This is a genomic window from Cupriavidus sp. TMH.W2 (genome assembly GCF_050847365.1).
Classification (GTDB): Bacteria; Pseudomonadota; Gammaproteobacteria; order Burkholderiales; family Burkholderiaceae; genus Cupriavidus.
In genome coordinates, this window is record NZ_CP193793.1 from 339,311 (window position 1) to 396,981 (window position 57,671).

General features: G+C 64.4%; 45 protein-coding genes and 1 pseudogene (2 of these 46 running past the window's edge). 39 read left to right on the plus strand and 7 right to left on the minus strand.

Going from position 1 to position 57,671, the window contains the following annotated elements:
- Positions 1 to 1,278: the 5' portion of a LuxR C-terminal-related transcriptional regulator gene (locus ACREYQ_RS19150; protein WP_432261766.1), read on the minus strand. 1,413 nt of this gene lie to the left of the window's left edge; 1,278 of the gene's 2,691 nt are visible here — the first part of the coding sequence; its start codon is at positions 1,276 to 1,278; its stop codon lies off the left edge, out of view.
- Positions 1,279 to 1,563: 285 nt separating this feature from the next.
- Between ACREYQ_RS19150 and ACREYQ_RS19155 the strand changes: the two genes are divergently transcribed.
- From ACREYQ_RS19155 to ACREYQ_RS19245, 19 genes are all read left to right on the plus strand, one after another.
- Positions 1,564 to 2,349, plus strand: a complete 786-nt coding sequence (locus ACREYQ_RS19155) for an enoyl-CoA hydratase/isomerase family protein (RefSeq protein WP_432261767.1) — start codon at positions 1,564 to 1,566, stop codon at positions 2,347 to 2,349.
- Between the two features lie 47 nt (positions 2,350 to 2,396).
- Positions 2,397 to 3,968, plus strand: a complete 1,572-nt coding sequence (locus ACREYQ_RS19160) for a class I adenylate-forming enzyme family protein (protein ID WP_432261768.1) — start codon at positions 2,397 to 2,399, stop codon at positions 3,966 to 3,968.
- A 28-nt stretch (positions 3,969 to 3,996) separates the two neighbouring features.
- Complete coding sequence (locus tag ACREYQ_RS19165) at positions 3,997 to 5,166, plus strand: thiolase family protein (RefSeq protein ID WP_432261769.1); 1,170 nt, start codon at positions 3,997 to 3,999, stop codon at positions 5,164 to 5,166.
- Positions 5,167 to 5,221: 55 nt separating this feature from the next.
- The gene (locus ACREYQ_RS19170; protein ID WP_011614759.1) at positions 5,222 to 6,421 is read left to right on the plus strand and encodes a thiolase C-terminal domain-containing protein; all 1,200 of its coding nucleotides are present in this window, start codon (positions 5,222 to 5,224) and stop codon (positions 6,419 to 6,421) included.
- A gap of 12 nt (positions 6,422 to 6,433) precedes the next feature.
- On the plus strand, positions 6,434 to 6,958 hold the full coding sequence (locus ACREYQ_RS19175) for a Zn-ribbon domain-containing OB-fold protein (RefSeq protein WP_011614760.1): 525 nt from the start codon (positions 6,434 to 6,436) through the stop codon (positions 6,956 to 6,958).
- A 4-nt stretch (positions 6,959 to 6,962) separates the two neighbouring features.
- Complete coding sequence (locus ACREYQ_RS19180) at positions 6,963 to 7,439, plus strand: Zn-ribbon domain-containing OB-fold protein (RefSeq protein ID WP_432261770.1); 477 nt, start codon at positions 6,963 to 6,965, stop codon at positions 7,437 to 7,439.
- A gap of 50 nt (positions 7,440 to 7,489) precedes the next feature.
- Positions 7,490 to 9,046, plus strand: a complete 1,557-nt coding sequence (locus ACREYQ_RS19185) for an AMP-binding protein (RefSeq protein WP_432261771.1) — start codon at positions 7,490 to 7,492, stop codon at positions 9,044 to 9,046.
- A 20-nt stretch (positions 9,047 to 9,066) separates the two neighbouring features.
- Positions 9,067 to 10,263 (plus strand): lipid-transfer protein, encoded by a 1,197-nt coding sequence (locus ACREYQ_RS19190; protein WP_432261772.1) that lies wholly within the window; start codon positions 9,067 to 9,069, stop codon positions 10,261 to 10,263.
- 71 nt (positions 10,264 to 10,334) lie between these two features.
- Entirely contained in the window at positions 10,335 to 11,096 is a 762-nt protein-coding gene (locus tag ACREYQ_RS19195; RefSeq protein WP_432261773.1) for an enoyl-CoA hydratase/isomerase family protein, read from the plus strand.
- Between the two features lie 54 nt (positions 11,097 to 11,150).
- On the plus strand, positions 11,151 to 11,975 hold the full coding sequence (locus ACREYQ_RS19200; RefSeq protein ID WP_432261774.1) for an SDR family oxidoreductase: 825 nt from the start codon (positions 11,151 to 11,153) through the stop codon (positions 11,973 to 11,975).
- 60 nt (positions 11,976 to 12,035) lie between these two features.
- A complete protein-coding gene (locus ACREYQ_RS19205) occupies positions 12,036 to 12,740 on the plus strand; it encodes a hypothetical protein (protein ID WP_432261775.1) in 705 nt (234 codons plus the stop codon).
- A 200-nt stretch (positions 12,741 to 12,940) separates the two neighbouring features.
- Complete coding sequence (locus tag ACREYQ_RS19210; RefSeq protein ID WP_432261776.1) at positions 12,941 to 14,104, plus strand: lipase family protein; 1,164 nt, start codon at positions 12,941 to 12,943, stop codon at positions 14,102 to 14,104.
- A gap of 240 nt (positions 14,105 to 14,344) precedes the next feature.
- On the plus strand, positions 14,345 to 16,375 hold the full coding sequence (locus ACREYQ_RS19215; RefSeq protein ID WP_432261777.1) for a tyrosine-type recombinase/integrase: 2,031 nt from the start codon (positions 14,345 to 14,347) through the stop codon (positions 16,373 to 16,375).
- Positions 16,376 to 17,178: 803 nt separating this feature from the next.
- Positions 17,179 to 18,492 carry a hypothetical protein gene (locus tag ACREYQ_RS19220; protein WP_432261778.1) on the plus strand — a complete coding sequence of 438 codons (1,314 nt, stop codon included), beginning with the start codon at positions 17,179 to 17,181 and terminating at the stop codon, positions 18,490 to 18,492.
- A complete protein-coding gene (locus ACREYQ_RS19225) occupies positions 18,489 to 20,048 on the plus strand; it encodes a TnsD family Tn7-like transposition protein (RefSeq protein ID WP_432261779.1) in 1,560 nt (519 codons plus the stop codon). Before ACREYQ_RS19220 ends, ACREYQ_RS19225 begins: the two co-directional genes overlap by 4 nt.
- Complete coding sequence (locus tag ACREYQ_RS19230) at positions 20,045 to 21,598, plus strand: hypothetical protein (RefSeq protein ID WP_432261780.1); 1,554 nt, start codon at positions 20,045 to 20,047, stop codon at positions 21,596 to 21,598. The genes ACREYQ_RS19225 and ACREYQ_RS19230 overlap by 4 nt, the downstream gene beginning before the upstream one ends.
- Positions 21,585 to 22,406, plus strand: a complete 822-nt coding sequence (locus tag ACREYQ_RS19235; RefSeq protein WP_432261781.1) for a hypothetical protein — start codon at positions 21,585 to 21,587, stop codon at positions 22,404 to 22,406. The genes ACREYQ_RS19230 and ACREYQ_RS19235 overlap by 14 nt, the downstream gene beginning before the upstream one ends.
- Entirely contained in the window at positions 22,393 to 24,768 is a 2,376-nt protein-coding gene (locus tag ACREYQ_RS19240) for a hypothetical protein (RefSeq protein ID WP_432261782.1), read from the plus strand. Before ACREYQ_RS19235 ends, ACREYQ_RS19240 begins: the two co-directional genes overlap by 14 nt.
- 535 nt (positions 24,769 to 25,303) lie before the next feature.
- On the plus strand, positions 25,304 to 29,752 hold the full coding sequence (locus ACREYQ_RS19245) for an H-NS family nucleoid-associated regulatory protein (RefSeq protein WP_432261783.1): 4,449 nt from the start codon (positions 25,304 to 25,306) through the stop codon (positions 29,750 to 29,752).
- A 529-nt stretch (positions 29,753 to 30,281) separates the two neighbouring features.
- Here the strand turns inward: ACREYQ_RS19245 and ACREYQ_RS19250 are convergent.
- Both ACREYQ_RS19250 and ACREYQ_RS19255 read right to left on the minus strand, forming a co-directional pair.
- Positions 30,282 to 31,985 (minus strand): SulP family inorganic anion transporter, encoded by a 1,704-nt coding sequence (locus ACREYQ_RS19250; protein WP_432262599.1) that lies wholly within the window; start codon positions 31,983 to 31,985, stop codon positions 30,282 to 30,284.
- Positions 31,986 to 32,220: 235 nt separating this feature from the next.
- Positions 32,221 to 32,703 (minus strand): annotated as a pseudogene (locus tag ACREYQ_RS19255) (PepSY domain-containing protein); the annotation flags it as partial.
- Positions 32,704 to 32,882: 179 nt separating this feature from the next.
- On the opposite strand from ACREYQ_RS19255, the gene ACREYQ_RS19260 reads away from it, so the two are divergent.
- Positions 32,883 to 34,979 carry a TonB-dependent receptor family protein gene (locus ACREYQ_RS19260; protein ID WP_432261784.1) on the plus strand — a complete coding sequence of 699 codons (2,097 nt, stop codon included), beginning with the start codon at positions 32,883 to 32,885 and terminating at the stop codon, positions 34,977 to 34,979.
- Positions 34,980 to 35,216: 237 nt separating this feature from the next.
- On the opposite strand, the gene ACREYQ_RS19265 is transcribed toward ACREYQ_RS19260, so the two are convergent.
- Both ACREYQ_RS19265 and ACREYQ_RS19270 read right to left on the minus strand, forming a co-directional pair.
- On the minus strand, positions 35,217 to 37,010 hold the full coding sequence (locus ACREYQ_RS19265; RefSeq protein ID WP_432261785.1) for a hypothetical protein: 1,794 nt from the start codon (positions 37,008 to 37,010) through the stop codon (positions 35,217 to 35,219).
- 63 nt (positions 37,011 to 37,073) lie between these two features.
- On the minus strand, positions 37,074 to 38,114 hold the full coding sequence (locus tag ACREYQ_RS19270) for a porin (protein WP_432261786.1): 1,041 nt from the start codon (positions 38,112 to 38,114) through the stop codon (positions 37,074 to 37,076).
- A gap of 269 nt (positions 38,115 to 38,383) precedes the next feature.
- Here ACREYQ_RS19270 and ACREYQ_RS19275 point away from each other — a divergent pair, with 269 nt between their 5' ends.
- The 11 genes from ACREYQ_RS19275 to ACREYQ_RS19325 all read left to right on the plus strand — a co-directional run bounded on the left by ACREYQ_RS19275 (position 38,384) and on the right by ACREYQ_RS19325 (position 49,587).
- Positions 38,384 to 39,388, plus strand: a complete 1,005-nt coding sequence (locus tag ACREYQ_RS19275; protein ID WP_432261787.1) for a LysR substrate-binding domain-containing protein — start codon at positions 38,384 to 38,386, stop codon at positions 39,386 to 39,388.
- Positions 39,389 to 39,487: 99 nt separating this feature from the next.
- Positions 39,488 to 40,957 (plus strand): 2-hydroxymuconic semialdehyde dehydrogenase, encoded by a 1,470-nt coding sequence (locus ACREYQ_RS19280; protein ID WP_432261788.1) that lies wholly within the window; start codon positions 39,488 to 39,490, stop codon positions 40,955 to 40,957.
- Positions 40,958 to 40,966: 9 nt separating this feature from the next.
- Complete coding sequence (locus tag ACREYQ_RS19285) at positions 40,967 to 41,782, plus strand: 2-keto-4-pentenoate hydratase (RefSeq protein WP_432261789.1); 816 nt, start codon at positions 40,967 to 40,969, stop codon at positions 41,780 to 41,782.
- Between the two features lies 1 nt (position 41,783).
- Positions 41,784 to 42,749: an acetaldehyde dehydrogenase (acetylating) gene (locus ACREYQ_RS19290; protein ID WP_432261790.1), complete on the plus strand. Its 966-nt coding sequence runs from the start codon at positions 41,784 to 41,786 to the stop codon at positions 42,747 to 42,749.
- Positions 42,746 to 43,792, plus strand: a complete 1,047-nt coding sequence (gene dmpG, locus ACREYQ_RS19295; protein WP_432261791.1) for a 4-hydroxy-2-oxovalerate aldolase — start codon at positions 42,746 to 42,748, stop codon at positions 43,790 to 43,792. Before ACREYQ_RS19290 ends, dmpG begins: the two co-directional genes overlap by 4 nt.
- Positions 43,789 to 44,595 (plus strand): 2-keto-4-pentenoate hydratase, encoded by an 807-nt coding sequence (locus tag ACREYQ_RS19300; protein WP_432261792.1) that lies wholly within the window; start codon positions 43,789 to 43,791, stop codon positions 44,593 to 44,595. The genes dmpG and ACREYQ_RS19300 overlap by 4 nt, the downstream gene beginning before the upstream one ends.
- Positions 44,592 to 45,035 carry a RidA family protein gene (locus ACREYQ_RS19305; RefSeq protein ID WP_432261793.1) on the plus strand — a complete coding sequence of 148 codons (444 nt, stop codon included), beginning with the start codon at positions 44,592 to 44,594 and terminating at the stop codon, positions 45,033 to 45,035. Before ACREYQ_RS19300 ends, ACREYQ_RS19305 begins: the two co-directional genes overlap by 4 nt.
- Positions 45,036 to 45,076: 41 nt before the next feature.
- Positions 45,077 to 45,622 (plus strand): 3-hydroxyanthranilate 3,4-dioxygenase, encoded by a 546-nt coding sequence (locus ACREYQ_RS19310; protein WP_432261794.1) that lies wholly within the window; start codon positions 45,077 to 45,079, stop codon positions 45,620 to 45,622.
- A complete protein-coding gene (locus ACREYQ_RS19315; RefSeq protein ID WP_432261795.1) occupies positions 45,619 to 46,617 on the plus strand; it encodes an amidohydrolase family protein in 999 nt (332 codons plus the stop codon). Before ACREYQ_RS19310 ends, ACREYQ_RS19315 begins: the two co-directional genes overlap by 4 nt.
- Positions 46,618 to 46,880: 263 nt before the next feature.
- Complete coding sequence (locus tag ACREYQ_RS19320) at positions 46,881 to 48,299, plus strand: amino acid permease (RefSeq protein ID WP_432261796.1); 1,419 nt, start codon at positions 46,881 to 46,883, stop codon at positions 48,297 to 48,299.
- 148 nt (positions 48,300 to 48,447) lie between these two features.
- A complete protein-coding gene (locus tag ACREYQ_RS19325; RefSeq protein WP_432261797.1) occupies positions 48,448 to 49,587 on the plus strand; it encodes a porin in 1,140 nt (379 codons plus the stop codon).
- A 7-nt stretch (positions 49,588 to 49,594) separates the two neighbouring features.
- Here ACREYQ_RS19325 and ACREYQ_RS19330 read toward each other — a convergent pair whose 3' ends face one another.
- Positions 49,595 to 50,254, minus strand: a complete 660-nt coding sequence (locus ACREYQ_RS19330; RefSeq protein WP_432261798.1) for a GntR family transcriptional regulator — start codon at positions 50,252 to 50,254, stop codon at positions 49,595 to 49,597.
- Between the two features lie 215 nt (positions 50,255 to 50,469).
- Here ACREYQ_RS19330 and ACREYQ_RS19335 point away from each other — a divergent pair, with 215 nt between their 5' ends.
- Positions 50,470 to 50,943, plus strand: coding sequence for a VOC family protein (locus ACREYQ_RS19335; RefSeq protein ID WP_432261799.1), 474 nt, complete (start codon positions 50,470 to 50,472; stop codon positions 50,941 to 50,943).
- A 154-nt stretch (positions 50,944 to 51,097) separates the two neighbouring features.
- Here the strand turns inward: ACREYQ_RS19335 and ACREYQ_RS19340 are convergent, their stop codons facing one another.
- Positions 51,098 to 52,027 carry an NAD(P)-dependent oxidoreductase gene (locus ACREYQ_RS19340; RefSeq protein ID WP_432261800.1) on the minus strand — a complete coding sequence of 310 codons (930 nt, stop codon included), beginning with the start codon at positions 52,025 to 52,027 and terminating at the stop codon, positions 51,098 to 51,100.
- 198 nt (positions 52,028 to 52,225) lie between these two features.
- On the opposite strand from ACREYQ_RS19340, the gene ACREYQ_RS19345 reads away from it, so the two are divergent.
- The 7 genes in view from ACREYQ_RS19345 to ACREYQ_RS19375 are tightly spaced (at most 59 nt apart) and all read left to right on the plus strand, a layout consistent with a single transcriptional unit that may run on beyond the window.
- Positions 52,226 to 53,155 carry a fumarylacetoacetate hydrolase family protein gene (locus tag ACREYQ_RS19345; protein ID WP_432261801.1) on the plus strand — a complete coding sequence of 310 codons (930 nt, stop codon included), beginning with the start codon at positions 52,226 to 52,228 and terminating at the stop codon, positions 53,153 to 53,155.
- 59 nt (positions 53,156 to 53,214) lie between these two features.
- Positions 53,215 to 53,811 (plus strand): VOC family protein, encoded by a 597-nt coding sequence (locus tag ACREYQ_RS19350; RefSeq protein ID WP_432261802.1) that lies wholly within the window; start codon positions 53,215 to 53,217, stop codon positions 53,809 to 53,811.
- A gap of 13 nt (positions 53,812 to 53,824) precedes the next feature.
- A complete protein-coding gene (locus tag ACREYQ_RS19355; protein ID WP_432261803.1) occupies positions 53,825 to 54,781 on the plus strand; it encodes an alpha/beta hydrolase in 957 nt (318 codons plus the stop codon).
- Positions 54,782 to 54,797: 16 nt separating this feature from the next.
- Positions 54,798 to 55,706 carry a dihydrodipicolinate synthase family protein gene (locus tag ACREYQ_RS19360; RefSeq protein ID WP_432261804.1) on the plus strand — a complete coding sequence of 303 codons (909 nt, stop codon included), beginning with the start codon at positions 54,798 to 54,800 and terminating at the stop codon, positions 55,704 to 55,706.
- On the plus strand, positions 55,703 to 56,119 hold the full coding sequence (locus ACREYQ_RS19365; RefSeq protein WP_432261805.1) for a RidA family protein: 417 nt from the start codon (positions 55,703 to 55,705) through the stop codon (positions 56,117 to 56,119). The genes ACREYQ_RS19360 and ACREYQ_RS19365 overlap by 4 nt, the downstream gene beginning before the upstream one ends.
- Positions 56,116 to 56,700, plus strand: a complete 585-nt coding sequence (locus ACREYQ_RS19370) for a malonic semialdehyde reductase (protein ID WP_432261806.1) — start codon at positions 56,116 to 56,118, stop codon at positions 56,698 to 56,700. The genes ACREYQ_RS19365 and ACREYQ_RS19370 overlap by 4 nt, the downstream gene beginning before the upstream one ends.
- 58 nt (positions 56,701 to 56,758) lie before the next feature.
- A protein-coding gene (locus ACREYQ_RS19375; protein WP_432261807.1) for a Bug family tripartite tricarboxylate transporter substrate binding protein crosses the window boundary here: on the plus strand, positions 56,759 to 57,671 show its 5' portion. It continues 74 nt past the right edge of the window; the window shows 913 of its 987 coding nt (coding positions 1-913); it begins with the start codon at positions 56,759 to 56,761; its stop codon lies beyond the right edge, outside the window.

Sequence of the window (57,671 nt, forward strand, 5' to 3'; positions counted from 1 at the left end):
CGCCCAGCAACCGAGGAGCAGCAGCCGGGGATGGCCGAGCAGCACATCGGCCGGAAGTTCGTCCATCCAGTGTTGCAGCGTGCTGAAGAAGCTCATGCTGCGCAGCGGCAGATCGGCCCGCTCGACCAAGTGCACTGCGGCCTCGGTGTCGTGCGCGTGATAGGCGTGACGTAGCGCTTCAATCAGGAGGCTGCGTTGCTCGAACCACTGGCTGGCCCGCGCATGGATTTCGCGCATCAGCGCTGGATCGCGCTGTTGCAGCCGGTCCTGGAGGAAGCTGGCAAAAAGCGGATGAAGTCGGTACCACGGCTGTGGGCTGTCGAGCTCGACCGGCAGCACGAAGAGGTTTTCACGCTCGATCTGGTGGAGCAGCGCAGGGGCCTTTGCATTGTCTGTGACGTGTTGCGCCAGATCGGCATTGAAGCGGCGCAAGACCGAAAGCTTCTCGATGAAGTCGGCGACGTCTGGCGCCAGATGGCGCACCACGTCTTCGGAGAGATAGCGCTGCAGATCCGTTCGGCGATGCAGCATCTGAGACAGCATGTCCCGGTTGGCCGGGCTGCGCTTGAGCCGGATGCAAATCATCTGGAGGCAGACCGGCCACCCGTCGGTGATGTCGTGGATCAGGCGCGCATCGTCCGGCACGACTTCGCCGAGGTGCTTGGCCAGGAAGTCCTGCGTTTCCGCGAAATCGAACGGGAGGTCGGGGAAGGTAATCTCCGACAGCTCCCCGGTCAGGCGCTGGCGGTTTACGGCAAGCGGTGGATGGGTCCGTGAGGCCAGGATCAGGTGCAGGGTCTCGGGCCCGTGATCCACCAGACCCTGAATCAGCGCATGGGTGTCGCTGTCGTCGACGTGATGATAATCGTCGATGAAGAGGAACACGTCCTCGCGTCGCTGGCACACCGCGTCAACGATGGTCGCGATCAGTCCTGCAACCGGCAGATCGGCGCGCACCTCAGAGGCAAGGGCAGTCCCGTCATCGACGGGCAGTCCTGCCTGCTGCAGCGCGCCGGTCAGATAGGCGCGAAACTGCGGCAAGCGCCTCTCGTCCGGTGACAGGGACAGCCAGCAGACCAGTTCCCCGTCCTTGAGCAACTGCTGGCGCCACTGGGCCAGCAAGGTCGTCTTGCCGAAGCCCGCACTGCCGCACACCAGCGTCAGCCGGCTGTCGCGCGAATCCAGCAGCCGCGCCAGCAGCTTGGCCCGCGGCGTGGACTGCGGGCTAATGCGCGGCGGCGCGAACTTGGTGGGGATAAGAAGGCGATCGGGGGCCAAGCCAGGGTCTCCTGCTGACATGCGAACTGCATCTTATCGGAAGCGCCGCGGAAGGTCTAAGCGGCCGCCTTGTGTCCCTCGAGCCATCCCGCACGATGGATCTTCGGCGCACAACTATGGCCCTGCCACACCCGATTACACCCGATAAGTGTGGTGCGCCCACCCGGCCGGCAACCCATCATTGAACCAGAAGCGAAGGGACAGCCAGATCCGGACTCAACCGAAGCTGGGCGGCCAGGGCACGCTGTGACGCTGCCACCCCGCCTCGCAAGGAGACAGGGCGAAATGCACTACGAAACCATTATCCATGAACAGCGTGGGCCAGTCGCATGGATCACGTTGAACCGGCCAGCCGAGCTGAATGCGGTGAACCAGCGCATGCTCGAAGAGCTTCATGATGCGCTCACCGCAGTACGGGCCGATGCGGGCCAGGCCGTACTGGTGCTGACCGGATCCGGCCGCGCGTTCTGCGCTGGCGCCGATCTCAAGGCGCTGCTTGCCGGCCTCGACACCGCCCCGGGCGAGCCGAATTTCGCCGATCGCACGCTTGCCACGCTTTCGCTGCTGCGCAACATGCCCAAGCCAGTTATCGCTGCCATCAACGGGCTGACCATCGCAGGCGGGCTGGAACTGGCGATGTGCTGCGACATCCTGATCGGCGCGGCGAGCGCGAGGATCGGCGACGGCCATGCCAACTACGGCGTGTTTCCTGGCGGTGGCGGCGCAGCGGTCATGTCGCGCCGCGTCGGCCTCAGCCGGGCCAAGCAACTGCTGTTTACGGGCGATCTTGCCGACGCCGCGCAGATGCAGGCCTGGGGGCTGCTCAACGAGGTGCTGCCCGACGAGGAACTACTGCCGGCGGTGGCGGCGCTGGCAGAGCGGATGGCGGCCAGGAGCAGTCTCGTGCTGCGCCGCATGAAGGAAGTGGCCAATCGCTCAGTCGACCTGTCGTTGGACGCCGCGCTGCGCGACGAACTGCTGGTGTGCCAGCAGCACACCCGGTCCCATGACTTCCGCGAGGGTCTCGCCGCCTACAGCGAGAAGCGGCCGCCTGCATTCCGCGGCATCTGACCGTCCGGGCTGGCCCCAGGCGAGCCAAGAACATAAAGGAGACAAAGATGAAGATCGACTTCTCGAGGTGGTCGCTGGATGCCGCCTCGCGTTTCGCGCAACGCGAGGCGCTGGTCAATGTCGAGCGCGACCGCCGCTTTACCCACATGGAGCTGCACCGGCTCACCAATCGGATCGCCCGCTTGATCAAGGAGCGGCTCAGGCTTGCGTCAGGCGACGTCTACCTGACTATCCTCGACAACGACAATATGAGCCTGCTGACCTTCTGCACGCTGGCCAAGGCGGACGTGAAGGCGGCATGGTGCAACTTTCGGGACACCTTCGACGAGCACCTCTGGCAGATCGACTGGGTCGAGCCCAAGGTGGTATTCCTCGAAACCGCGCTGCTGGACAAGTACTACGACACGCTGCGCCAGCGTGGCATCCGGATCGTATGCATGGATCCGCTCGCGGCGCCCCGCGATGGCGTGTCCTGTTTCTGGGATCTGCTGGAGGGCGTGTCGGACGCGGAGCCGCATATCGAGCTGGACGCAGACGAACCGATGCTCCTGCGCTTCACCGGCGGCACCACCGGCCGCGGCAAGTGCTGCATGTACACGCTGAACAACTGGCTGGCGCTGCATCGTTACTTCTATTCGATGCCGGACGACATGTTCGGCTACGACGCCCGTCACCTGAGCATTACGCCGCTGAGCCACGGATCCGCGGCCTATGCCACGACGCTTGCTTTCAAGGGTGGCTGCCATGTGACGATGAACGCTTCAGATCTCACGCAGTTCTGCGCGAATATCCAGAACGAGCGGATCACATCCAGCCACCTCGTGCCGACCATCCTTTACCGCTTCCTGGAATTTGGCCTGCACGAGCAATTTGACCTGTCCAGCCTGCGCACGATCCTCTATGCGGCGGCGCCGATGAGTCCGGCCAAGCTCGCGCTGCTGCAGGAGAAGTTCGGCAACATCTTCATCCAGGCCTATGGCAGCAGCGAAGTGCTGGCACCCGTGGCCGTGCTGAGCAAGGCAGAGCACCTGTGTGCGCCCGGCCAGAGCAACCGGCACCTGAGCTCTACCGGCATCGCGCTGCCGGAAACCGAGATCGTGGTGATGGACGAACAAGGCCACGAACTGCCGGTCGGCAAGACCGGCGAACTCTGGATCCGCGGACCAGGCGTGATCAAGGGCTACTACAAGAATCCGGAGGCGACCGCAGCCGAATTCCAGGATGGCTTCTGGAAGTCCGGTGACCTCGGCTACCTCGACGAAGAACGCTATGTGTACATCGTCGATCGCAAGAAGGACATGATCATCAGCGGCGGTTTCAACGTCTACGCCATCGAGGTCGAGGCCGCGCTCAATACGCACCCCGCCGTGCTGATGTCGGCGGCAGTGGGCGTGCCGCATGCCGAGTGGGGCGAATCCGTGCACGCCGAGGTGGTGCTCAAGGAAGGCCATACAGCCGATCCAACCGAGATCGTCGCCTTCTGCAAGGACCGCATCGGGTACAAGGCACCGAAGACAGTGACCATCGTTGACCAGCTCCCGATGACGGTGATCGGCAAGGTGCTGCGCCGGCAAGTGCGCGACAAATACTGGGCCGATCAGCAGCGCAAGGTGAACTAGTCAACAGCTCGAGGGCAACAAGATGAGCATGTCAAACCGTGTCGCCATCGTCTCGATGGCACAAGTCAACTACAACGAAAAACGGGCGTGTTCGCCCGAGGAACTGGCCTACCAGGCAATCCGTCCGGTTCTGCAGGAAACCGGCCTGCGGTTCCTGCCGGCCTATGAGAAGGGCGGGATCGACGCAAGCCTGATCTGCCACGAACACTCGCGCATCGCGCGGCCATTCTCGGCCTCGCTGGTGGTGGACGTTGCCGGCGCGAACCTTCGTCCCGATGAAAAGATCGACCAGGACGGCGCCGTCGGCGTCCTTGAGGCGGCCTGGCAGATCGCCTCCGGCGAGTTTGAAACGGTACTCGTGGTTGCTGTTTGCCACGACTCAACCAGCCGCAGCGCGGGCAATGCGATCGAGAACAAAGTCTTCGATCCATTCTTCTGCCGGCCGCTCGGCCTCGACAACGTCCAGGCTGCCGCACTACAGGCAAACCGCTACATGGAGAAGTACGGTGTCACCTCCGAGCAATGTGCCGGGGTGTCCGTGAAGAACCTGCGTCACGCAAAGGACAACCCGCTGGCGCTGCGAGCAGGCGACTACAGCATTGCCGACGTGCTCGGCTCGAAAGCCTTGTCGGATCCGATCACGGCGCTGCAGACGCGTCCGTTCGGCGACAGCGCCATCGTAATGCTGCTGGCCAGCGAGCAGCGGGCCCGGCAACTGACCAGCAAGCCCGTCTGGATCAAGGGGCAGGCCAATTGCTGCGACGGCTACTACCTGGGGGATCGCGACCTCGCGGAATCCGAGGTGCTGAAGATTGCCGCGAACAAGGCCTATCGCATGGCTGGCATCAGCGATCCGCGCAAGGAGATCGACCTGCTCGAGGTGACTGATGAGTTCTCCTATCAGGAGCTGATGACCTACGAGGGGCTTGGCCTGTGCGACGCCGGTCAGGGCGGCCGTTGGCTGGATTCGGGCACGAGTCGCCGTGGTGGCCGTCAGCCCGTCAACCTGTCCGGTGGCGCGCTGTCCGGCTGTGCCCATACCACCATCGGCATGGCCCGAATTGCCGAGATCGTGCTGCAACTGCGTGGCGAGGCGGGCGCGCGCCAGGTGGACGGCGCCCGCACAGGGCTTGCCCATCTGGCTTCGGGACCTTGCGGGCAACTGCAGCAGGTCATGGTCCTGGGCACCACCCCCTGATGAACGGGCTGGTGACGCACGACGACGCGAGCCAGCGCGGCAACGGAGAAACAGAATGAATCGCAGAGTGGCAATCGTCGGCTTCGGCCAGACGGAGATGATGGCGCGCAGCCCGCTGAGCAAGGCGGAGCTGGCCAACCAGGCCGTGCGGCGGGCGCTGGAAGATGCGCAGATCACGATGAAGCAGGTCGACGAGATCGTCCTGGCCGACATCGACTATGTGTCGGGCACCGCGGAGTCGGAGATGGAGCTGGCCGACTGGGTCGGGCACCGCCGCAAGCCCGTGGTCAAGATCGAGACCGGCGGCACCGTGGGCGGGTCGGCGGCGCTGTCGGCCGTACACCATATTGCAGCCGGCGCTTGCGACGTCGCGCTGGTGTCGGCAACGGCGAAGTTCGTGGGCCCGCCGCCCGGCACGCTGCCGCGCGGGCCATTCCTGCAGGCGGCGATCAACTCCGGCCTGCACGCGCTTACCGAGAAATGGTGCAGCGTGGGCGCCGTGGGGACCTTCTCCCTGATGGCGAGCTCCTATGTGAAGCTGTCCGGTTGCACCGAGGAAGCGGTTGCCATCGCCCGGGTCAAGGCCGCCAACAACGCGCTTAAAAACCCCTATGCGCATCTGCGCGAGCACCTGACCGTGGAAGACGTGCTCAACTCGCCGATGCTGACGGCGCCGATGCGCCAGCTCCATATGTGCCCGATCACCGAAGGCTCAGCGGCGATGATCTTCGCCAGCGAGGACGTGGCGCATAAGCTCACCAAAAAGCCGGTATGGGTGAAGGACATGGTCACCATCCACTCCGCGCAGCACTGGGCCGCGCTGCAGGACTTCATCGCCCCCAGGGAGCGTTGCGTGCTGCCGAGCCTGGCCAAGGCGTGCGAAGTGCTCTACAAGCGCAACGGCATCACGCATCCGGCCAAACAGCTCGATGTGATCGAGATGTACGAGCCCTGCACCTGGGCCGAACTTGTGTGGATGGAAACCATGGGCCTGTGCGAGCCGAACCAGGCATGGAAGCTGATGGGCACCGGCGCCACCGATATCGATGGCGAACTGCCCATTAACCCATCAGGCGGGGTCACGTGTACCAACCCGGGCGTTCCCTCGACCCTGCTGCGTTATGGCGAACTGGCCCTGCAGATCCGCGGCGATGCCGGCGAGCACCAGGTCCCGCGCGATGTCAGGCTTGGCCTGGCCACTGGCTTCGGCGGCACCGGCTGGACGCCGCTGATGCTGCTGTCCAAGGACAAGTAAGGAGGAAAGGCAATGAGCACCGAGCAACCCGAAACCCTTCCCGTGCCGCCGACGCGCCTGCGCACGCCCTTCTTCATGGAGTACCCGCTGGGCTTGTTCAACGGCAGGTTTTCCCGCGAAATGCGCGACAACGGCCGCCTCATGGGCATGGTTTGTCGCCATTGCGGCTTCAGCATGCTGCCGCCGCAGGCCGTTTGCAGCGTCTGCCATGGCGAGAACTTCGAGGATCCGCAATGGGTGGAGATGGGGCCCGAGGCCACAGTGGCGGGCTTCATGTCGTTCAACATGCCATTCATCGACACCAACGATCTGTCGGTGCAGTCAAGCGCCTATCCCGTCGGCGTGCTGATGGTCGATTCGCCGGGCCGCAATGCCGGCTTCCTGTGGCACTACATCGGCGAAACCGACCTGAGCAAGGTGCACAACGGCATGCGTGTGCGCGCCGTGTTCCGGCCCGAGGCCGAGCGCAAGGGGTTGATGACCGACATCCTTTACTGGGAGCCGGTGCGCGACCCTGCCACAACACAAGGAGACTAAGGCAATGTATCCCGCATACCTGGAAGACGCGGAATCCGCCATCTTGCGCCAGCCGGTGCTGTATGCCGACATCAACTACGACGTCGGCGAGACCAATGGCCGCTTCTTCGCTGCACTGCGCGACCACGGCAGGATCACTGCGACCCGCTGCGCTGCCTGCGCATGCAGCTATGTGCCGCCGCGGCTGTCCTGCCCCGAGTGTTTTGCCGAACTGAACGAGTGGGTCGATGTCAGCGACACCGGCACGGTGGTCTCTTTCACCATTGTGCGCGAGCCCGGGATGCTGCAACCCGTAGCCCGCCCCTATGTCCTCGCGCTCATCCGCCTGGATGGCGCCGACACGGCGCTGGCGCACTACCTTGGCGACGTCGATGCCGCGGCCGTGAAGACCGGCATGCGCGTGCGCGCGGTGCTGGCGGACGAGCGCCTGGGCAACATCTGGGACATCCGCTACTTCAAACCGGTCGGCGACAGCGCCTGATCGAGATCCGGCGGCGCGCAGGCGCGCAAGCCGGGCTCAGGAGACAAGATATGGCGATCATCGATTTCTTCGACCGCGGCTGGCAGATCGATCCCGATGCTGTGGCCTACGTGATGGACGACGAGTTGTTCACCTTCGATGCAGTGGGCACGCTGTCATGCCGCATCGCGCACGCGCTGCTCGCGGCGGGCATGGGGCGCGGCAAGATCGGTGCGGTGCTGGGCGCCAACCACCCCACCGCGTGGACCTGCACGCTGGGCCTGTGGCGAGCCGGGATGGCGTGGATGCCGGTCAATCCGCGCGGTTCGACGGAAGAGAACCAGCAATTGCTGGACGGCTTTGACTGCGAAGTGCTGTTCTTCCAGAAGGCATTCGCGCCTGTCGTCGAGGCCATGCGACCGAAGTTGCCCAAGGTCCGGCTCTATGTCTGCATCGAAGAGGCCGTGCCAGGAGCAAGCGGACTTTCTGACTGGGTTGCGGGGCAGCCAGCGACCAGGCCCGTGGTCTCGTACGAGCCGGATGACACCGTCGCCGTGATGCCAACTGGCGGCACGACGGGGCTGCCCAAGGGGGTGATGAACACCCATCGCAGCTTCCAGGCCTTCTGCGCGCAGTTCATGATTGCCTGCAGCTACCGCGCCGACGAGAAGATCGTGAACCTGGCCGCCGCACCGATGACGCACACGGCGGGCGTGCTGTCACTGCCGTGTACCGCGCGTGGCGGCACGGTGGTGGTGCTGACCAAGCCGGATCCTGCCGCGCTGGTCGAGGCAATCGAGAGGCACCGGGTCAGCGAGTTCTTTCTGCCCCCGACCGTGATCTACCGGCTGCTCGACATGCCGGGCATCGGGGAGCACGACTACTCCTCGCTGAAGTACTTCATCTGCGGCGCGGCGCCGATGTCGGCCGAAAAGCTGCGCCGCGCGATGGCGGTGTTCGGGCCGGTCTTGATGGAAGCCTACGGCCAGACCGAGGCGCCAGGATCGATCGCGATCAAGCGGCCTGAGGAGAACTTCGCCGACGGCGAGATCGCCGACGACGCGCGGCTGCTTGCGTGCGGTCGCCCCGGCCCGTTGGTGCGCGTGGCCATCATGAACGAGCGCAACGAGCCGATCGGCACCGGCGAGACGGGCGAGATCTGCGTGCGCGGCGACCTAGTGATGAAAGGTTACTACAAGGCGCCGGAGAAGACGGCCGAGGCGATCGTCGACGGCTGGCTGCACACCGGCGACATCGGGCACATCGATGGCGACGGCTACCTGCGTATCACGGACCGCAAGAAGGACATGGTCATCACGGGTGGCTTCAATGTCTATCCCAGCGAAGTCGAGCAGGTGATCTGGGCCCACCCGGCAGTGCAGGACTGCGCGGTGATCGGCGTGCCGGATGCCACCTGGGGCGAGGCAGTCAAGGCCGTGGTCGAACTGAACCCAGGCATGGTCGTGAGCGGCGAGGAGCTGATTGCGCTGTGCAAGGAAAGGCTGGGCAGCGTGAAGGCGCCGAAGTCGGTGGATTTTGTCGCCACACTGCCGCGCAGCCCCAACGGCAAGGTGCTGAAGAAGGACCTGCGCACGCCGTACTGGACTGCGCAGAACCGCAGCATCTGAATACAGGGACGAGGAAATCCATGAGCAGCAATGTACTGATCGCCGGCGTCGGGATGGTGCCGTTCCGGCGCCCCGGCCAGAGCGACCCCTATGACGTGATGGCTGAAAAGGCGGTGCGCACCGCCCTGGCCGATGCCGGCATCGACTACAGCCTGGTGGACCAGGCTTTCGCGAGCTTCGTCTATGGAGACTCGTGCTCAGGAGAGCGCGCGCTCTACCGGGTCGGCATGACCGGCATCCCTATCACCAACGTCAACAACAACTGTGCTTCGGGCTCCTCGGCGCTGTACCTGGCGCGGCAGGCGGTGATGGCGGGCGCGGCGGAATGCGCGCTTGCGGTCGGCTTCGAGCAAATGCAGCCCGGCGCGCTCGACCGGGTGTTTCCAAACCATGCCGATCCGCTGGAGCGTCACCTCGAGAGCGTGGCGGCGGCGATGGGTTTTGGTGAGGCGGAACGCGCGTTGCCACCCGCGCTGATGATGTTCGGCTCGCAGCTCGAATGGACGGCGCGCGAACTGAAGATCCCGGACGAGGTATTCGCTCGCATTGCCGTCAAGGCGCGCGCGCATGCCAGGCACAATCCGCACGCGATCTTCCGCGATTCGCTCACAGTAGAAGAGGTGCTGGCCGCCCCCACGGTCTGGGGGCGCCTGCGCAAGCTCTACGCCTGCCCGCCGAGCTGTGGCGCCGCCGCTGTGATCGTGTGCAGCGAGCCGTTTGCGCGACGCCACGGGCTGCGTACGGACGTGGCGATCCTCGCGCACGAAATAGGCAGCGATATTTCTGCCGACCTCGATCCGCCGAACGTGCCCGATGCGCTGAGCCGGGGCGCCGCGCGGCGCACGGCTGACCGCGCGTACGCTACGGCCGGCGTGGCGCCGCAGGACATTGACGTGGCGGAAGTGCACGACTGCTTCGTCAGCAACGAGTTGCTCACCTACGCGTGCCTGGGCTTCTGCGAAGAGGAAGACCTTGAGCGCTTCGTTGTCGAGGGACGCAACACCTACGGCGGCCAGGTGGTGGTATGTCCGTCAGGTGGCTTGTTGTCCAAAGGGCATCCACTGGGCGCAACCGGGCTGGCGCAAATTACCGAGCTCGCCATCCAGTTGCGCGGCTGCGCCGGCCAGCGGCAGGTCGAGGGCGCCCGTACAGCGCTCCAGCACAACGGCGGGCTGGGCACTGCAGTATCGGTCGCGATCCTGCAGCGCCAGGGCTGAGCTTCAGGCCCTGCTCAACGCAACCACTGGAAATCATCTCCGCGAGCCTGAACATGAACCAGCCAGTCCTGTTGGCGCGGCAAGGTGCCGTCGCCACGCTTACGCTGAACCGGCCCGAGCGGGGCAATGCCATCGACGCCGAAGCGGTGCGCGCGCTGATCGGGTGCATCGACGAGGTGGCAGCCGACACGGAGGTGCGCGCGGTCGTGCTGCGCGCTGCCGGGCGGCAATTCTGCGCCGGCGGGAACATCGACGCCTTCCTCGATGCCGGTGCGGGCCTGCCGTCCATGCTGGAGGAACTGCTTGGCCCATTGCATGCTGCCCTGTACAAGCTCGCCACGCTGCCGGTTCCGGTGATCAGCGCCGTCAAGGGCCCGGTTGGCGGCGGCGGCATCGGCCTGGCGCTCTGCGCGGATATCGTGCTGGCGGCCGAGTCGATGAAGCTGCGCGGCGGCTATTCCGCTATCGGGCTCACGCCGGATGCCGGTTCGTCCTGGTTCCTGGCGCGCCGCGTCGGCGCCATGCGCGCCAAGCACATCTTCTTCACCAATGCGGCGCTTTCCGCCCAACAGTGCCTGGAGATGGGGATCGTGAGTGAGCTGGTCCCCGATGCGGAGCTCCCGGCACGCACGGACGCTCTGGCTGAAGCACTGGCGCACGGCGCGACCGCGGCGCTGGGCCGGATCAAGCAACTGGTCGATGGTGCTTACGAAAGAACACTGCACGAGCAGCTTGATCTGGAGCACCGGCTGATGATCGAGTCCGCTGCCAGTGCTCATGCCGCCGAAGGCATTGCTGCCTTTACCGAAAGGCGGGCGCCCAGGTTCTACTGACAACGGGACGCCGGGCGACTATGGCTCTAGCGGCGTTCTTCACGAGGTAAATCAATGCAAGTCAATCTCGATTTCACAGGCCGCCACGTCGTCGTATTCGGCGGTACCACCGGCATCAACTTCGGCATCGCGCAGGCATTCGCCAGGCAAGGCGCCAGCGTGACAGTGGCCAGCCGCAAGCAGGAGAACGTCGATGCCGCGCATCAGCACCTCGCACAGCTTGGCGGGCCGGTCCTTGGGGTCTGCGCCGATGTGCGCGATTTCGAGGCGGTAGGCCGGGCGTTCTCTGAAGCGGTCGAGCGCTTCGGCCCTGTCGATGTGCTGATTTCCGGTGCCGCGGGCAACTTCCTGTGCGAGGCGAAGAACATGTCGTCGAACGGCTTTCGCGTGGTGGTCGACATCGACCTGGTGGGCACCTTCCACGTGCTGCGCCAGGCCTATGGCCACCTGCGCAAGCCTGGCGCGGCGGTGATCAATATCACGGCGCCGCAGTCGTTCGTGCCGATGCGCTATCAGGCGCACGCCAGTGCCGCCAAGGCGGGGGTCGACCAACTGACGCGCGTGCTCGCGCTCGAATGGGGCGGTGATGGCATCCGCATCAACTCGATCTCGCCAGGGCCGATCGAGGGTACGGAGGGCTTCAGGCGGTTGATGGCGCCCACCGAAGCGGAGCGCGCCGCTGCGCAATCCAGCGTGCCGATGCAGCGCTTTGGCACCGTGGACGATATCGCCAATCTTGCGCTGTTCCTGGCATCGCCCTATGCGGGGTATATCTCGGGCGCGCTTGTGCCGTGCGACGGCGGTGGTGCCCTGGAGAGCGTCAAGGTGTCACTCGAAGCGGCGGGCCGTGCGGTTGCGGCGACCGGAACGCCAGCCTGAAGGGCGCTGTCCGGCGATCTGGCTGACCTCCGCGGGAGGCACTCTCAGGCTGCACGCGCTATGGCGTCGGCCGGCAGGGGATGGAATGTGAGTGGCAACGACAACAGCGAGAGCACCGGCGGCGCCGTGCTGGCGAGGCTCACCTCCTTGCGGCACGAGATTCGCCGCGCCAGCCGGCGCGCGAATGCGCTCGCCGCCTGTGCCGGGCGTCTGGGCAGCGAGGCCTATCGCGCCGCATTGGCAGAGGTCTTCGATGACTGGGTGACCAACAGCATCGGGCAGCAGCAACTTGTCTGCTTTGCCTCGGCAGCCGAGCTCGGGGTCCTGCTGGAGCAGCACGTTGATCGATGCTTCGCCACGGCGATGCAGTCGGAGGGCCAACTGCTGCGCGTCCTCTACTGGGCGGTCATGCGGCGCTGGGACTTTTACCGCCGCCTGCGCGCCGGTGACGGCCAGTGCCTGCCAGTTCAGGCTGAGCTGGTGGTCGATGCTTCACCGAATCCGCAGGCGCTGTGCGCGGACTGCGCCCGACTGTCGGAGGACCCCCGATGTGGAACCGGCCATTCGCGCCTCTATGCTCTTTCCGCCGCGTCCCGCCGGCACTACTCCTCGCACCTGGCGGTGTTGCGGTGCGAGCACCGCTGCAGCACCTGCGGGGCGCGCTGGGTGATGAGTTGCCACGCCGGCGATCCCTTTGTCGGCTGGACATTGCGCAGTGGCAGTACACGACAGGCCTCACAGGCATGCATGCATGTGGTTGCCTGATGGCTGTATGCGTTGCGGCGCACGCCATCAGCCAGCGGATTCCATAAGGCACGGCGCCTTCGCGTGCCTGTGCCGGAAAACTTGACAGGAGAAGACGCATGACCAGTCGTACTGCAAGACCGTTGTGGGTCCGCGTAACGTCCCGCGCCTCTGGCTTGGCCCTTGCCAGGGGCGCGGCACGCGCAGTCCTGGCGATTGCCATGGCGCTGTGTGTCCTGGCTGGCGCGCCAGCGCTGGCCGGCCCGCTCGATGACCCGAGGAACGATGCCTTCTACACGCCGCCCCAGCCGTTGCCGAGCGGGCCCCATGGCACGCTGATCCGCTCCCGTCCATTCATTCCGGTTGGATTGCTGGCTTACGGCTGGCAGGTCATGTACAAGTCCACCGACGTCAATGGCTTACCGATTGCCGTCACCGGCACCGTGCTGGTGCCCTTTACGCCGTGGCCCTCCGGCCCCCGGCCGGTTATTGCGTGGGCTCCAGGAACGCAGGGCCAGGCCGACAACTGCGCTCCCTCGCACCAATACGCGCTGGGCACGGAATATGAGGCGACGATTGCTGGCGCGACGCCGGCAACCCTAGCCCGCGGTTGGGCGATCGCGATGACGGACTATCAGGGTCTTGGTACACCGGGCGATCACACTTGGGGGATTGGCAAGGCCGAAGGGCAAGCCGTCCTCGACGCGGCACTGGCGGCGCAGCAATTGAGCGGGGCGGGCCTGTCGGCGAACGCCCCCGTCGGCATCATGGGCTATTCCCAGGGTGGCCATGCAGCGGCATTTGCGGCCGAACTGCAGCCCGCATATGCCCCCGGCCTGAATGTGCGGGGCGTTGCCGCAGGAGCTGGGCCATTCAGCATCGCTGATGTGTATGCGAACGTTAATGGTGGCCCGTTCGGCGGGGTAGGGCCGATTGCGCTGATGGGCCTGAACGCCGCCTACCCTGAACTTGACCTCACATCGATCCTCACACCGTATGGGCAGTCGGTGATTGCCGACTTTCGCGGCACAAAATGCCTGGCTGACGTGACTGCCACCTATCCGTTTCTGTCTGATTCTGCCCTCGTCCAGGCTCCAGCCATCCTAAGCCGCGCCGACTGGCTGGCGCGCATGGCGCAGAACCAGAGCGGCAATGGCGTGCCTGGCGTACCGGCATTGGTGTACGCGGGAACCCTCGACGAGATCATTCCCTTTGGGCAGAACCAGAAGCTGTTTGCCGCTTGGTGTGGGCGCGGTGGCAACGTGGCGTTCCGGACCATCGGAGCGACCGAACACGCCACTGGCCTGCTTCTCGGTTTGGCGGTTGCACTGGACTGGATGACACAGCGATTCGGAGGCGTCCCTGCAGTATCCGAGTGCCCATAGGGCGCTGCCCACACTTGAATTTCTAGTTACCGGACAACTTTACCTTATAGGACTTACGTTTGTGGCGGGCGTCGTGGAATTTGAAAAAATGCGATAGCTAAATAATCCTTATTATTTGGTATCTTAAAAATGCCGACGCCAGTTGGCTGACCGCCCCAAGGGCTCCCGTGTCGTGCCCTTCTCGCCCTCTCTGCTGCCGACCCTACGCCGTGCGCCATCGTTCGCCGCTAGGGGGCTTCTATGCCGTCACATCCATCGTGTCTGTCAGCGGGGCAATCACATGCCAAGGACGGGGAGGCGGAGCCCGGCCGGGGCATCACCCGCCCCCGTCTGGATCGCGGGCACTTCGCGTTCTTCCGGGCGGTGGTGCAGGGCCTCGCGCCGCGCGCCGTGTGGGACCGCTATCTGCCGGGCGCCCCGGGGGACACTGCCGATTTCGACGCATCTCGCGCACCCGGCTTGAGCGGGCCGGAGAAGACACACAGTGTGCCGCGCCTGACCGGCTGGATTCGGGCGGAGCTCTGTGCGGCCGCGGCACGCGGTGGCGATTTCGCGCAGGCCCGCTTACTCCGGCTGGACCTCGCGCCGTCTGGGCCAGTGGCCGTGCCCGCGCTTGAAACGTTTGCCGATCGCGAGGGGCTGGCGGAATGTTCGGAAGCCGAGCAGCTCGCGGCCTATGAGGCCGCTTTCGGCGGTGCCCTGTCCCAGCAGCGTCGACGGATCCGCTTGCTGCATCGCCAACTGGACGCCATCTATGCGCTCGAGGCGCGTATGGTCCACCCCCCGCAGCTTGCCGACGGCGTGGAAGCCTGGTTCGTCGATTCGCTGGCCATGCGCCTGCGTGCGATAGGGATTCCCTCGTTGGGCGCGTTGCAAACGTGCATGGCTGCCGGTCCGGATTGGTGGCAGGGTCTGCGTGGCATTGGCGCGATTAAGGCGCGGGCGCTGGAGGGGTTCTTCGTCGCGCACGCCGCGACCTTGGGTGCCCTCCCGATGCCGGAAGCGATCGTTCGTGCGGAAACTCGCGCGGCGGTGCAGCCCTCAACGAGTCCTTTTCTGCCCATGGAACGTCTAGTGTTGTCGAGCCAGCTCAGCGGTGCGGCGGGGCAGTTTCGTGCCCCCCGCGAACATTGCCTGCTGTCGGCGGCGGACGATCGCGCCGCCATCGACGCCTGGGTGGCGGCACGGAGTGGTCCGGCGTCGGGTGCCGCGATGGACTCTGAACCGTGCTCGTACGCCGGGCGGCGAGGCTCTCGCACCCCCACCCAGTCCGCGTATCGTAAGGAGGCGGAACGCCTGCTGTTGTGGGCGGTATTGGTCCGCCGGCGGGCGCTGTCATCGCTCGCCGTGGAGGATTGTGTCGCGTACTGCGAGTTCCTGCTGGCGCCCGCCCCGGAGTGGTGTGGCCCGCACGGACCACCGCGTTGGTCGAGTCGTTGGCGGCCCTTCGTCGGCGCCCTGTCCGTGCGGTCCTGCAGCTTCGCGGTCGGCGTGCTGGGCAACCTGTTTGGATTCTTGGTGGATCAGGGTTACTTGGTGGGGAACCCCTGGCGCGCGGTGGCACGTCCGAGTCGTCCCGCGGTGGGTCCTGACGTGGGGCGTGCCTTCACCACAAGCCAGTGGGCGCTGATTGAGCAGGAACTCGCCCGCCAGCGGCCCGGGCTTGCGACACACCGGCTGCAGATCGCGCTACCGTTGCTGCACGACACGGGCTTGCGGCTGGCCGAACTGATCGGGGCGACGACCGAGGATTTGCACTGGGAATCGTGGGCGGCGCCTGGCGCATCGCGTGTGGAGGGTTGGTGGCTCACGGTCCATGGCAAGCGCGGCAAGGTCCGCGAAGTCCCTGTCCCCGACAGTTGGGTCGCTGCGCTGTCGGCGTATCTCGTCGCGCGCGGCTACGCCGGCAGTCTGCCTCAACCGAGCGCCGTGCCGCTGCTCGGTGCGGCAACGCCGTGGTGTGCCGCAGAAAGCGAAGGCGATGCAAGCGTGTCGGGCAGCGCCTTCCATCGGCAGTTAAAGCGCTTTTTTGCCCATTGTGCCGCCGCGTTGGAGGCGGATGAGCCGGCTGCCGCAAGACACCTGCGGCGCGCCAGTGCCCACTGGTTGCGTCACACGCATATCTCGCACGCGCTCGAGGCAGGGGTTCCGATCGAAGTCGTGCAACAGAATGTCGGACATGTATCGCTCGATACCACCACGCGCTATGTCCATACGGAGCAGGCACGCCGTCACGTTCTCATGCGAAAGCTATGGCTCCATTCGACGTAATCACAGTGCATACAGCTAAACGGGAAATTTTTATTAGATTTTCGGTGCTTTTGTCTGATTAAAACTGAGTCGTCTGTGTAAGCGGATGGAAATCTAATATTTATTTTCTATGTCGTTGAAAAACAAGGATATTTTTCAATACGTTAAATAGAAGATTGGGTTGACAACTGGAATTGTGGAGAAATGTGCGCAAAGAAAAAGCCGCCTTTCAAGGCGGCTTTCTGTGCCGTATATTCGAAGAGCCCTCTTCTCAGGGTATCAACATATTCGGCAATTTTCGGATGCGTTTGGAGGGCGCATCCCCTGAAGGCTTCCACATGTAAGTTTCACATGCCGACGCATTTCCAGGCCATTGCTGACTGCTAGGTGACACTGACAGTATCGGCGGCGGTGTGGGAATCGTCAAGGCAGGGATGCCATTGCGCGTCTGTATTTTCCGAAACCCTTGATGATTGAGCTGTCACCATGACGAATACCTCACGAATGAGCGTCTGGCGCGTCGCCGCGCTCACATTAGGCGCCGGCGTCACGCCTGCGCGCCGCTTTCTCCGTCTCATGGCGTGGTGGACCGATGCCTTGCCTTGCGGTCCGCGTATGCGCGTTCCGGGTACCGCAAAGATCGCGTCTGGATGTCGCCGCCCATACGCACGATCCCCCCGACTGCCTGCCTCGTAACGGCCTGGCCGTGTCCATCCTGCGGCCCGTGCTCCTCGGGAGACGACGGGACTGCTTTTCCGCTTGTGACAAGACACCCTCGCGTGCGTCGTCATGCGAGGTGTCGCCCGCGAAGACGGAGGTGTGCAATGTCGATGCGAACCGCGGTCGTCCCTGGCGATCCGCCAAGAAACGTCAAGCCTGCCGGTGTCCAATCCTTTCTACTGGATGACTTGCCGGCGCTCCCCGAGACGGCTCTGGCCATGGCAGAGCAACTCTATGCCTGCAGTGCCAGCGACACCCCGCAACGCCAGCGGTTGCGACCATGGGAATCGCTGGAGTCAAGGCTGCGGTCGATGTGCCTCTGCACGGAAGCCGAAGCCCTGATTGCTTTGCACGTGCTCTCCGATGTCCGGCAGCGAGCGGCCGAGCGCGGTAGTTCAGGCGCCGCTTGGGGCGCAGCCTATGCCCGGGCGATGCATCTACTGCGAAGGCCCCCTACCAGCATGCCGAAGCCTGCCGAAGCCGAGCCGGCCGAGTCCAGGCCGCTTCTCCAGCATTGGGGGGGCGGGGTCGTCCGTACGCACCTCGTCAGTGCACCCACAAGCATGGCCGTGGAGCGAACGTTCTATGCGTTGCGCGACCTGATCGGCGTGAAGCCGCGGCACACGCAGATGCAAATATTCGACGAGAAGGGAGCGCTGGTCGGTAGCGATGGGTGCCGCATCGATCATGTGCCGCTCTTGATCGCGCCGATGTCCGACGGCCACTGGGCGATAGAACTGCTGATGGCGCTGTTGCAAGCGCTGGGGAGCCAAGACCTTGGCGGCGAGTTGATACGCGCAAAATTCGGCGGGATCGAAACCTACTTATTGGGGCGGATGCATGCGGCCAATGTGGGGGCGCTGGTCATTACCGGCTTCACTTCCCAGCACCTAGTGCCCGAGCTACCGCGTTTTTGGCGGTTGCTGTCTCGCATCGCGCGGGAGGGCTTCGTTGTCGTGCTATGCGCGACCGCTGCCGTGCGAGCGGCGTTCCTGCATCCGGAGTTCCGGGCATTGTTCCCGCCACCTCACGAAATTTTGGCTTACGACCCTGGCAACTACGCGGGGATTACGCAGGCCATGTGGGAACTCTTCGCCCGCAGCGGTCCGATGCCCGCAGCGTTGTCCCGGATCTTGCCGGAAACGCATGGTTTAAGAGCTCCGATGGTCAGTTCCTGGGTGCTATACAACCGCCTCGTAAACCAACATGGCATGGACCCGTCAGCCGCCACGCGGGGCTTGGTGGACAAGGCCTGTATTGGGCATCTCGCCATGGCACGGGAACTGTACGGCCGAATCCTGGACGCTGAATCCATCTCCCAAAGTGAGTATGCCCAGTACCAGGATTATTTGCCTTGGGAGACAGATGTCAGAGATGACGCCGCATCGTCCGTGCAAGCGGCGGGAGAATCGTCATGATGCCGCGGATACCGGTTCTGCTGCCCCGACCGCCGCAGGAAGCCGCGAGCAGCATCGCCCGCGGACTGTTCATGGATTGCGACACCATCCTTGCGGCGAAGGATCGGTTTGCCCCCGGTCGTGCATTTGGCACCGTGCCCCGCATGTCGCTGACCCAGTTAGCGTCCCTCACTAGCGGGTTGTATGGCAATGCCGAGCGGTTGTTGAAGGAGCATTCGGCATATCCGTTGCTGGCGCTTGGCCTGCTGCCGGAGATGGCGGCCACGCAGGGGCAGCGCCTGTTGCATGGCAGCGGTCGTTCGGTACAACCCACCCTGCGGGTATGGGCGGGCATGCGAGTGGGCGGCATTCGCATCTGTCCCGAATGCGAAGCCAGCGCGTGGGAGCGCTTCGGTGTCAGCGCGTTCTTTTGGCCACACCTTGTTCCGTTCGTGCAAGCGTGCCCCTGGCACGGCTGCAGGTTAGTCGAGCGTTGTCCGCATCCGACCCCCGAGGTCAAGCGCGCCCCAACGCTTCCCGCGACGGCCGACCTCATTGCCTATAGCCAGGCCATCTTGGCGATCGCCGGTCTGGGCGATCGACATGTGGTGGCTAACCATTTCGCAGAAGGACTGGCGACAGCAGGCTTCTGCTCCGGGACAGGCCGTGCGCACACGCGTGCGTTTTCTGAGGCGTTCTACCACTTCTGTGGCGACTTGGACGTCGCGCCATCACTGCGCAAGCTCGCAGCGTTGCCAGGGCGTGGTGCAAAGGTGCTGGCTTGGGTGGCGGGTCGCGCGACGCTACATCCGATCTATCTCGCGTTGCTATGGATGTTTCTCGAGGATGGCGGAATCGGGAAAGCTCGACCAGTGAAGCCTGCCGCGGTGCAGCGCCCGACCATGATGCCGAGGGCATTACCACAGCGGGCATGGCGTGCCGGCCGGATACGTCCGCTGCCAGTTGACGGCCGTCATCGATACTCGCGCCAAGATCTGCCTGACCTGATTGCTCGGCAGTGCACCCCCAATGAGATTGCTCGCCTGTGTCGATTGTCACTGGACACCGTCTATCGCGAAATCCGGCAACAGGGCCTGCGTCCCACGCTCGCGACGGCGCAGCTTGAGCGGATCCGCTCGGAGGCTCGCCTAGTATGGCTAGCGAGAATGCGGGCGGCACCGCAGTCCTCAGCCAACCAGATTGCCCGCGGAGAGCCGCGGCTGTTCCATTGGCTGAGCCGCCACGATGCAGTGTGGCTGCATGACCATTGGCCACTGGTGGCAGGCCCGACATCGCTTACGCGACGCGACGCCCATGGCGTCAGCGGTCAAGATGCGTCGCTTGCGGCAAAGATCCGACGGGCAGCAGCCTGGCTCACGCAAGAGTACCCCCATCGGCGACCGTCAATTGCCGCGCTGCGGCGCCAGCTTGGCATGTCAGAGTATGCGCTGCGGAAGGCATCCAACGCCGCGCGCGTGCAACAAGCAATTGATCAGTACTTGCGCATCGGGCCGGTCAAGGACGCCTTGCCGGCGCACACGTGCAGGAACGCCACCGCCAGGAGGACCCGAGCATGAAAATCAAATCTATGATGAGCGCACCGATCGTGATCGGCAATGCGATCGCATTGCAGCCCAACGAACTGATCTCCGCCTTTGTTGAGCGAATCTATCGCGGTGCCACTGTCACTTCGAACAAAGCGATCACCGATATACGTAATTCGGTTGTGCATTCTTCGGTTGGAATGGTCGCGGGATTAGGACGTATTTTGCCAGCGTTTGGCGAGCTGTGCCCCGATCCTGTCTCGGTAAGTTTAAGGCATACCCATCTGCGACTCCTTACGCCATTCCTTGGCATTGGCGAGGCGAACTTACTCACCGAAAATGCCATCAGTGGACTGATTTCGACGATAGGTGAGCCCCGGAAATTCCAAAGCTATCGGGCGAGACGTAACGCTGCACTGGGTGCTTGTCCGGAATGCATCCGGGAGCAAGAGGCGACACGCGGCTTTGCAACGTGGGATACAGCGCCGAGCGTTAGAGGCTACAACTGGTGTGCTCGACATGCAGCAGTAGTCGTCCACAAATGCGAGGCGTGTGGTTTAGCCTACAACTATCTGGACTTCGGCTGGGCGCCGGTTCTGCGCTGCAAGTGCGGAAAGTTCATGGCTCGGCGGTCGCCATCGCGGCCCTGTGATTTTGCTCAGGGTATCGCATACGACATCGAGCAAGTGCTGGCTGGCAAACTGGACGGTATCTACGGGGAGGAAGTTCGTGCTGTCATGCGAGAAGGCAGTGAGCGGCTCCGCGTGTTTCCGGGCAGTCCTCTTGCGCGAACTGTCGCATTGTTAGAGGAAAGCGGCGCGCGGGAGTTTTTCGAACAAAACTACGGTACCGCGCATCGGTATGACAAGCTCAGGCTTGTCATGATCGGGAACCGCTTTAGCGGGCTCCCCGTGGTCAATCTCATCGCATGTCGCTTATTGTATGGTTCGATTGACACCCTGCTTTCGACTATCCTGGTCAAGCGTGCCATCGCCAATGTGGCCAAGAGCCCGATGCCCGGTTTTGCCACCGAATACTCCGAAGGACAACGTGCCGCTGCGAGACTGTTGATTGCCGAAACGGTGGTCGCACACCCGGACTTGCCGCGTCGATTCCTGTATGAGAATGCCATCGCCCCGATTACGGGAATCATCTCCATGGACGCTGAATGGGTCAACGCGCTGGCGATGCAGCACCAAGCGAGTAGGAAGGCGCTTCGTCGACGACGCACCGATGCCGATTTGGCTCGACGCATCGAGGCGCGTGCGATTGCTTATCAGCAAGATGCTCGTGCACCTCGCATCACGATACGGATGCTGACACAAGGCATCTTAGACGAATGTTCCATCAGCGACTACCCTGCACGTCGCACAGTCGTCGATCGTTATCGGGAGGTGGAGGGAGAATGCGACCGACGTCGATGGCGCTTGTTAGCAAGGGAGTTTCCACAATGTGTGGACCCACATATGGCGACGGTACTCGCCCGTGCGCAGGACTTCTCTACATCGACGATCGGCAAGTACTACAGACGCCTGGTGCAGCGTGTGGAGCGACTAGTCGGAGAAAGACGTGATCGCTCATGACGCCATCATGCTCTGCACCTTCGAGCGACATTGTGTAGCCGACTCTCGCTTGATTTTGCCTGTGCGGGATCGTTTGCACGTATTGACGGGACGGCGGCACGACAATCAACTCTTCGCCAAACGCAAGCCTTACTCATTGTCTTCCGTCACCGCAAACGTGCGGGGCGGGCAACCTCTCTTGGAACAGTCGCAGGGTGAGCGTATTGCCGATGCTTTGCTCTGCGCGTCGCCTTATGTGATTGACATTCGCTGTCACTATCCTGTCTGTGTGGCGAGGAAGAGCGCACCGCAGATCATCGATCGCATGGTCGTGGTAGAGCTTTTACAGCGACGTGGCGTACCGCATCTGCACGCACTGTTCATGGACGCTGAACGCCATCGAACTGCCCGACCGATGCTCGTGTCCCTTAACGTGACGACCGAATTGTTCGACAGGTTTTCCTTCACGGCGGCGCAGATTCACAACGCCTACTTCTGCAATGGCCTTGTCCAGCGCCACGACATCCGTGCCCTGAGAAGCGAAGCGTGGCAGTTTGCCGGGACGCTACTGGAAAGTGAACGTCGGCGTCGAGGACGGCCAACCGCGCATTGCGCTCGGCGCTATAAGCCATGCGATCTGGATAGCCTGATGCTCCGACTCGGGCGGCGATTGCGGCTCGGTACGACAGATCTGGAAGCGCGCGACGCTGCCTACACGCGACTCGGCGCCGCACTGGTACTGGGATACTTGGAGCTGGATGACGGCTATGCGCTGGAGGTGAGTCAACCGCTGCGCCTGAGGCTAAGGAGTCAGCATGAGGATCGCTGAATTGTCGTTATTCCAATGCGTGGAGGTACGGCGATCCGGTTGCGTCACAACGTATCGCGTCGTGGCCTACCAAGAGCGGACCGACCGCTATGCGCTCTACGACATGAGTCAAAACCCTCGCGCGAGACGTCAGAAGCTGCAGATAGTCCCGGCCTGCGCTCTGATTTCGAGTGACACAGTCAAGTACCTCGTGCATGACCCTGTCCGGGCGAAATTTCCCTCGGAGGCTTTGCTTCCCGAGAAGTACGCCGCGCTGCGCGATACGCATTGGGCAATGGTTCAACGCCTGTTTGGACGGCTGGGTGAACGGGATTCAGCGTTGGAATCGCCTGATGGTCACGCACAGGAGGATATTTTTTTCGATCGAACTTGGTTAAAACGCCGCGTTCAAGAGGAAGCGAGACGGTTAGATTTGGTGACGGGGCAGCTGTATCGACTGTTCTGGCGGTGTGTGCGCTATGGCGGTGATCGTCGCGCCATGACGCCCACCTACCATGAGTGCGGCGCAAAGGGGAAACCGAAATCCTTGCTTGAACATGCGGAGAAACCAGGAAGAAAGGCGGCAGGGTACTTTCTAGATCCCGAACACTACCGCCCCGAGAATCGGATGACTGCATTCTGGCGGGGGCGCATTGTTGCGTTGATCGTTTCGATCGCTGCTCGGTCGCCGGAGTCCGCGCGGGCACGGTTCTCGACCTTGCGAGAACTGGTCCGCGAGTTTAACGCCGACTATGTTGGAGTGCCGGGTAGCATGCGAGACGTGACCCGCGCCCAAATCGGGGCACGTCGCATCCCTGAGCCGCACACGGTAGCCCGCCACATGCGAGCCATCCTCACTGAACTGGGGCCAGAGTTGGGCGGCTTGCTGCCTGAGTGGCGTCCCCCGCCCACGGGACGAGCCACCGACATCGGGCATCCACTCGAAGTCATAGCGGACCTCGATGGGACCGTGTTCCCGTACGTCGAAATTGTGGTGCCGAACTCGAATCGAACCGCATACCTTTCCATTGGCTCTCCCCGACTCATCCTCGGCATTGTTAGGGGGAGTGACTATCCACTTGGCTGGTACGTGACGATCGGGCCAGAGAATCGTATGGCCTACACCTATTGTCTGGTTTCTATGTTTTGTGACAAGTCGCAACGATTCGCTCAACTTGGATTCACCGCCGCGCCGCGATGGCTAAGGAGCGGCAACGTCGACCGCGCAGTGGTGGACCGGGGACCGGGAGCCGCGAAGGAGCAGCAAATCTGGACACTGGAATCCCTGCATGTGAACCTAACCAAGACGCCGGCATACTTCGCGCCGGGCAAGGGCGGAGTCGAAGGGGCGAATGCACGGGTGAAGGACGGCTTTATCGGCAAGCTGGCACTGACCAAAGAACTGGAGAGGTGTGTGAAGCCGGTAATCGAGCAACGGGCGGCGGCAGGTCCGAAGTACTCAAACGTGAAGCGGAGAGGAAAGGGTCGTCCGGCCAAGGCAGTCATCTACATGGAGTTGCGAGATTTTGAACGGCTCGTGGTCGAAGTACTGAACGATTTGGCTGGCGCCAAAAGAACGGATCCGCGGGCGGAGACGCGCGATGGCCTTGTGGCAGGAAAACTACCGACACGCTATGACGCATTTTGCGCCCAACAGGAACGCCGTCGGGGCGATCAGAACTATGCGCATACCGAAGACGAGATTCGCAGTGCGATTTTTGACAGACGATTAAAAAGAACGCGGTTGCGTAACGGTCGTTTCTGCCTGCCACGCCAAATGGAGTACGGTATCGACCCCCACGATCCGATCCTCACGCCACCGTTGCGCGCGCTGCACGAATATGAATGCAGGATGGGCGGAATGGGCCAACCCGTGTATGTGAAGGCCTGTGCTGACTGTTGGGGTAACGCGGCGTTGTGGCGCCATCCTGACGATGGTCAGTGGCTAAGAATTCCACCGACCACAGAGTCGGTCCAGCGATGTGGCAGAGATGCGGACCTGGTGGAGATTGAACAGCAACAGTTTCAATGGCTGGAACGCAAGCGTCGAAAGGAAGTTGACGACATAGAGCACAAACGCAAAGCGAAAGGCGTTGGAGGGCAGGCGGCCGCCCAGGAGATTGCCAAAATTCAGAAAAGTGCAGGGCTCACTGCGAGTCATTCTGGTTCAAATGCTGGCGTTCGACGCATGGCCATTGCCGCGGAGAAGTTGCGTGAAACGGTGGTGGACGCGAAGGCCGCTGGCGTTGCATCACAGACTACATCTGCCACCCCCTCGTTGCCAGCGGGATTTCTACCTCAGCACGGTCTGTTTGGGGGCGTGGGTACAGTCGTGGATTTAGAGGCCTTGCGGGCAGCAAAGCGCGAGGCAGCGAATAACTAGCGATTTTCTGACGGAATGCGGCTTCACAGGGCGCGGAGTCAGGTACAACCAACCCGGCTATGAGCGAACGGCGGGCAGCCCGGATAAGGAGGCAGGCGATGTATGCGTTTCAGCGCGCGCTCGCATTCGGGCAAGTAGATCGTCTACCCGCAGTGATTCAACGGTGGTCGGTCAGCTGTGTTTTCCTGAACCGGCAAACGGATGCTCGAGTGATTGTCAGTTGAGATGTGGCATATCTTCGGCTACGAAGTCGCCTACGCGCTCTTCGAAGAGTGGCGGGAGCAGCCAGTTCCCGGCGGACAACCGGCGACGTAGTATGAGCTGCGAGCGTTGCTGAACGACTCGGAGCTGCCCGTACTTCTGAGGTAACTGGCTGGAGGCGGATGTTCGGCGGATAATATGCACAGGTTTATCATGAGGTCCTAGGGCAACTCTCCCTACCAGAGTTTCCCTACGCATCCGGAGGGCGTGTCGAGGCCGTCCCTAGGTCCCAGACCGACGATAACCAAGAAGAGTCCCACTGAACCGCCCCACGATGACTGAATACCTCGAGCTGGAACGACGTTTTGGACTGTTGACCAAATACTCGTTCAATGACCTTCTGTCCCTGGATACCATGAACCGCAAGGGCCTGGACTGGAAGCAGCTTCTCGCCGGACGCTTCTCGCTCATCACCGCTCGTGCGAACTTCGGCAAAACATTCGAACTGCGAGCCTGCGCGCAGCGTCTCCGTGACGAAGGAGGGCATGCTGTGTTCGTTGCCCTTCACCGGCTTCTCGAAGAGCCCGACTTCCACATCGCTCTTGAAGCGACCGAGGCCAACGCGTTCGGAGCATGGGAGGCTGCGCCCACCAAGCGATTGCACCTATTCGTTGATTCGCTGGACGAGGCGGTGTTGGGTCGGGAGTCGGGTCTCCAATCTGCACTTCGTAGAGTGTCCAAGGCGGTCGGGCGCCCCGGCGCGGATGTCAGTTGGATTCTCTCGTCGCGCCCCGCTACGCTCACGCCGTCCGTCCTTGAGATTGTTCAAGCAGAGCTTGGTGCAACGCTCTATGTGGGCGATGCGAAGGATGAGTTGCCCGAGGATACATCAGAAGAGGTGGAAGCCACCGATGCTCCGAGCGCGAGACTCTCCGCGTTCGACGCTGGCGGCACGGTCAATGCGAAGTCCGTTCCGAAAGAGCACCTGAAGGTCTTCAGATTGCGTCCTCTGTCAGGGAGGGCGGCCAAGCTGTACCTCGAGAATCGACATGGTGTTGCTGACGGCAAGGTGTTGCTAGACGCTGCGCGGCGTTTCGGCTTAAATGACCTTGCGGATGGGCCGGGAAGTCTCGACATTCTGGCTTACGTCGATCCGGTAACCAATCCGCCTGGCGATCTAACCTCCGTCTTTGAGCGGATGGTTACAGGCGTCCAGGCTCAGCAGCGCTCGGACCACCGCGAATCGCTGGTGGGGCGCCCTTCCCCGGGGAGCTTGGAAGAGGCCGTGTCGAAGCTCGCTGCAGCTTCGGCGGTTTGCCAGTTGCCAAACATGGAGTTGGCTGCGGATGCTCTCAAGGCTCGGGATGGGGTGCTGTCGTGCCGGCCACTCGTAGGATCGCTGCTCTCTGAAAGTTCATTGACGTATCTGCTCGGCTCGAGACTGTTCATCGATTCTGGGCAGCATCAGGTCAAGCTTTACCCCGAGCAATTGCTCCCGTACCTCGCGGCAAAGCGCCTCTCGTCCCTAGTTCAGTCTCCCGAAGACGCGCGTAGGCTTATTGCCGCGCTGTCGTGGCGGGCGGCGACGGGTGAGTGCGGAGTACATCGGGCTTATCTAACGGTCGCCGGTTGGCTGGCGACATTCAATGTTCATTGCAGGTTGGAGTTGTTGGAGGTTGAGCCGCAGGCCGTTGCATTCTTCGGTGACTTGCGGAGTGCACAGGTTCCGTTGGCCGACGCGAGCGAAGCGCTGACGCGTAGTTTGGAGAGGCTCGAAACTTGCGGCGACACGCTCGGACGAAACCAGTTCATCCTGACGGCGGAGAACTACTGGCAAGCCGCGAAGCCCGGAATTGAGCCGACGCTTCTAAAGGCCTACGACAGCGTTGGCCCTAACTGGCACGCCCGACTCGCGCTTCTCGATATCGCTACTTACGCTCGTCTCGACGTCTTCCGCGACAAGGTTTTGTCCGAACATGGCAATGATTACACGAAGCTGCTAGGAAACTCCGCTGAGCTCGTGTATCTGATGTCTCTCGAGCGAGATGACGATGCTCAAGCACTCGCCGATGCAGCGAAGGCGAGCCCGCGCCTGGAAGAACGGACGCTTCGGCTTCTTCTTGGCGAGCTCGCGTGGAAGACCTTTGATGCCACAGCGATTGCCGAACTGGCGAGCAAGCAGTACACGCGCAAGGGCGGTGGCGTTAATCTCAGCTGGGCTTTGACGCACGACGTGGCAGACTCAGCAAGCCCTGAGCAACTTGTGGCGCTGACTGAGGGGTTGTTAGCCCACATGGTGAAGCACTTTGAGGCGAAGCGTGCTGGGCAAAGCGAGCGGTACGACAATTTCGCGGAAGCTGTTGAAGAACTGATTGCGCTCGTGGTTCGATCCGGGAGTGTCCCTGTTGAACGCGTCACAAAACTTTGCCTGACGTACTACACGGCGTACGGAAAGTACCATTTTGGAAGCGCCAACCAGGCTGAGCTTCGCACAGCACTGAAGCAGTCTGACGCCGTTCGGCAGAGCCTACTTCGGGCGGTCATCGCTCACAGTGATCGCACCCCTAATGGGATCTGGCTGACATTCGTTTCGTATGGGATGTACTGGCTCTGGCAAGACGGCGATGAGGAGGCGCTTGCCGAGCCTGGATTTACCGAACTGGTGACCACGCAGAAGAACAACGCTGCTGCGCAGGAGCCGGCTGTTCACCTCCCGAAAGCGAAGCGAGACAGGCTGGAGTTGGATGAGGCTTCCAAGGACACGCTTTTGACTGAAGTTGATAGTGTGCAAGATGGCTCGAACACGAACGCGCTTGCCTGGATTGCTAGTTGGCTGAGCCAAACAACTCACAACTCACGCTACGGCGAGTGCGATTTCTCGGCGTTCGAGAAGGCGGCGGGCCCTGCGCTTGCGAGCGCTGCCCGTGCCGGCCTTAGCGCTATCTGGCGCAAGCGCGCCCCCGAATTTGTTGAAGCCGAGCGCAACACCACGTACTACGTGACAGTCGCAGGCCTTCAGGGACTTCATCTTGATCTTGGGGATGGAACCAAGCTCCCCGCGCTATCCGACGCCGAGGTTAAGCAAGCACTCTCCTACGGTCGATTTGAAATCAACGGCTACCCGAAGTGGTTCTGGTCGGTTGTGCACGCGCATGAGGCGGTAGCCCTCCAGGAATTCCGCGAAGTCCTGGCTGCAGCAGGCGCTGGCGCGGTGTCGGCCGACAAGGCCGATACACTCATTCGGCACCTTCCTGACTCGCCGCCATTCGTTCAGCGCGGCCTCGGTGGCGCGGCATGGACGTTCGCGACAGGCTCGGCTAGCGTCGACTCCTATGCCTTGGAAGCTGCTCTGACCTGCGCAATGGGCGACGGGGGAAGCGTTGACCAAAACGCTTTCGAAGGCGAGGCTTGGTCGCGCATGTCAGGAGCTTTTCGGGAGCCTCTGCCTACCATGGGTACCGTCACCTCGCCGGAGAATGCCGAGCAGCAAAAGACGAGGAGTGAGTTTGAGGCCCGCATTCACGAAATATCGCGCCTAAGGTCAAACGCAGTTGTATGGGGCGTGTTCTGGCTGTTGAATTACCCATCGACCTTCGGCGCGCGGTGGGAACGCTGGCGTGCATCCAAACAGTGCGTCGCAGAGGAGTTCATGTTCGACCTCGCCGCGTATATCGGCAAGGATCGTCAGAACCGTTTGAGGGCGGCAGCGGAGCGAGGTATGGACGGCCTGAAAGCACTCTCAGCGCTCTATGAGTGGGTCGTGACCGTCGTCCGCGAATCCGAGGACACGGTTCACGAAGATGGGCAGGCGTATGACGTTGGCGCTCGCGACAACGCTCAGCGTCTCCGCGATTCGCTGCTGCCAGCGATTTCGAGTGCCAGGTCTCAAGCGGCCTACGAGGTGTTGGATGCGCTTCGAAGGAAGTCTACGGGCGCGCCTGCAAAGTACATCCGCCACTTGCAATTTCAGATGCGCGAGGAGGAAGCATATGTCGCTCCGGTAGCGCAGCAGAACTACCCCAAGTTCGAGCGTGATTTCGCGCCGGCGGTGACAGGCTTCACGCAGTTCGCTCAAGCCGTGCACAACGACTTGCTTGCGGTGAAACGCGATATCGAGCAAGGCGAGTTCAGTCTTCGGCGATTCTTCAGCCGAGTGGTCATGGAGCACATCAAGACAGAGACCGAAGGCTTGGCTCTCGAGGAAGACTTTCAGGCGCTACTCGGAAGCGAGCTGAACCATGCCAGCGGCGGCCGTTATGGAGTGACGCTGGAGCCAATCCTACCGGAGGCGACCCGCCGCGATGTACTGTGTCAGGTCGGTCAGATGCGAGCCACAGTTGAACTCAAGATGTCCGAGCGTTGGACGGTGGCCGACTACCTCGTGTCCTTGGCGGCGCAACTGAAGGGACAGTACATGCAAGCCTCGGATTCGAAGATTGGCTTCTTCGTCGTTGTGCATCAGCGTCATCGGAAGTGGGACAACCCTGCGGGAGGGGAAGTCAACTTTGCGGGACTGATTAGCCTCCTCGAAGCGGAAGCCTTGAAGCTGCAAGCCGCAGACCCAGCGCTTTTCTTGCGTGTCGTCGGTATCGACGCTGCACCCCAGGCCGACTTCCGAAAGTCGATGGCAGCAACGAAAGCCGCCATTAGTGGGCCAGCCAAATATGCCAACGAACGCGGCAACACCTGGTCTGGAAAAGGTCGTCGACCAAAGTGGCTGAGGGATGCCATCGCCACGGGGAAGACACTCAACGACTTTGAGATTGGTCTGCCTACAGCTTGAATCGAATCGGCAATCTGCGCATTGTAGGCCTTGTTCCGAGTGCGTGAGGATTCAGAAAGGTGAAAGCATTTGGACCCCCGGATAGCTGCTAGCGTGCCGGAAAGGGACCGTGCGCGACTGACCACTTCTCGCCGATCTCTGCGCTTCCTTGCCAGCCTCTATGGTGTCAAAGGCGAATGCTGGCCGGCAGGCGCTAGTTTGCCGACGTCGGCTTATGCCCGGCCAACGCTTTCGGCGCTATCGTTCCAAAGCGCCCATCAGAATCGCGCCGGCGATTGCAGTTGACCACACAGACCATAACGTCGGACGTTCGACACACTTCAATGTAGACGATCAAAAAAGTCGAAATGCGCCATCTAGGCTGGCCATCGCATGCTTATGGAGGGACAAATACAGCATTGGAACCGTCACACAACGACCCGTAGCAGCGGAAAGCGGGATTTGACACTTAATCAGTGACACACTATGTTGCACAGTCGCACACCGGCGGTGCCGGCCTGATGCAGGGGAACACTCCCGCCAGGTCACCCTAAGCAGGTTCCCATGCCTGGCCCAGTGACCGGATGCACTCATCCACGCTCAGTTCATGCAGGGACTCGCGCGGCAGCGTCTCGCTGGCCGCGCGTGTCAGGACAGCCAGCACGGGTGGCTTAAGGCGCACCAGCAGCAGGCGCTGGCCCTTGGCGGCCACCTCGGACGCGAACGTATGCAGCGCCTCGATCGTCGAGCCATCGATGTCGGGCGTCTCTTCCAGGCTGAAAACAAGCGTATGGAGCGCCGGCCCCGCTGCCTCGCGCAGGTGTCGCGCCCTGGCCAGCATGCGTTCTGCATTGGCGAAGAACATCGGTGCTTCCGGCCGTACGATCAACACGCCCGACAGAGTCCGGGCCTCAGGGTGAGCCGCGATGTCAACGTAGTCGTGGCTGGAGCCAAGGCGTCCCAGTTCGCTGACTCTTGGCTCGGAGAAATTACGCAGTGTCAGCATCAGGCTGATCCCGATTGCCGCCAGCAGTCCGTCGAGCACGCCTAGCAGGAGCACGGCGACACATGCCGCGACCACCAGCAAGCGGTCGCGGCGCCATGCCCAGTAGGGCCTGAATGCATCGAGACGCAAGGTGTGGCTCACGGCGTGTATCACGATGGCCGCAAGCAGGGGCTCGGGCGTGCGTGCAAGCTGCGGCAGCAGCGCGGCTACAATCAGCGCGATGACTGCTGCGGCGCACCAACCCGCCAGGCGAGACTGCGCCCCTGCAGCTTCATTGGCAGACGTGGCGGAGTAGCCTGCCCCGACTGCCATGCCATGCAGCAAACCGGAGCCGATATTGGCCAGGCCCAGTGCGACCAGGTCGCGGTTGGGGGAGGTCACATCACCGTACTTGAGTGCAAAGCTGCGGATCGAGCCATACGACTCGGCATACAGGATCAGCACCAGCGCGAAGGCGAGCTCGCCAACGCGCAACCACTGTACGCGCTGCAGGTCGGGCAGGCCGATGGTGACGTTTGCCAGATCGATCGCGCCGACTTCGGCAATGCCGTAGTGCGTCAGATCGGTGGCATAGGCGGCTGCGATGCCCAGTACGATCACCACCAGCGGCCCGGGCACCCGCCGCAAGCGCGCCAGCGCGATCAGCAAGGCCAGCGCCGCCAGGCACGCGGCGAGTGCATTGAGGTTCCATGCCGCCGATTCGTGCAGGAACTGGTAAGCGAAACGTGGCAGGTCGCCATGCGTCGGGTGGATGCCGGCTACGCCTGCAATCTGCTTGAGAATGATGGTGGCGGCCAGGCCGAACGTGAAGCCGCGCAGCACCGGCTTGGCGATGAAGTCGGTAATGCCGCCCAAACGCGCCATGCCCGCCAGCACCAGGAAGACACCGGCCAGCGTCACGAACCCGGCGGCGAGCGCCAGCCGAAGCGCGGCATTGGCACCGCTCGTCGACAGCGTGGCCGCGGCCAGCACCGCGGCGGAAGAAGAGGTGGCCGACACCACCGCGAAGCGGCTCGTGCCCGCAATGCCGTAGATCACCAGCCCGACTAGCAGGCCGATCAGGCCAGCTTGCGCAGGCAGATTGGCGATGCCTGCGTATGCAACGGCTTCCGGCAGAAGCAGACCGGCAATAGAGCAGCCGGCGACCACATCTCGCCCGAGACGCTGGCTTCGCGTCAGCGCCACGTCATTGGCCCTGGCGGAGTCCGGCGGGGTGGATGAACCAGGGGCATCAGGCGCAGGACACATAGTCAGTGTAGTTGGGGCGGTCGGCGGTCCGCCTATTCTGCCACTGCTGGATGCCATCAGAATGATTACCGCGTCATGTGCTCGGATCTCCCTTATGACGAAACCCCGGCGCATCCGCCGCAGGCCAGGCTGGCAGGCGATGTTGCAGCGGTCCGCCGCTTGATATTGCGCAAGCGCGCGCCCCTTATGCCTTGCGGAACTGGCCGCCTGCTATGCGCCGCCCGAGGGGCCGTTTCTAGCGGACACCCATGCCGGGCTCGGCTTTCGGCACGCCGGTGATGCGGGCAACGCCAAGATCGACCAGCCAGACCAGCAGCAACGTCACGCCCGTCATGGGAAAGACCAACCCCAGCAACCCCAGTCCCGCCACCCAGGCACGCATCGGAGGCAACGCGGCAGGGTATGACGGGGCACCCAGGGCGCGGGTGGGCTTGCGCCGGATCCACATGATGAAGCCGGTCGCTGCGAGCCCCATCAGCCCAGGCGAAATTGCCGCGCAGAGGATCTGATTGGCAATGCCGAAATAGCGGCCCATATGCAGCGAGGTGCCATACGAAATCGCCTTGGCCACGGGGCCATAGTCGACGTACCGGATGTCCTTGACGACTGCGCCGTTGTACTGGTCGATATGCAACGTGCGCTCGCCCCTGGGATCGCTGGGGAAGCATGACACCGTAAAGACCGCCTTGCTCGCAGCAGGGAGCGCAATCTGACACCCGGCCACTGCGCCATTGGCCTGCATGGTGGCAAGCACGTGGTCCCGACAGCCAAGGCGGCCTGACTACGGTTGCGTCGCCGTGTCACATGGCATCGTAGTCAGACGGCGTTTATCCTCACGGCCAAACCAAAAACATGGAATGTGCCAGCACCCTTGGTGCAGATTCACAACCATAAGAAATGAAACGAGCCAAACCTTGGCGCCGCGCAGCGGTGCTTCCTGCCGCTGCCCTGTCCGGCGTTGCCCTGGCGCAGGCTTTGCCTGCGGCCGATACTGAAGTCCCCACGCTGCCAACCATCACCGCCCGAGCCAATGCCGAAGGCTCGCTGACGGCGCCAGGCTTGGCGCGGCAACGACAATCGCTGTTTCAGTCAGCGGGTTCTGTCGGCTTTGTCGACGCTGGTTCCTACAGCAACACCTACGCGTTCGACTTGCGTGATGTGCTGAAGGACTCGCCTGGTGTCTATGTCCAGGAGCGCTACGGGCAGGAGCTTCGGCTGTCGGTCCGTGGATCCGGGATCGCGCGCGGTTATCACACGCGTGGCATCGAAATCCTGCAGGACGGCGTGCCGACGAACTTTGCCGACGGCAGCGGCGACTTCTACCAGATCGATCCGCTTGGGCTGGCTGCGGCTGAGGTCTACAAGGGCGGCAACGGGCTGGCCTACGGCAGCACCACGCTCGGCGGCGCGATCAATTTCACCACGCCCACAGCGCTGACAGCCGAGTCCCCTGACCTGGTGCGGCTTGACGGCGGCAGCTTCGGCACCGTGCGGGGCAGCGGCCAGGTATCGCGCCAGATCGGCGCATGGGATTTTCTTGTCAATGGCACGCTCAGCCACTCGGAGGGCTATCGCAATCACGAGCGCGGCCAGTATGAACAGATCAATGCCAATGTCGGCTACCGTTTCAGCCCCGCGGTTGAGACGCGCTTTTACTTCGGCGCCTATATTGTCGACCAGTTGCTGCCTGGCGCGCTGTCTCTCAATGCTGCATTGAACACCCCGCGCATGGTGTCGGCCAGTGCGCTTGCCGGCGACCAGGCGCGCAACACGCGGACCGAGCGCGTGGCCAATGTCACCAGCGTCAGGCTGGAGAACGGGCAGATCGACTTCACCACCTGGGGCATCCACAAGAGCCTGTACCACCCGATCTTCCAGGTGATCGACCAGGATAGCTGGACCTATGGCTTTGCGCCGCGCTACACGGGCCAGTTCACCGTTGCCGGCCTGCGCAACCAGGTGATCGCCGGGCTGCGCTTCTTTGGCGGCAACAACGACGCACGCCAATACGTCAACATCAATGGCGGTCGCGGCGCGCAAACGCTCAATTCAAGGCAGGATGCCTACAACTACGAGGCATACCTGGAAGACCGGCTCTATGTGTCACCCACCGTGGCCCTGATGGCTGGCGCGAAGGCGTACCGGAACCGGCGCGAGTATACGGACTACGGCGGGTTGCCGGCAAATCCGACGCCAAAGGCCGATGCCACCACCTACAGCGGTGTGAATCCGAAATTCGGCATGATCTGGGAGCCAAGGAAGGAGGTCCAGGCCTTTATCGACATTACCCGCAGTGCGGACGTGCCTGACTTCTCCGACCTGAACCAGACCATCGGCACCACGCAGCGCTTCGTGCCGCTTGCCGCGCAACATGGCTGGACGATCGAGGCGGGCACCCGTGGCCAGCACGATCGTTTCGGCTGGGACCTTACCGTCTATCGCTCGCTGCTGCGTGACCAGTTGCTGCAGTTCACGGTCAGTCCCGATGTGCCTGCGTCGACGTTCAATGCCAACAAGACCATCCTGCAGGGGGTTGAGTTGGGCGCCAGCGCCGACGTGCTGCGCGACGTGATCGGCAAGGGCGACAAGATCACCGTGTCGCAACTGTGGAACTACAGCGATTTCCGCTTCGATAACGATCCGGTCTACGGCAACAATCGCATTGCCGGCGTGCCGAAACATGTAATGCGCACGACGCTGGCCTACAGCCGTGGATCGCGGCTGCGTGTGGCGGGCACGATCGACTGGGTGCCGACCGGTGCCTACGTGGACTACGCCAACACGCTGAAAACGCCGTCCTATGTGCTGTTCGGGATCGAAGCCAGCTACGAGTTCGACCGCGGTGTGACACTGTTCCTTGACGCCCGCAACCTGGCCGACAAGCGCTACATCAGCGACTTCAGCACTGTCACCGATGCGCGTACGGCAAATACCGCGGTGTTCTATCCAGGTATTGGCCGGGCCTTCTATGCTGGCGTGAGGTACAAGTTCTGATCGTGGCCGCCAGCTTCTGCAACCGCTGATTGATCCCCAAGCTGCCGGACTTCCCTGGCAAGTATCGGGGCACGCTGATCAATGTATCGTCGCGCGTCGGGCACATCGAACTGGAGACGAGTCCGCAGGAATAGCCGGACCAGGCGCGAATGCGGCAACGGATCTGGCCGGATTATCCAATGCAGCCATGATCGCGTTGCCGAACCGGCGCGCGCCTGTCGCCGGGTGCCGCCGAAATCAGCGCAGCGGCCAGGGCCTGGCCGGCGCGCCCAGCACGGGCTCACCCAGCAGCGGCGTCGACAGGGCGTAGGCGCCGTTTTCGGTAAAGGCCCAGATGATGTTGCGGTCATACTCCGTGTAGATGGCGAAGACGCCCTTGCCAAGCGTGTATGACGGCAGCTCCTTCTCGTCGGCAAGCGCCGGGATAAAGTAGCCGGCAATGGTCGGCCTGGCCGGGTCCTTCACATCGTAGATCTGCACGCCTGCGTTGTAGAAGGAATACGGCACCACGCCCTGCCGCCAGCCACCGGGCTGCCCGATCGCGTTGGCGCGCTTGGGGCCGTAGTTGCCGCCGCGCTGGCAGAAGCTGGTGAAGGGCGCGCCGGGCGGGATCTCCGGCTGCGGCAGCTTGGCCGCCACCTTCAGGCGGGCAGGGTCGCGCGCGTCGACGACGAAGATGTCCTTGTAGGGCTCGTAGCAGTCACGGTTCATCGGATAGCCGTTGGTGAACACGTAGCCCGTGCGCGCGTACTGGCTGACGTCGGCATTGTCGAACTCCGTGCCGGCGAAGCTGGGCGGCGTGTTCACGTTGCCGAGCAGCTTCGGCCTGGCGGGATTCGACAGGTCGAAGGCATACAGGCCAAGTCCGCCCATCGCGCCGAAGCCGATCTTGCCGCCCGACTCCAGCGGTTTGGGCAGGAAGATCGGATTGCGTGCGCCCATCCAGGAGGTCCGGTTGCCGGCGCGCGGGTTCATCAGGTAAGCCTGCTCATGTTCCTCGTTGCCAAGGATCTGGCCGGGCACGGCCACCTGCGACACGAAGGCCGGATTGGCGGGGTCGGACATGTCCCAGACCTGGTAGCCCGGCGAGTACAGGTAGTTCGGGTACTCGGTCAGCGCGTAGCTGTCGTCCGGCGCCGCCGCGACGATCATGTACTTGCCGCCGTAGTACTCGGGGGCGTCCAGCGAGCCGGAGCCCTGCTGCTGGCCGATCGGTGCATCCGGATGCTTGTAGTCGGTGGTTCGCGTCGCAAGCAGTTTCCATTGGCTCGGCAGGGGGCCGTCCATGGCAAACACCTTGAAGCCCTTGAGCGAGTTGTACTGGCGCTGCGCTGCGACCTTGTCGGGCTGCTCCATCTTTTCCGTCATCAGGCCGTAGCGGCCGATCTCGTACGAAGCCACCATCACAGGCTTGCCCAGCTTCTTGCTCCAGGCGATGGTGGCGCCGCCGAGGTAGTTCTGAACTGTGTTCGGGTCGTATTTCTCGCTCGATCCCTTTGGCCCCCACACGCCGCCTTGCGAGTAGACGACCTTGCCATGGGCGGGGTCGGTCACGTCCATGATGCGCAGGTAGTCGCGGTCATGGATGTAGAGGTAGCGGCGGCCCTCGAAGTCGACGACGTTGTTCCAGGCGTGGAAGGGCGAGCCGACACCCGGGTAGAACGCCAGCACCTTGACGTTCCTGGCGTAGCTGTTCTTGTCCCAGGTGTCCATTTCGCCGGGAAAGCGCATGCCCTGGTGGACCTCGGGGGTGGCCTTGGGCCAGATGAACTTGCCGGTGGCGGGATCCATGCCGTAGTCGACGCCGGGCTTCAGCGGGGCGGGCCGGCGGTCAGGGGTCAGGCGCAGCCATTCGGCCAGGTACGGATCCTTGATGTCGGGTTTGCCGGGCGTCGCCTGCCCCGCTGCGGCAGCGTCGGTGCCGGCGGACATGGCCGCGGGCGGGAGCAGGGCGGCTGACATCAGTGCCAGGGCCAGGGCGCAGCGCTTGGCCAGGGCCGACTGGCGATACTGGTGTTGGGGACGATGCATGTCTTGTTCCTTGTCAATCAGGCGGTGCGGAGCGGGCCGGGGCAGGTCCGCTGGTATCGGCGATCAGAATGCGTGGCGGATGCCCAGCTGGAAGCCAGAAGGATTCTGGCCGGGGCTCGGATTGGACGAGAAGGTCACGGGGTAGGCAATCGGCACCGTGTTCTGGTTCTGGACGCGCGCGTAGGTGGCGTAAAGGTCGGTGCGCTTGGACATGCCGTAGATATAGCCGACGACAAAGCCCGTGGCGCTGGTGATGCTCTTGTTATTGTTGTCGTGGCGGTAGACCACGCTGCCATAGACCCGGTTGCGGCCGTCGATATTCCAGCGCGCGCCAAGCTGCGCATCCCATCCGCTCGACTGGAACGCGACATAGGGCGGATACGCGTAGTAGCCGTTGTAGGTGTGGAAGATCGCGGTCGGCTCGAAGCCGCCGATGCGGTAGACGGCCGAAAAGTAGTTGTCGCGCGAGGATGGGATCTGCGCGGCCTGGCGGATGTTGCGTGTGTACTGCAGTTCGCTGACAGCGCCGAGGAAGAGCGGGCCGTTGCGGTAGTCCACGCCGATGCTGAGGAATCGGCCCGCGCGTGTCGTGTCTTCGAGCCCGAACGCGTACATCACGCGGCCGGTGAGGCCGTAGAAGCTGGGCGTCTTGTACTGGACCGCGTTGTCCACGCGATAGGACGCATAGAAGAACTCCATGTTGTTGACCATGCTGTAGGCAGCGGCCCAGCTCGGATCCGCGTAGCCCGCGATCCAGTACGATGGCGTGAACTGCCGGCCCAGCGTCACCTCGCCCAGGTCTGTGTTCTTCAGGCCGACGAATGACTGGCGGAACTGCGCGGCCTGCACCCCGGTGTCGGCGGCAAAGGTCGGCTCGATCGTGAACACGGCCTTGTAGCCGCCGCCCAGGTCCTCGAAGCCGCTGAGGTTGAAGCGCGAATTGTTCAGGCCGCCACTGGTCATGCGGGTGACACTGGCCGGGCCGGATGAGACCAGGTGTTCGATGTTCAGGTCGACGTAGCCCGACAGCCAGACAGCGCCATCGGCGCGGGCACCGCCGGACGCGACCAGCATGGCGCCGATCACGAGTAACTTCTTTTTCATTGTGTCTCCGAATCTTGCCGTTCTTTTGTATCGGACGCGGTGCTGCCTGCACTTCCCTTGACCGCCATATGGCAGGCGTCGCCCGGGGCATGTTCCTCCAACCCGTGCAATTTACATCACATGTATACGCGGGGTAATGAAATGATACATGGCGGCAAATGGTGTATTCTCATGATTTCTTTTTATACACACTGCGGGTTTGGTTATAGCGGGTTGACCCGTACAGGCGCAGCCATCCGCCGGGCAGCCGGCGCAGAACCAGAGCTTTCATGTCCAGCCGCCCCAACATTGCCCTGAGCGACGTGATGCTGCGTCGCCTCAAGCTCAAGCCGTTGCTGATCTTTGACCGGGTCCTGCAATCGAACTCCATCCTGCGTGCCGCGCGCGAGCTGAACCTGACCCAGCCGGCGGTCACCAAGGCCATCCAGGAACTGGAAGTCGATCTGGAGGTGCAGCTGTTCGAGCGGTCCAACCGTGGCGTAGTCCCCACGAGCTACGGCCTACTGCTGGGTGAGCGCGTCAAGGCGGTGATCGCCGAACTGCGCTACCTGACCGATGAACTCAATGCCTTCCGCTCGGGCGAAACCGGCCATGTCATTGTCGGCACGTTGATTTCGGCCTCGGCGCGATTGTTGCCGCGCACGATCGCGCTGATGAAGGCGCGCCGCCCGGGCATCCTGGTGACTGTCCGCGAAGCCCCCACCGACAGGCTGTTCCCCGCGCTGGCGACCGGCGAGCTCGACCTCGTAGTGGGGCGCCTGCCCGAAAGCGACCTGCCGCTGGCCCGCATGTTTGCGCTGGATCATTCCGCGCTGTATGACAGCACCATGTGCGTGGTGGTGGCGCGCGGCAATCCGCTCGCGGCGCGCCCCGATCTGCGGCTGGCCGAGCTCGCGGCCGAGCCGTGGATCTTGCCGTTGCCGGAGTCGCCGGCCCGGCTGGCGGCCGAGCGCATGTTCGAAGACGCCGGCCTGCCGCCGCCGGGGAACCTGGTCGAGTCGCTGTCGCTGCTGACCAATATCGGCCTGATGCAGGACATGGGGGCGATCAGCCTGATGGCACGGGATGTGGCCGAGCACTTTGCCCGACTCGGGGTGTTGTCGGTGCTGGAGCTTGGCGGTATCGGCATGTTCGGCACCATCGGCTACTCGGTGCGCAGCGACCGGGCGCCGACACCCGCCGCACGGCAGTTCATCGAATGCCTGCGCCAGGCCGCGGAACAGGCCCTGGAGTCCGCGCCGGGCGGGCGCTCCAGCCATGCCAAACCGGAATAGCTGGAGTCGGCTTCTTCATTATGCAGGCCTGGGGGGCGTCCATATACTGGTCCCCGCTGCGCACCCCTTGTCCAATCCGCGCAGCGGGGAGACAACGCCGTGCCAGCGCAGAATGTTCCGCAGATCCGCCATTATGTCGACGGTGAATTCGTCGCCACGGCGCATGCCTTTGCCGATCGCAGCCCGGTGGACGGGCGCCTGGTCGCCAATGTTTGCGAAGCCGATGAGGCCACGGTCGACCGTGCCGTTCAGGCCGCCAGGCGCGCGCTGGCCGGACCGTGGGGCCAGCTGGATGTACAGCAGCGGGCCGCCGTCCTGCACCGGATTGCTGACGGCATCGAAGCCCGCTTCGACGACTTCGTGGCGGCCGAAGTGGGCGATACCGGCCGCCCGCTTGCCCAGGCGCGCAGCCTGGACGTAGCCCGGGCGATCACCAATTTCCGCACGTTTGCCGATCTCGCCAAGACGGCCAACACCGAACTCTTCGAGACCCCTACCGCCGACGGTGCCGGTGCGCTGAACTACACCGTGCGCAAGCCGGTCGGCGTGGTCGGGATCATTTCGCCGTGGAACCTGCCCTTGCTGTTGCTGACCTGGAAGGTCGCGCCGGCGCTGGCCTGCGGCAATACGGTGGTCGCCAAGCCTTCCGAGGAGACGCCGGCGTCGGCGGCACTGCTGGCCGAAGTCATCCATGCGGCCGGCGTGCCGGCAGGGGTGTTCAACCTGGTTCATGGCTTTGGTGGCGGGTCGGCCGGTGAATTCCTCACGCGCCATCCGGACATCGATGCCATCACCTTCACCGGTGAATCGAAAACCGGCAGCACCATCATGCGGGCGGTGTCCGACGGCGTGAAGGAAATCTCGTTCGAGCTGGGCGGGAAGAACGCAGCCGTGGTGTTTGCCGATGCGGATTTCGATGCTGCCGTGGCCGGTGTACTGCGGTCATCCTTCACCAATGCGGGCCAGGTCTGCCTGTGCTCTGAACGGGTGTTTGTCGAGCGGCCGATCTTCGACGCCTTTGTCGCGGCGCTGAAGGCCCGCGCCGATGCCTGGCGCATCGGTTATCCGGACGATGCCGAGGTCGACATGGGGCCGCTGATTTCCCAGGGCCACCGCGAAAAAGTGCTGTCGTACTTCAGGCTGGCAGTCGAGGAGGGCGCCACCGTGGTGAGCGGCGGCACGGTGCCGGTGTTCGGCGATGCCCGTGACCACGGTGCCTACGTGCGCCCGACCATCTGGACCGGCCTGCCGGACCACGCCCGCTGTGTCACCGAGGAGATCTTCGGCCCGGTCTGCCATATCGCGCCGTTCGACCGCGAGGACGAGGTCATCGCCCGCGTCAACGACAGTGCCTATGGCCTGGCCTGCGCGCTCTGGACCACCAACCTGGCACGCGCCCATCGGGTGGCGCGCCAGATCCGGGTTGGCCTGACCTGGGTCAACACCTGGTACCTGCGCGACCTGCGCACGCCCTTCGGCGGTGTCGGGCTCTCCGGCCTGGGCCGCGAAGGCGGACGGCACTCCCTCGATTTCTATTCCGAAGTGGCCAATATCTGCATCAAGCTCTGAGCGCGAACCATGGACGACACCAAACCAATGATCCGGCAGGCTGCCGAGCGCCTGTGGCAGGCGCATGCCGATGCCACGCCCTGTGCGCCGGTGCGCGACTGCATCGGCGAACACGACCTGCCGGCCGCCTACGCCGTGCAGGAGATCAACACGCAGCGCTGGCTGGCGCAGGGGCGCCGGCTGGTTGGCCGCAAGATCGGGCTGACCTCGCGCGCCGTGCAGCAGCAGCTTGGCGTGGACGAGCCCGATTTCGGCATGCTGTTTGCCGACATGGCCGTGACGGAGGGCGAGGAGATCGATCTCTCGCGTGTCCTGCAACCGAAGATCGAGGCCGAGATTGCGCTGGTGCTGGAACACCCGCTCACGCATGAACGCCACACCATCGCTGACCTGCTGGGCGCAACGGCCTATGCCCTGCCTGCCGCCGAGATCGTGGGCAGCCGTGTGGCCAACTGGGATATCCGGCTGGTCGACACGATCGCGGACAACGCCTCCAGCGGGCTGTTCGCGCTGGGTTCGCGCCCGGTGCGGCTGGCGGACTTCGACATCATTGGCTGCGGCATGGTGATGGGGCGGCGCGGTGAGCCCGTGTCCGTCGGCGCCGGCGCGGCGTGCCTGGGCAATCCGCTGCGCGCGGCGATCTGGCTGGCCGACACCATGGTCCGCGTCGGCCGCCCGCTGCAGGCCGGGGACATTGTCATGACCGGCGCGCTCGGGCCGATGGTGCCGGTTGCTGCCGGCGATGTGTTCGATGTGCGGATCGAAGGGCTGGGCGCCCTGACCACCCGCTTCGGCAAGCCTGCCGGGGCGATCGGGGAACAATGACATGGCAGATAGCAAATCAAGGCGCATCAGGGCGGCCATCATCGGCTCCGGCAATATCGGCACCGACCTGATGATCAAGATCCTGCGCCACGGGCAGCACCTGGAAATGGGAGCAATGGTCGGCATTGATCCCGCGTCCGACGGCCTGGCCCGCGCCAGCCGGCTGGGCGTGCCGACCACGCATGCGGGCGTGGAAGGATTGCTGGAGATGCCGGCCTTTGGCGATATCGGCATTGCATTCGATGCCACCTCGGCGGGCTCGCACATGCATCACAACGCCTTGCTCCAGCGCCACGGCGTGCAGGTCATCGACCTGACACCGGCGGCGATCGGTCCGTATGTGGTGCCGGTGGTCAACCTCGAAGCCCATCTCGACGCGCCGAACATCAATATGGTGACCTGCGGCGGCCAGGCGACGATTCCGATCGTGCGCGCCGTGGCGCAGGTGGCACCCGTCAGCTACGCGGAGATCGTGGCGTCCATCGCCAGCCGCTCGGCGGGGCCGGGCACGCGCGCGAATATCGATGAGTTCACCGAGACCACGGCCAACGCCATCGTCGAGGTCGGCGGCGCGGCACACGGCAAGGCGATCATCGTGATGAATCCTGCCGAGCCGCCATTGCTGATGCGCGACACGGTGTTCTGCCTGACCCGCGCCGATGCCGACCAGCCGGCCATCCGCGCCTCGGTGGCGCAGATGGTGGCCCGGGTGGCGGCCTACGTGCCGGGCTACCGGCTCAAGCAGGACGTGCAGTTCGAGCGGATCGACCCGGCGCATCCCGTCAATGTGCCCGGCCTTGGCCGCACCGGCGGGCTCAAGGTCTCGGTCTTCCTGGAAGTGGAGGGCGCGGCCCACTACCTGCCGGCCTATGCCGGCAACCTCGACATCATGACTTCGGCGGCGCTGGCCACCGCCGAACGCCTGGCCGCGCGGCGGCTGGCGCTGCGCCAGGAGGCCCTGCAATGACGAAGAAGGTCTACGTATCGGACGTGACGCTGCGCGACGGCATGCATGCCATCCGCCACCAGTACAGCCTGGCGCAGGCCGTGGCCATTGCGCGGGCGCTGGATGCGGCCCGCGTGGACAGCATCGAGGTGGCGCATGGCGACGGGCTGAACGGCGCCAGCTTCAACTACGGCTTTGGCGCGCATACCGACCTGGAATGGATCAGTGCGGTCGCGGCGGAGCTCAGGCATGCCCGCGTTGCCACGCTGCTGATCCCGGGCATCGGCACCATCCACGACCTGCGGGCCGCCTACGACGCCGGCGCGCGCACCGTGCGCATCGCCACGCACTGCACCGAGGCCGATATCTCGCGCCAGCACATCGAGTACGCGCGCAAGCTCGGCATGGACACGGTGGGCTTCCTGATGATGTCGCACATGACGCCGCCCGCGGCGCTGGCGCAGCAGGCGAAGCTGATGGAGTCGTATGGCGCCGAATGCGTCTATGTGGTGGATTCGGGTGGCGCGCTGTCCATGCGCGATGTGGCGGAGCGCTTCGATGCGTTCAAGGATGTGCTCGATCCGGCCACGCAGACCGGCATGCACGCCCACCACAACCTGTCGCTGGGCGTGGCCAACTCGATCGTGGCGCTGGAGCATGGCTGCGATCGGGTCGATGCCTCGCTGGCGGGCATGGGCGCCGGAGCGGGCAACGCGCCGCTGGAGGTCTTCATTGCCGCCATCGACCGTCTCGGCCTTAGCCATGGCACCGACCTTTACGCCCTGATGGACGCCGCCGATGACCTGGTGCGCCCGCTGCAGGACCGGCCGGTGCGGGTCGACCGCGAAACGCTGGCGATCGGCTATGCCGGCGTCTATTCAAGCTTCCTGCGCCACGCCGAAGCGGCCAGCGCGCGCTACGGCATCAGTACCGTCGACATCCTCGTCGAGCTCGGCCGGCGCCGCATGGTTGGCGGACAGGAAGACATGATCGTCGATGTGGCGCTCGACCTGCTGCGCCAGCGCGGCGCCCCGCTGCAACCTTCTTCCAGCCAAGCCGCATGAACCCGGACCTGATCTCCCTGCTTGCCGCCCGCCTGGACGACGCCGCCCGCCTGCGCGAGCCGATTGCGCAGCTAAGCGGCGACACGCCCCTCACGCTCGACGATGCCTACCACGTCCAGTCCGAATCGATCGCGCTGCGGCACGACCGCGGCGAGCGGCCGGTCGGCATCAAGCTGGGCTTCACCAGCCGCGCCAAGATGATCCAGATGGGCGTGGACAGCCTGATCTGGGGCTGCCTGACCGATGCCATGCTGTGCGAGGAAGGCGGCGTGCTGGACCTGTCGGCCTATATCCATCCGCGCGTGGAGCCCGAGGTCTGCTACCTCACCTCGCGCGACATCAGCCGGCCGCTGACCCTGGCCGAGGCGGGCAGCTACCTGGAGGCCGTCGCACCCGCGATGGAAATCATCGATTCACGCTACCGGGACTTCCGCTTCACGCTGGCGGATGTGGTGGCGGACAATTGCTCGTCGGCCGGGCTGGTGGTCGGTCCCTGGTCGCGGCCGGGCGACGCGCTGGACAACCGGGGCGTGGCGATGGAGTTCGACGGCCGAGCCGTGCAGCTGGGCAGCACCGCCGCCATCCTGGGCAATCCGCTGCGCGCGCTGGTGCAGGCCTCGCAACTGCTGGCACCGGCGGGCATGGTCCTGCCCGCCGGTTCGCTGGTGATGGCCGGGGCGGCCACGGCAGCCGAGGCGTTGCGCCCCGGCTGCCATGTCAGGACGCGTATCGGCGGCCTGGGGCAGGTCGAGTTCCTGACCGCGGGGCCACGGCAGGCAGACTATTGCGGAGGTGCGGCATGACCACGATTTCCACCGTCGTTGCCGGCATGGCCGTGCCGCGCGGACGTTTTCCTCACGTGAAGCGGGCGGGCGACTTCCTCTACGTTTCCGGCACCAGTTCCCGCCGCGCCGACAATACCTTTGCCGGCGCCAGCGCCGACGCCCTGGGCGTGACCAGCCTGGATATCCGCGAGCAGACCCGGGCGGTGATCCTGAATATCCGCGACATCCTCAAGAGCATGGGTGCCGATCTGGCCGACCTGGTCGACGTGACGGCCTTCCTGGTCAACATGAACGACTTCGGCGGCTACAACGAGGTCTACGGCGAATACTTCGACTACGACGGCCCGACCCGGACCACGGTGGCGGTGCACCAGTTGCCGCATCCTCACCTGCTGATCGAGATCAAGGCCGTCGCCTACGTACCGCTTGGCCGCGACGCTGCATTGCAGCCCGCCTGACCTCCGACAAGACAAGCACCACAACCAGAAAGGCTAGCGTCATGTTCCGCTTTGGCATGCCCTTCAATTTCCAGCGCTGGCTGGACCAACACGCCCACCTGCTGCGCCCGCCGGTGGGTAACCAGCAGGTCTGGCAGGATGCCGACACCATCGTTACCGTGGTCGGCGGCCCCAACCACCGTACCGACTTCCACGACGATCCGCTGGAAGAGTTCTTCTATCAGTTCAAGGGCAATGCCTGGCTGGCGATCATGGACCGCGGCAAGCCGGAGCGCGTGGACCTGCGCGAAGGCGATATCTTCCTGCTCCCCCCGCACCTGCGGCATTCGCCGCAGCGGCCGGAGCCTGACAGCCGCTGCCTGGTCATCGAGCGCCAGCGCCCGGAGGGCATGGTCGATGGCTTCGAATGGTATTGCCAGTCATGCGGCGGCCTGGTCCACCGCGTGGAGGTCCAGCTCAGGAGCATCGTGCAGGACCTGCCGCCGCTGTTCGAGCAGTTCTACGGCGACGAGAGCCGGCGCCGCTGCCCGCAATGCGGCACGGTGCACGCCGGCAAGGCGGCCCGGCTGGACGGAGGCGGGCAATGAGCGGCAGTCCTGTCGTCGATATCCACAGCCACTTCTTTCCGCCGATCACCCGCGCCGAGGCGGCTGCGCTGGATCCTGTTGCGGCCCCGTGGCTGCGTCCGGACGGGGCCGGCAACGGCATGATCATGACCGGCGATACGCCGTTCCGCCCGGTCTACTCCGCGCTGTGGGACCCGGCGCGGCGCATTGAGGAAATGGACCGCCACGGCGTCGATATCCAGCTGATGTGCGCCACGCCGGTGATGTTCGGCTACCACTACCCGGTGCAGACGGCCGTGCCCTGGTCGCAGCGCATGAATGACTACGCCATGGAGCTGTGCGCCTATCGGCCCGAGCGGCTCAGGGCACTGGCGCAGGTGCCGCTGCAAGACATCGACGCCGCCTGCCGCGAGGCGTCGCGTGCCAAAAGTATCGGGCATGTCGGCGTGCAGATCGGCAACCACATGGGCGAGCGCGACCTGGATGACGAAGGCCTGGTCACCTTCCTCACGCATTGCGCGCAGGAGTCGGTGCCGGTGCTGGTCCACCCGTGGGACATGATGGGCGCGCCGCGCATGAAGAAGTGGATGCTGCCGTGGCTGGTGTCGATGCCCGCCGAAACGCAGCTTGGCATCCTCTCGCTGATCCTTTCGGGCGCGTTCGAGCGGATTCCGCGATCGCTGCGGCTGTGCTTTGCACATGGCGGCGGCAGCTTTGCCTTCCTGCTGGGCCGGGTCGAGAACGCGTGGCGGCACCGCGATATCGTGCGCGAGGACTGCCCGAATCCGCCGTCGTCCTACGTCGACCGCTTCTATGTGGACTCGGCCGTGTTCGACCCGCGGGCGCTGAAGCTGCTGGTCGACACCATGGGCGAGGCGCGCGTCATGCTGGGGTCCGACTACCCCTATCCACTGGGCGAGCAGCAGGTGGGCGAACTGATCCGCCGGACCGAGCTGACCGCGCCGGCACGCCGGCGGCTGCTGGGCGGGAATGCCTGCGAATTCTTCGCACTGTAGGAAACCGGACGGCCCGGGCGGCGGAGCGCCCCGCAGAAGGCGCCCGCCCGTAAGGCCGTTCAGTTGGCCACCGTCGTTCCCGCGCAGGCGGGAACCCAGTGACTTCATCCCCGAAGGGGACGTGAAAGACGCTGGATTCCCGCCCGCGCGGGAATGACAGTAGCGTTTGCGTTTGATGCCTTAACTGAACGGCATTAGCGCACGCCAGGGCCTTGCACCGCGCCGCCATGCTACCCGGCGGCGCCACCATCAAGGAGGAGACCATGCATCATCAAGAAGGGGGCTTCGCGCGCATCGCCGCGCGCGAGCACGGACTGCACCGCACGCTGCGGCCGGCGCAACTGGCCATGATCGCCATCGGCGGCGCCATCGGCACCGGCCTGTTCATGGGCAGCGGCTTTGCCATCGGTTTTGCCGGGCCGAGCGTATTGCTCAGCTATGCGATCGGCGCCCTGATCACGCTGCTGCTGATGGGGTGCCTGGCGGAGATGACGGTGGCGCACCCCACCTCCGGCTCGTTCGGCGCCTATGCCGAGCACTACATCAGCCCGCTGGCGGGCTACCTGGTGCGCTATGCCTACTGGGCATCGATTGTGCTGGCGGTCGGCACGGAGGTCACCGCGGTGGCGCTCTACATGGGCTACTGGTTCCCGCAGGTGCCGGCCTGGTTCTGGATTGTCTCGTTCTCGGCCGCCCTGGTTGCCGTCAACCTGGTTGGCGTGGGGATATTCGGCAGCGTCGAGTACCTGTTCTCGCTGATCAAGATCGTGGCGATTGTCGGCTTTATCCTGGTCGGCGCCTGGGTCGTATATGGCGCGCCTGCCGGCGGCGGCGCCGGGCCCGGATTCCATCACTACACGGCGCATGGCGGCTTCTTTCCGAAGGGCGTGTGGGGCATGTGGGTGGCGGTCATTGTGTCGATCTTCAGTTACCTGAGCATCGAGATGATCGCCGTCGCCGCGGGCGAGGCACGCGACCCGGAGCGGGCCGTGGTGCGTGCCTTCCGTTCCACCATGGTCAGGCTGGGCCTGTTCTACCTGCTGACGCTCGCGCTGATGCTCGCCATCGTGCCGTGGACCGTGGCCGGCACGCAGAAGAGCCCCTTCGTCCAGGTCATGGAAGCCGTGCGCATTCCGGGCGCGGCCGGCCTTGTCAACTTCGTCGTGCTGGTGGCGGCGCTGTCGGCCATGAACAGCCAGCTCTATATCACCACGCGCATCATGTTCAGCCTGTCGCGCGCGGGGCAGGCGCCGGCGTCGCTGGGCCGGCTGAGCCGGCGCGGCATCCCGGCCAATGCGCTGCTGCTGTCCAGCATCGGCATTGCGCTGGCGACCGCGCTCAATGTGCTGTATCCCGCCAATGCCTTCCTGCTGATGATGTCAGTCTCGATGTTCGGTGCGCTGTTCACGTGGCTGATGATCTTTGTCACCCACTACTGCTTCCGCCGCCGCTGGCTGGCCGAGGGCAACCGCCCGCTGGCGTTCCGCATGCGCGGGTTTCCGTGGCTGACGTTGCTGGGCGCGGCGCTGATGCTCGCCATTCTGCTGACGACCCTGTTCACCGAGGCGTTCCGCATGACGCTGCTGACCGGCCTGCCGTTCCTGGCCGTGCTGACGGTGGCGTACTACGCGTGGTTCCGCCGCCGACGCGCGGCCGCCGGGCTGGCGAGCGAGTCGGCCTGAGGACCTGGCGCAGATTGGATGCGGCCCCGCAGCCCGGGAAGCCGGGCTGGCGGGGCCGCAGTGCTTTCCGGTTACGTGTATACACGGATAACAATATGTACTCATGTAAATAGAATTCGTACACCAAATAATGACAAGGAGAGCAGACATGCGAGGTGCCATCCCAGCGATTCCCGAGGGAAGCGCGCACGTCGGGGCCTTTGGCTGCGCCGCGGCCCTGCTGGCGGCCGCTGCGGCGGGCCCGGCGTGGGCGCAGGCGGGCGACAGCGTCCAGATCTACGGCTTCATCAAGGAAAACGTGGAGTCGATCCGGTTGTCGGGCAATGGGCGCTCGCAGTCGCTGAATCGTCTCTCCAATGATCTCTCGGTGCTTGGCTTCCGGGGCAGGGAGCAGCTTGGCGGCGGGCTGGAGGCCTTTTTCCAGATTGAGACCAATCTGCCCATGGACGGCACCGGCACGTCGCAGATTGCGGATCGCAACTCTGGCGTGGGGCTGCGCGGGCCATGGGGCGAGGTCTTGCTGGGGCAGTGGGAAATGCCTTTGCGCTACGTCTCGGTGTACGCGGTCGATCCGTTCACGGCGGGCATCTTCGCATCCAACTCGATCATGGGGAACGGCTTCGCCACGGCCGCCAACGGCGGGGCGCCCCAGTCATTCGACCGCCGCCAGAAGAATCTCGTGCAATACAGCACGCCAAACTGGGGTGGCGTGTCCGCGCGGCTGGCGCTGTCGATGCCGGAAGACCGCACCGCCACCACCAACCCGATCGCATGGTCAGGGCTGGTCAGCTACGCAAGCGGGAGCTGGTTCCTGGCGTGGGGTCATGAATATCACGGCGACTATTTTTACAGCGGCTCGCGCGACCACGCCGACCGTGTCGGCGTGACGTACGCTTTTGGCAGCACCAAACTGCGCGGCGCCTACGAACGGCTGCGCTACGAACCCGCCCCGGGCCAGTCGATGCACCGCGATGCCTGGCAGGTGGCCGCCACGCACGCCTTCGGCCCGCACGAACTGCGCGCTTCCTATACCAATGGCGGCAAGGCGCACGGCAACACCACGCAGGCCGTGGGCGGCATCGGCCTGCCTGGCACGGACTCGGGCGCGTGGCAGGTATCGCTGGGCTACGGCTATACGTTGTCGAAGCGGACCGAACTGTGGGCGTCGCTGACGCGGCTGGTCAACCATGCGACGGCGCGCTACAACCTGTCGGCCAATTCAGTGCCCGGGCTCAAGCCGGGCGACGCGGCCTCGGCCGTTGGCCTGGGCATCACGCACAAGTTCTGACCCCGGCTCAGCCGCGCGCCTGCGTGCGCTGGGCTTCAATCAGTTCCATCACATTGAGCGTCAGCCGTGTGGTATGGCTGCGCATGGCCAGGTAGGCCTGCTCGGGCTGCCCGGCCAGGATCGCTTCAACGATCTTCTGGTGTTCCCGGTGCGAGGTTTCAAACCGGCGCTCGACACCGGACTGCGCCGCGCGGAACGGCGACAGCCGGTCGCGCAGGCTCTCCACGGTCGCCACCAGCGTCTGGTTCTGCGTGCCCTGGCAGATCAGCTGGTGAAAGCGCGCGTTCAGGTCAAGGTAGGCTTCGACGTCGCCGCGCTCCGCCACCTGCTCGGCCTGCTCGTGCAGCAACTCCAGTTGCCGGCGCTGCATCGCGCTCATGCGTTGCGTGGCGATGCGGCAGCACAGCGACTCCAGCTCGCACAGCGCTTCCAGCATGTCGGACAGCTGTTCGGCACCCACGTTTGCCACCACGCCGCCGCGCCGCGGCACCAGCTCGATCAGCCCGCGCGCGTTCAGCAGGCGCAGGGCTTCGCGAACGGGCGTGCGCGACACCTGGAAGCGTTCGGCCAGCGAAGGTTCTTCCAGCTTCTCGCCCGGCAACAGGGTGCCCGCGATGATCTCGTCGGCCAGCGACTGGCTGATGCGGGAGGCAATGGTGGTGGTCACTAAAGAGTCCTTGTCTGAACGCCGGTGGCGATGGCCGCGGCATTGCGCAAATGATGCAGGCCCCGATTATACGCGTCGCCTTGGCAGTCACGAACATCTGGCCCTTGATGATGTTCATCACAATTATATTGAATACACATAGCATTAAGTGTATACACATAGGGGGCGACGGCAACACCATCGCCAGAACCAGATTTCAATCGAGGAGAACCTCCATGAGCAGCAAACTGCGTCACATCGCCCTGTCCGTGCCCGATCCCTGGGCCGCCGCCGAGTTCTACCAGAAGGCTTTCGGCTTCCGCAAAGTCGGCGAAACCGATTCCTCGCTCGCGCGCGGGGTGTACCTGACCGATGGCACCATGAGCATCGCGCTGCTGAACTACAAGAGCGACCACGCCGCCGGCGAAGACCGGGGCAAGGACTTTGTCGGGCTGCATCACATCGGCGTCTGGGTCGACGATATCGACGAGGCGCGCAAGACCGTGGAAGCCGCGGGCGGGCGCTACTACATGGGCGAAGTGCCGGTGAAGGGCAATATTTTCTACGAGGTGAAGTACCGCGACCCGCACGACATCATCATTGACCTGACCGACCACGGCTGGGGCGGCGCATCGAAGGAAGGCCAAGGCAACGATGGCGGCCCGGCACTGCGCAATCCGGACCTGAAGGCGGATCGCAGCGGCATCTGAGGGGGCGTTCAGTCAAGGTATCAAACGTTACCGTCATTCCCGCGCAGGCGGGAATCCAGCGTCTTTCACGTCCCCTTCGGGAATAAAGTCACTGGGTTCCCGCCTGCGCGGGAACGACAAGCACTAAACTGAACGGCGTCATCTGAGGGGGCGGTCAGGCGGCCACGGGATGGGCCGGGGTGCCCTGCCGAAACCACCCGTCGAGATTGCGCGCCAGCGCCTCATGCTGGGCGATGCGCGTCTCGGGCGAGCGGCCCGCGAGGTGCGGGGTCAGGATGACGTGGTCCATCGCGCGCATCGGCAGCGGCACCTCGGGTTCGGTTTCCAGCACGTCGAGCGCGGCACCCGCGATGTCGCCGCGCGCCAGCGCCTGCACCAGCGCTGCGGTATCCACCACACTGCCACGTGCCACGTTGACCAGCAGTCCACGCGGCCCAAGCGCGTGCAGCACCTGCGCGTTGACCAGATGATGCGTGCCGGGCCCACCCGGACAGGTCAGCGCCAGCACATCGGACGCGGCGGCCAGTGCGATCGCGGTCTCATACGGCGCATAGGCGCCGGCCGGCGCCGTGCGATGCCGCAGGTAGGCCACGCGCATGCCGACCGCCCCGGCCAGTTCAGCCAGCCGATGCCCGATATTCCCCAGTCCGACGATCCCAAGCGTCTTGCCGCGCAGCCCGGGGCGGGGTGCGCGCAGGCTTTCCCACCGGCCGGCCTTTACGCCACGGTCGAGCGCGGGGATGCCGCGAGCCAGCGCCAGCATCAGCGCCAGCGCGTGATCCGCCACCACCTGGCTATTGGTATCGGGGGCGTGACAGACACGCACATTGCGCGCGGCCGCTGCGCGCAAGTCGATGTTTTCGTAGCCGGCACCGAAGCTCGCCACCAGTTCCAGCGCAGGCAGCGCCGCCAGTTCCGCCGCGCTCAGGCCGGTCGAGCCGTTGGTGAGCACGGCACGCGCACCGGCGCGCGCCGCTTCGTCGGCCTCGGTCCACGGCAAGAAGCAATAGCGCCCAGCCATCTCCGCCAGCCAGTCCGCATCCAGCGGCAATCTTGTCAGGACCAGGGGGTGTTTGCCTTGCATGGCGGTAATCCTCCGTCGTTGTCGATGCTTATCAGTGGGTCACGTACGCTGCCTGCGAACAGTGTCGATCGAAATTATCATGAAGCCGTTGACGTGTATACACGATTAGAATAAAGTATCCACAGACGTCGCCGTGTAAACAGATGATCCAGACCATCCACGGCGCATTCAATGCATCGGCAAAACGAGGAGATCCCTGTGAACTGGCATGGCCTGGCAACTTATCAACTCGGCGGCGTCAAGCGCCCCGGCCTGGTGGTCAATGACACCCTGTATGACCTGGCGCTGCTCGCGAGCGCCTGTGGCCTGGATCCGGCCCGCGTGACTGGCGGCCTGGATGCGATGATTGCCGACTGGGCGGCCAGCGCACCGCTGATGGCAGTCATGGCGCAGCGCGCCCCGCAACTGGCCGCGGACGGCCGCCTGCCCGGCGTCGACGGTGCCGCCACCTACGCCATCCCTTACCAGCCGCGCCGCATTTTCGGCGTGGCCTCCAACTTCTACGAGCACGCCGATGAGATGGGCACCAGGCTCGCGGCGCGCAGCGAGAGCCAGCCGTACGCCTTCATGAAGGCAGAGACCAGCGTGATCGCAACCGGCGAAACCGTGCTGATGCCGCCGGAAACCGCCAGGCTGGACTGGGAGGTCGAGCTCGGCGTGGTGATCGGCAAGACCTGCCGCCACGTTTCGGTGGCGGACGCGCTGTCGGTCGTCGCCGGCTACACCGTTTTCAATGACATCAGTGCGCGCGACCTGAATCGCCGCACCGACTACCCCTTCACCCATGACTGGTTCCGCGGCAAGAGCTTCGACACCTTCGGGCCGATGGGGCCCTGGCTGGTGCCGGCCGGCTGCATCGCCGATCCGCAGAACCTGCGCATGACGCTGACTGTCAACGGCGAGTCGATGCAGGACGGCAATACCTCGCAGATGATCTTTTCGGTGGCAGAGCAAATCGCGTACCTGTCGCGCATCCTGACATTGCAGCCGGGGGACCTGATCGCCACCGGCACGCCCGACGGCGTCGGCATGGGCCGTGGCGTGTACCTCAAGCCAGGGGATACGATGGTGGCCTGGGTCGAAGGCATCGGCGCGATCGAGAACGCGGTCGCGCTGGAAAGCCTGTAGGCGCTAGCGCCACTTCACCCGCATTGCCACGGGGCCGGCGGCCCCGCCAGGAGACAGCCGTGAACGCCGCACCACATCAAACCGTTGCACCCATCCGCACCCGCAAGCTCGGGCACCTTGTCCTGCTGGTGCGCGACCTGGAAGCCTCGACGCGCTTCTACACCGAGGTCATGGGACTGAAGGTCTCGGACCGCATCGCCGACCAGATGGTTTTCCTGCGTGCCGGTGAAGACCACCACGACCTTGCCCTGTCGCGCCTGCCGGCCGACGCGGCGGACCGCGACGACCTGCCGCGCTACACGCGCCCGGGCCTGGAGCATTTCTCGTACTACGTGGAGTCGCTCGACGAGATGAAGCGCGCCGTGGAAGTGGCGCGCAGCCTTGGCGTGGTGATCGAACGCGGCATCGGCCAGCACGGCCCCGGCGGCAACTGGTTCCTGGTGTTCAAGGATCCGGACGGCAACAACGTCGAGATCTATACCGACATGGACCAGATTCCCGCCGGCGCCGCGCATGAGCCGCAGACCTGGGAGCGCAACCTGGAATCGTTCGACCGCCATCGCCTGGCGCACTTTGTCGTGCAGCCGCCGGCTGGCGTGCTGGCCGCGAAGGAAGGCAAGGCCGCGCCCGACGCCGGCCCCGGCGAGCCCGGCTGAGCGGAGGCGCCCAATGACTTCCATCCACGCCCGTGCGCCGTTCCCCGGCCTGAGCGAAGCCCAGCGCGCCGCCATGCTGGCGCTGGGGCGCGACTGGGCCCGGGATATCCAGGGCAACCGGCGCCAGGTCTGCGAAATCTATGATGCGGTCCATGCCGCGCGGCCCGCCGGCGGCATTCGCACCCTGTCCGCGCAAGCCTATGGCGACGATCCGCGCCAGCAGCTTGACCTGTACCTGCCGGCGCAGGCCAGGGCGGGCAGCGCGCTGCCGGTGGTGGTGTTCGTGCACGGCGGTGCCTTCCTGCGCGGCAGCAAGGACGCCACGCCGCATATCTATGCCAACGTGCCACGCCTGTTTGCGCGCGCAGGCTACCTCGGCGTGAACATGGAATACCGTCTCGCGCCGCAGTCGCCTTATCCGGGCGGGGCGGCGGACGTGGCCCTGGCCGTCGACTGGCTGCGCCGGCACGCCGGCGAACTGGGCGGCGACGCACGGCGCATCGTGCTGCTGGGCCATTCAGCCGGGGGCAGCCACGTTGCCAGCTACCTGACCGACCCCTTGTTCAGCGCACGCGCCGATGGCGTGGCCGCGGCAATCCTTGTCAGCGCCAGGCTCGAAGCGGATACGCTGCCCGACAACCCCAACGCGGCCGGCGTGGTGGCCTACTACGGCGCCGACCCCGCCGCGCAGCAGCGCCAAGCGCCCATGGCAAGCGCCGGGCGCATGGCCGTGCCGCTGATGGTTGCGTTCGCCGAGCATGAGAATCCGCACCTCGACCGGTACGCGCTGCAGTACGCCGAGCGCGTGGCCGGTGCGGGCAAGATGCCGCGCGTGGTGCAGGTGCCGCACCACAACCATACCTCGGTCGTGGCGCATCTTGGCAGCGCCGACGACGGGTTTGCCGCCGGGCTGCTCGACTTCGTCGCAACGCATACGCAACCGGAGGGAGCCGCTGCTCCCGTCCGCTAACCACCAGGAACCTTCCATGACACAAGAACCGCTACGCGGCGTGTTTGCGCCCGTGGTCAGCCCCTTCTGCGCCGATTTTTCGCTGAACCTGCCGGCTTTCGTCGCACACTGCAAGCAGCTGGTCGCCGATGGCGCGGGGCTGGCGATCTCCGGCACCAACAGCGAAGCCTGTTCGGAGACTTTTGAAGAGCGCATCGCGCTGGTTGACGCAGTCATTGGTGCCGGCATTCCGGCCAGCCGCATCCTGGTGGGTACCGGCTGCTGCGCCATCGACGATGCCGTGGCACTGACCCGCCACGCCATCGATCAGGGCTGCGCCGGCGTGCTGGTGCTGCCGCCGTTCTTCTTCAAGAACGCGCATGAAGACGGCGTGCTTGCCTACTACAGCCAGCTGATCGAGCGCGTGGACGATCCCGCCCTGCGCATCGTGCTGTACCACATTCCCGCGCTCTCGGGCGTGCCCATCACGCTGTCGCTGATCGAGCGGCTGGTGGCGGCCTACCCGGAACATATCGCCGGCGTGAAGGACAGCACCGGGGACTGGGACAACCTGGTTGCCATGCTGGAGCGCTTCCCGCAACTGTCGATCTTCCCCGCGTCGGAAGTGCTCATGCTCAGGAGCCTGGCGCTGGGCGCGGCCGGCTGCATCTCGGCGACCAACAACATCAATGCGCGCGACATCGCACTGGCCTATCGCTCGCCAGCCGAGGCCGCGCGGCTGCACGACAGCATCACCGCGGCGCGCAAGACTGCGGAGCAGTTCCCGATGGTCGCGGCGGTCAAGCACACACTGTCGCTGCTGACCGGCGACGCCGGCTGGCGCACCGTGCGTCCGCCACTGGTGCAGCTTGGCCCGGACGCCACCGGGCAGCTCGAGGCACGCATGCGCGCCGCGCTGCCGGCACTGGCGGAGCAAGCCGCATGAGCGTGATCCCGCGAGCCGCGGACCCGCCGCCCCTGGCGCGCTACAGCGTGTCTAGGCGGGCGGGCCAGCACGTTCATGTCAGCGGCATGAGTCCGCGCACGGCGCACGGATGTGCCGGCGTGCAAGTACAGGCCGATGGCACGCGCACCTATGACATGGCGGCGCAGACCGCCTGCGTGCTGGACAAGGTGGAGCGGGCGCTGGCCGAGCACGGCATGCGCTTGTCCGACTGCGTGACACTGACCTGCTACCTGGTCGATATGGCCGACTACGAGGCCTTCAACGCGGCCTATGCGCCATACTTCCCGGGCGCCATGCCGGCGCGCACCTGCGTGGCGGTGGCGGCGCTGCCGCATCCGGACATGCGGGTCGAGATCACCGCCACGGCGTGGGCGCAGGGAGACGCCGCATGACCAGTGCCTGCACCCACGACCAGCTCTTCCTGCAAGCACGCAGCCACAACGGCTGGCTGCCGGGCGAGATCGGCGACGACGTGCTGGAGCGCCTCTATGAGCTGGTGCGGCACGGGCCGACCAGCGCCAATACCTGCCCGATGCGCCTGGTGTTCGTGCGCTCGGCGCAGGCCAAGGCCAGGCTGGCCCCCGCGCTGGCGCCGGCCAACGTCGACAAGGTCATGGCCGCGCCGGTGACGGCGATCGTCGCCTACGACACCGCGTTCCACCGCCTGGGCGATACACTGTTCCCGCATCGCCCCGCGATGCACGACATGTTCGCGTCCGACGCGGCGCTGGCGCAAGAGACCGCGTTTCGCAACAGCTCCATGCAAGGCGGCTACCTGATCCTGGCTGCGCGCGCGCTGGGCCTGGACTGTGGCCCGCTGTCAGGCTTCGATGCGGATGCGGTCAACCAGGCGTTCTTTGCCGGCAGCACCTGGCGCGTCAACTTCCTTTGCAACCTGGGGCAAGGCGACCCCGGTCGGCTCTTTCCGCGGCTGCCACGGCTATCGTTCGCGCAAGCCTGCCGTATCGACTGACGCCATCCGAAAGCGTCGGCGCAGCAGACACAATGAGAATATAAAGCCAGGAGACAACATGCATCGCTTCAATCCCACGCGGCGGCGGATCGGCTCAGCCGCCTTGCTCGCCTTGCTTGCCGGCCTGCCGCTCAGCGGCATGGCGCAGGAGAAATGGCCCAGCCGGCCGGTGACCATCGTGGTGCCCTTCGCACCAGGGGGCAATACCGACATGATCGCGCGGCTGCTGGCCGAGCGCCTGAGCCGGGCCTTCGGCAAGCCGTTCGTGGTGGATAACCGCGGCGGAGCGGGAGGACTGATCGCCGCCGAATACGTGGCGCGTGCCCAGCCGGACGGCCATGTGCTGTTCATGTCGACGATGACGCAGATTGTCACCGCGCCCATGACCAACAAGATCCGCTACGACCCGCTGCGCGATTTCGTGCCGATCATCAACATCGGCGGCAATCCGTTCATCCTGGCGGCAAGCACCCGTCATCACTTCAGGACCCTGGCCGATCTGGTGCGCTACGGCAAGGAGAATCCGGGCAAGCTGAACGTCGGGCATGCCGGCACGGGCGGCCTGACCCAGCTCTCTGCGCTGCTGTTCCTGGCCCGGGCCGGGGTGCAGGCCACCATGGTGCCGTACCGCGGTGGTGCGCCTGCGCTGGCCGACGTCCTGGCCGGGCAGATCGACCTCTACAGCGCCAGCGTGTCCGAAGTCATGCCCTATGCAGGCACCGACAAGCTGAGCCTGCTGGCAGTGTCCAGCGACAAGCGGCTGCCGCAACTGCCATCGCTGCCCACCATCGCCGAGAGCTACCCGGGCCACGAGGTGAATACCTGGAACGGGTTGGTGGGACCGTCCGGCATGCCCAGGGAGGTGGTGGCCAGGCTGGCGGAGGAGGGGCGGAAGATCGTCGCCGATCCGGCGTTCCGCGCGCAGCTCGAGCGGGCCGGCATCATGCCGCTCGGGGAGACCCGGGATGCCT

What these genes read in the sequence shown, in the direction of transcription:
- ACREYQ_RS19305 (WP_432261793.1), top strand. Translation starts at nt 44,592, where the DNA reads ATGACCACGATTTCCACCGTCGTTGCCGGCATGGCCGTGCCGCGCGGA.
- ACREYQ_RS19180 (WP_432261770.1), top strand. Translation starts at nt 6,963, where the DNA reads ATGTATCCCGCATACCTGGAAGACGCGGAATCCGCCATCTTGCGCCAG.
- ACREYQ_RS19190 (WP_432261772.1), top strand. Translation starts at nt 9,067, where the DNA reads ATGAGCAGCAATGTACTGATCGCCGGCGTCGGGATGGTGCCGTTCCGG.
- ACREYQ_RS19310 (WP_432261794.1), top strand. Translation starts at nt 45,077, where the DNA reads ATGTTCCGCTTTGGCATGCCCTTCAATTTCCAGCGCTGGCTGGACCAA.
- ACREYQ_RS19320 (WP_432261796.1), top strand. Translation starts at nt 46,881, where the DNA reads ATGCATCATCAAGAAGGGGGCTTCGCGCGCATCGCCGCGCGCGAGCAC.
- ACREYQ_RS19325 (WP_432261797.1), top strand. Translation starts at nt 48,448, where the DNA reads ATGCGAGGTGCCATCCCAGCGATTCCCGAGGGAAGCGCGCACGTCGGG.
- ACREYQ_RS19155 (WP_432261767.1), top strand. Translation starts at nt 1,564, where the DNA reads ATGCACTACGAAACCATTATCCATGAACAGCGTGGGCCAGTCGCATGG.
- ACREYQ_RS19355 (WP_432261803.1), top strand. Translation starts at nt 53,825, where the DNA reads ATGACTTCCATCCACGCCCGTGCGCCGTTCCCCGGCCTGAGCGAAGCC.
- ACREYQ_RS19215 (WP_432261777.1), top strand. Translation starts at nt 14,345, where the DNA reads ATGCCGTCACATCCATCGTGTCTGTCAGCGGGGCAATCACATGCCAAG.
- ACREYQ_RS19270 (WP_432261786.1), bottom strand. Translation starts at nt 38,114, where the DNA reads ATGAAAAAGAAGTTACTCGTGATCGGCGCCATGCTGGTCGCGTCCGGC.
- ACREYQ_RS19370 (WP_432261806.1), top strand. Translation starts at nt 56,116, where the DNA reads ATGACCAGTGCCTGCACCCACGACCAGCTCTTCCTGCAAGCACGCAGC.
- ACREYQ_RS19245 (WP_432261783.1), top strand. Translation starts at nt 25,304, where the DNA reads ATGACTGAATACCTCGAGCTGGAACGACGTTTTGGACTGTTGACCAAA.
- dmpG (WP_432261791.1), top strand. Translation starts at nt 42,746, where the DNA reads ATGACGAAGAAGGTCTACGTATCGGACGTGACGCTGCGCGACGGCATG.
- ACREYQ_RS19340 (WP_432261800.1), bottom strand. Translation starts at nt 52,027, where the DNA reads ATGCAAGGCAAACACCCCCTGGTCCTGACAAGATTGCCGCTGGATGCG.
- ACREYQ_RS19200 (WP_432261774.1), top strand. Translation starts at nt 11,151, where the DNA reads ATGCAAGTCAATCTCGATTTCACAGGCCGCCACGTCGTCGTATTCGGC.
- ACREYQ_RS19275 (WP_432261787.1), top strand. Translation starts at nt 38,384, where the DNA reads ATGTCCAGCCGCCCCAACATTGCCCTGAGCGACGTGATGCTGCGTCGC.
- ACREYQ_RS19265 (WP_432261785.1), bottom strand. Translation starts at nt 37,010, where the DNA reads ATGCATCGTCCCCAACACCAGTATCGCCAGTCGGCCCTGGCCAAGCGC.
- ACREYQ_RS19205 (WP_432261775.1), top strand. Translation starts at nt 12,036, where the DNA reads ATGGCGTCGGCCGGCAGGGGATGGAATGTGAGTGGCAACGACAACAGC.
- ACREYQ_RS19285 (WP_432261789.1), top strand. Translation starts at nt 40,967, where the DNA reads ATGGACGACACCAAACCAATGATCCGGCAGGCTGCCGAGCGCCTGTGG.
- ACREYQ_RS19360 (WP_432261804.1), top strand. Translation starts at nt 54,798, where the DNA reads ATGACACAAGAACCGCTACGCGGCGTGTTTGCGCCCGTGGTCAGCCCC.
- ACREYQ_RS19210 (WP_432261776.1), top strand. Translation starts at nt 12,941, where the DNA reads ATGGCGCTGTGTGTCCTGGCTGGCGCGCCAGCGCTGGCCGGCCCGCTC.
- ACREYQ_RS19225 (WP_432261779.1), top strand. Translation starts at nt 18,489, where the DNA reads ATGATGCCGCGGATACCGGTTCTGCTGCCCCGACCGCCGCAGGAAGCC.
- ACREYQ_RS19300 (WP_432261792.1), top strand. Translation starts at nt 43,789, where the DNA reads ATGAACCCGGACCTGATCTCCCTGCTTGCCGCCCGCCTGGACGACGCC.
- ACREYQ_RS19290 (WP_432261790.1), top strand. Translation starts at nt 41,784, where the DNA reads ATGGCAGATAGCAAATCAAGGCGCATCAGGGCGGCCATCATCGGCTCC.
- ACREYQ_RS19240 (WP_432261782.1), top strand. Translation starts at nt 22,393, where the DNA reads ATGAGGATCGCTGAATTGTCGTTATTCCAATGCGTGGAGGTACGGCGA.
- ACREYQ_RS19165 (WP_432261769.1), top strand. Translation starts at nt 3,997, where the DNA reads ATGTCAAACCGTGTCGCCATCGTCTCGATGGCACAAGTCAACTACAAC.
- ACREYQ_RS19250 (WP_432262599.1), bottom strand. Translation starts at nt 31,985, where the DNA reads ATGTGTCCTGCGCCTGATGCCCCTGGTTCATCCACCCCGCCGGACTCC.
- ACREYQ_RS19260 (WP_432261784.1), top strand. Translation starts at nt 32,883, where the DNA reads ATGAAACGAGCCAAACCTTGGCGCCGCGCAGCGGTGCTTCCTGCCGCT.
- ACREYQ_RS19175 (WP_011614760.1), top strand. Translation starts at nt 6,434, where the DNA reads ATGAGCACCGAGCAACCCGAAACCCTTCCCGTGCCGCCGACGCGCCTG.
- ACREYQ_RS19170 (WP_011614759.1), top strand. Translation starts at nt 5,222, where the DNA reads ATGAATCGCAGAGTGGCAATCGTCGGCTTCGGCCAGACGGAGATGATG.
- ACREYQ_RS19185 (WP_432261771.1), top strand. Translation starts at nt 7,490, where the DNA reads ATGGCGATCATCGATTTCTTCGACCGCGGCTGGCAGATCGATCCCGAT.
- ACREYQ_RS19230 (WP_432261780.1), top strand. Translation starts at nt 20,045, where the DNA reads ATGAAAATCAAATCTATGATGAGCGCACCGATCGTGATCGGCAATGCG.
- ACREYQ_RS19160 (WP_432261768.1), top strand. Translation starts at nt 2,397, where the DNA reads ATGAAGATCGACTTCTCGAGGTGGTCGCTGGATGCCGCCTCGCGTTTC.
- ACREYQ_RS19335 (WP_432261799.1), top strand. Translation starts at nt 50,470, where the DNA reads ATGAGCAGCAAACTGCGTCACATCGCCCTGTCCGTGCCCGATCCCTGG.
- ACREYQ_RS19365 (WP_432261805.1), top strand. Translation starts at nt 55,703, where the DNA reads ATGAGCGTGATCCCGCGAGCCGCGGACCCGCCGCCCCTGGCGCGCTAC.
- ACREYQ_RS19315 (WP_432261795.1), top strand. Translation starts at nt 45,619, where the DNA reads ATGAGCGGCAGTCCTGTCGTCGATATCCACAGCCACTTCTTTCCGCCG.
- ACREYQ_RS19220 (WP_432261778.1), top strand. Translation starts at nt 17,179, where the DNA reads ATGTCGATGCGAACCGCGGTCGTCCCTGGCGATCCGCCAAGAAACGTC.